Raw genomic sequence first — 56631 nt, 5'->3', positions numbered from 1 at the left:
GCGTGTGCACTTCGACGCCGATGAAATCCTTCTCCGGCATCGCGGCGGCGATGTGCGCGGTGGTGCCGCCCATGCCGAAGCCGATTTCCAGCACCACCGGCGCCTTGCGGCCGAACGCCTGCTCGTAGTCGAGCGGCGCCTTGGTGTAGCCGATCATGAACTTCGGCCCCTGCTCCTCCAGCGCGCGCGCCTGCGCGGTCGACAGGCGGCCGGCGCGGGTGACGAAGCTGCGGATGCGGTGTTCGGTCGGGTCGTAGAGCATCGGCCGCGCCGGGCCGTCTTTAGGGGTTTCGGAAGACATGATGGAAGCTGGTGGATGAGCTGATAAATAATGAGGCAGCATTATATCAGTGTCGCCCCCCTGCCCCGGGCGCCGCGTCAGCAAAAGATTGACACCCACAAGGACTTGAGGTCTAATCGTGAAAAGAGGCGTGAAATCGTTTTCAAACGTCATAATGCCCTCCCCGCCCCGTGTTTAACCTGCTAGAACGACAAAAATGACCGATTTCACGCAATTCCCACCTTCGTTTACCTGGGGCATCGCCACCAGCGCCTTCCAGATCGAAGGCGGCGCCAGCGCCGACGGCAAAGGCCCGTCGATCTGGGATACCTTCAGCCACACCCCCGGCAAGATCATCGACGGCACCAACGGCGACGTCGCCTGCGACCACTACAACCGCTACCCGGAAGACGTGGCCATCATGGCCGGCCTGGGCGTGGACGCCTACCGCTTCTCGATGGCCTGGTCGCGCGTGCAGCCGACCGGCAAAGGCGCATGGAACGAAGCCGGCTTCGCGTTTTACGACCGCCTGCTGGCGGAACTGGAAAGCAAGGGCATCGACGCCCACCTGACCCTGTACCATTGGGACCTGCCGCAAGGCCTGGAGGACGAAGGCGGCTGGCTCAATCGCGACACCGCCTACCGCTTCGCCGACTACGCGGCCGAAGTGGCGCGCCGCTTCGGCAACCGCCTGAAAACGATTGCGACCCACAACGAGCCATGGTGCACGGCCAACCTGGGCTATGGCAATTCGCAGTTCGCGCCGGGCGTGACCGACCTGAAAAAATCGGTGCAGGTCTCGCACCACCTGCTGCTGTCGCACGGACTGGCGATGCAGGCGATGCGCGCGGTCGGCAGCTCGGCCAAACTGGGCATCGTGCTCAATCAGTGGACCGCCGACCCGGCCACCGACAGCGCGGCCGACATCGCGATGGCCGAATTCGAATACGCCCGCTCGGTGCAGTGGTTCATGGACCCCATCTTCAAGGGCAAGTACCCGCAGCTGGCGCTGGACGTCTACGGCGAAAACGGTCCGGAGATCCACGCCAACGACTTCAAGGACATCCAGCACCGCATCGACTTCCTGGGCGTGAACTACTACTTCCGCTCCTACTGCAGCGCCGAAGTGCCGCCGCGCCAGCCGGAAGCGAAACTGGGCAAGACCGACATGGGCTGGGAGATCTACCCGGACGGCTTGACCGAACTGCTGCTCAAGCTCCACGACGAATACGAGCTGCCGCCGATCTACATCACCGAGAACGGCATGGCCAATCCGGACACCGTCGTCAACGGCGAAGTGCCGGACGAGGCGCGCATCGATTTCGTGCTGCGCCACCTGAAGGCCCTCAACGACGCCCGCCTGCAAGGCGTGAACGTGCAAGGCTACTTCCTTTGGAGTTTGCTGGATAACTTCGAATGGAACTCGGGCTACGCCAAGCGTTTCGGCATCGTCCATGTCGACTACGCGACGCAGAAGCGCACCCTGAAGCACAGCGCGCTGTGGTACCGCGATTACCTGGTCCAGCAGCGCGCGGAGCAGGCCGCGCACGCCGCGTAAAGGCGTAATCACGTAGGGCGGATCAGCGGCGCGCCGTCATCGGCCATCAATGGGCCGCCGGCGGCTCTTTGATGGCCGATTACGCTCCGCCAATCCGCCCTACGTAATCAACTCGACGCATCACCCGCAGTACTCATTGGCCGCAGAGCCAAGTGCTACACTCCACAGAGAACAACGAGGACGACACCATGCAGACAGCACCTTCCGCCACGCCGCAAGAGCATCCGAAGCCGCCGGCGCCTCCCGCCCCGGGCGACCGGCAATCGCTGTTCCGCGCGATGTTCGCGCGCGGCACGCCGATGCTGTGGGTGCCGACCGGGTACTTCTCGATGGCGCTGACGTACATGATGCTCACCAGCGTCACCTCCATCATGTTCAAGAACCTCGGCATGAGCAACGGCGAGGCGGCGCAATACGCCAGCTATCTGATCCTGGCCTACACCATCAAGCCGCTGTTCGCCCCCTTCGTTGAAATGTACCGCACCAAGAAGTTCTTCGTGCTGTGCGCGCAACTGATCGTCGGCATCGGCTTCGGCGCGGTCGCGCTGTCGATGTCGCTGCCGAACTACCTGCACATCATGGTGTTCCTGTTCGGGCTACTGTCGCTGGTCGGCGCCACCCAGGACATCGCCTCCGACGGCGTGTATGTCACCTCGCTCGATTCGAAGACGCAGTCGCTGTTCTGCGGCATCCAGAGCCTGAGCTGGAACGTCGGCCCCATCGTCGCCTCGGGCGGCATGGTGTACCTGAGCGGCTGGCTGCACACCCACTACTTCCACCACGAAGCCGGCGTGTTCGGCCCGGCGTGGATCGACTCGTGGCGCATCATCTTCTTCATCGCCGCCGCCATCACCGTCGTCACCGCGCTGTGGCACCTGCGCGTGATGCCGGACGGCGCCAAGGCCGAAAACGCGCCCAAGTCGGTGGCCGACGCCGCGTTCATCCTGCGCGACTCCTTCGTCACCTTCTTCCAGAAGCGCGACGTCTGGCTGATGGTCGGCTTCGCGTTCGTGTTCCGCCTCAGTATCGGCCTGCTGGAAAAAATCGGCCCGTTCTTCATGGTCGATCCGATCGCCAAGGGCGGCCTGGGACTGTCCAACGAAATGCTCGGCCTGATCTACGGCACCTATGGCCTGATCGCCGTGCTGCTGGGCTCCTTGCTCGGCGGCATCTTCGTCGCGCGGCGCGGCCTGCCGGCCACGTTGTTCATCCTGTGCTGCGCGGTCAACATCCCCAACGTCACGTTCTTGCTGATGGGCATTTACCAGCCGGAAAGCCTTTGGCTGATCAGCGCCGGCGTGGCGATCGAAAAATTCTTCTTCGGCTTCGGCTCGGTCGGCTTCATGATTTACCTGATGCAGCAGCTGGCGCCGGGCAAGTACACCACCACCCACTACGCCTTCGGCACCGGCCTGATGGGCCTGTGCATGCTGGTCACCGGCGTCATCAGCGGCCACCTGCAGCAGGCGCTCGGTTATGTACACTACTTCTGGTTGGTGATGGCGGCGACGATTCCATCTTTCCTGGTCACGTGGTTTGCGCCCTTCCATAATAAGGAGTAGGCTGTCCAAAAAATGAACCGCTTTTAAGTGTGCGTTGGCACGCGCACGATTGACCCAAGTCCGGTCTGTTGAAGTTTGCGTCGGTATGATGGCCCGCAAGGGAATTTATTAGTCAATCGTCAAAGGACTTGCGCATGGTCACGGAAACACTGCGGTTCAACGGCATCAAAAGGGAGCTGCTCGGTGATCCATCGGAGACCGAGATCGACGACCTGCGCCGCGAGCTCGAGGAGCGTATCCGTTACTTTTTGCCCGACGGCGGCGTCCCCTCGGACCCGCTGACCGAGGCCATGCGCGCGGCGGCGCTGAGCACCGGCAAGCGCATGCGCCCTTTGTTGCTGATGCTGGTCGCGCGCGACCTCGGCTGCTCGTCGCCGGCCCTGCTCGACGCCGCCTGCGCGGTCGAACTGGTGCACGCCGCCTCCCTGATCCTCGACGACATGCCGTGCATGGACGACGCCAAGCTGCGCCGCGGCAAGCCCACGGTGCATATCCAGTTCGGCGAAAACGTCGCCATCCTGGCGTCGGTCGCCCTGCTCAGCCGCGCTTTCCACATTCTTTCCCAGACTCAAGACATCTCGCCGCTGATCCGCACGCGGCTGGTCTGCGCGCTGGCCGAGACGGTCGGCGCGCAGGGACTGGTCCGGGGGCAATTCGAGGATTTGCACGGCGGCCATAAACGCTCGGTCGACGACATCGCCACCACCAACGAGCTCAAGACCGGCGTGCTGCTCGGCCTTTCCGTCGAGATGGCCGGCATCATCGCCCAGGCCGACGAACGGGTGCTGCAATCGTTGCGCTCGTTCGCCATGGCCGCCGGCCACGCGTTCCAGATCAAGGACGACCTGCTGGATGTCCCCGGCAACGACTGCGCGCAGACGGGCAAGGATGTCGGCAAGGACGCCGGCAAGGCGACCATCACCGCCACCCTCGGCATGGAAAAGACCCAGCGCCGCCTGGCCGCGCACCTGCGCGACGCCGACGACTATCTGACGGACGCCATCGGCAGCAAACAGCGCACGCGCCTACTGGTCGGAAACCTGTTCCGCAAGGCCGGCCCGGTCGTCGATCTGCACGCGCCGTAACGCGCGCGTCGAGAGGACATCGCATGGCCCACTTCGGCGTGGTCGCCCCGGCCTTCTACAGCCATTTCAACGCCTTGTCGGCGCTGGCGCTAGCGTTGATCGAGCGCGGACACCAGGTCACCTTCCTGCACCGGCCCGACGCCGCCGGCTGGCTAAGCAACGAGCGCGACGCCCGCATCGGCTTCCACGCGCTCGGCGCCGACCGCTATCCGCCAGGGTCGCTGGACGCCTCGCTGCGGCTGGCCGCCAATCCGGGCAGCCCGCTGGGACTGCGCAAGGTCATCGTCGACATGGCCGACACCACCGACATGCTATGCCGCGAACTGCCCGCCGCGATCGCAGCCCTGCGCATCGACGCCCTGCTCGGCGACCAGATGGAGGCGGCGGCTGGATTGGTGGCCGAGGCGCTGGGGATGCCGTTCGTCTCGGTGGCCTGCGCGCTGCCGGTCAACCGCGAACCGGGCATTCCGCTGCCGGTGATGCCGTTCCAATTCGGCACCGACGAGCGTTCGCTGAAGATGTATGAAGGCAGCTCCCGCGTCTACGACTGGCTCATGGCGCCGCACCGCAAGGTGATCGAGCGGCAGGCGCGCGCGCTGGGCATCCCGGCGCGCGGCATGCTGCACGAGTGCCTGTCGCCGCTGGCGCAAATCAGCCAGACGATTGCCGCCTTCGATTTTCCGCGCCAGCAGCTGCCAGCGAATTTCCACCACGTCGGCCCGCTGCGGCACGCCGCCCCAGGTGGCGTCTTGCACGCCGGCCCGCGCATCGACCCCATGCCGGTCGTTGCCGAGGGCCGCCCGTTCATCTTCGCCTCGCTGGGCACCTTGCAAGGCCAGCGCCTTGCGCTGTTCAAGCGCATCGCGCAAGCCTGCCGGGGGCTGAATGTTCAACTGCTGGTCGCCCACTGCGGGGGATTGAACCCGCAACAGTCGCAGACGGTCGAGCGGGCCGGTCCCGCCGGCGCGACCACGGTGTGCGCGTTCGCGCCACAGCAGGCGGTGCTGGCCCGCGCCGACGCCGTGGTTTCGCACGCGGGGCTGAACACGGCGATGGACGCGATAGCGGCGCGCACGCCGATCCTGGCCCTGCCGATCGCCTTCGACCAGCCGGGCGTGGCGTCGCGGATCTGCCATGCCGGCATCGGGCTGCGGGCGTCGCCGCGCTTCACCGGCGCGGCGCAACTGGGCAGGCATTTGCGGCGGCTGCTCGACGAACCGGAATACGGCCAGCGGCTTGCCGGCCTGTCGGAGCAGCTGGCGCAAGCGGGCGGCACGCCGCGCGCCGCCGACATCGTCGAAACAGCGCTAAACCTCAACCGCCGGAATGACAGCGACGCCCGCCGCACCGCGAGCGGCATCGCATGACCGCCGCGCCGTACGACGTGATCCTGGCCGGCGGCGGCCTGGCCAACGCGCTGATCGCCTGGCGGCTGCGGACCGCGCGTCCATCGCTGCGCATCCTGCTGCTCGAACAGGATGACCGCATCGGCGGCAACCATACCTGGTCGTTCCATGACAGCGACCTCGATGCGGCGCAGCGGCAGTGGCTCGCGCCATTGGTCTCGGCGCGCTGGCCGGATTACGACGTCATCTTCCACGAACACGCCAGGACGCTCGACGGCGGCTATGCCAGCATCGCCTCCGACGATTTCGCCCGCGTCATCGAAGCGGCGCTGGGCGACGCGCTGCGGCTCGGCGCCCGAATAGGGCAAGTGGGTCCAACCACGGTGACCCTGGCCGGCGGAGAGATCCTGCACGCCGGCGCCGTCATCGACGGCCGTGGCCCGCGCCCGTCGGACCGGCTGGCGCTGGGCTACCAGACCTTCCTCGGACAGGAGGTGCGCCTGGCCGCGCCGCACGGACTGGCCTCGCCCATCATCATGGACGCCAGCGTCGCGCAGCAAGGCGGCTACCGTTTCGTCTACGTGCTGCCTTTCGCGCCCGACCGCCTGCTGATCGAGGACACGCACTACGTCGACACCGGCGTGTGGGAGCCGGAACGGCTGCGCGCCAACATCGCCGCCTATGCCGCCTCGCGCGGCTGGCGCATCGAAGAAATCATCCGCGAGGAACACGGCTCGCTGCCGATCGTGCTGGCCGGCGACATCGATCGATTCTGGTCGGACCTCGACGGCCAACCGACTTCCGGCCTGCGCGCGGGCCTGTTCCACCCGACGACCGGCTATTCGCTGCCGCACGCGGTGCGGCTGGCCGAGCGAATCGCCGCGCTGGACGACTTGGGCGCGCCCGCCTTGTTCGACGCCATCCGCCAGACCGCGCTGCACGAATGGCGCGGGCAGCGCTTTTTCCGGCTGCTCAACCGGATGCTGTTCCTGGCCGGCGACGCCGACAGCCGCTGGCGCGTGATGCAGCGTTTTTACCATTTGCCGGCGCCGTTGATCGCGCGCTTTTACGCCGGCCGTCCGACCCTCGGCGACAAGGTCCGTCTGCTGTCGGGAAAACCGCCGGTGCCGGTCGGCCAGGCCATATCGGCCGCACGCAAAATCCATCCCCACCAAATCAGGAAACCCGAATGAACGAAACAAAACAGGCAGTGGTCGTCGGCGCCGGCTTTGGCGGCCTGGCGCTGGCCATCCGTCTGCAAGCGAGCGGGATTCAAACCACCCTGCTCGAAAAACGCGACAAGCCGGGCGGCCGCGCCTACGTCTACGAAGACCAGGGCTACACCTTCGACGCCGGCCCCACCGTCATCACCGATCCATCGGCGATCGAGGAGCTGTTCACCGTCGCCGGCAAGCGCCTGTCCGACTACGTCGAGATGCTGCCGGTGGCGCCGTTCTACCGCCTTTGCTGGGAGGACGGCAGCCACTTCGACTACGCCAACGACCAGGAATCGCTGGACCGCCAGATCCACGCGCTCAACCCGGCCGACGTGCAGGGCTACCAGCGCTTCCTGGCATACTCCAAGGCGGTGTTCGACGAAGGCTATCTGAAACTGGGCGCCGTGCCCTTCCTGTCGTTCCGCGACATGATCGCGGCCGGCCCGCAACTGGCCAAGCTGCAGGCATGGCGCAGCGTCTACAGCATCGTCTCGAAGTTCATCCAGAACGAGCACCTGCGGCAGGCGTTCTCCTTCCACTCGCTGCTGGTCGGCGGCAACCCGTTCGCCACGTCGTCGATCTACACCTTGATCCACGCGCTCGAGCGGCGCTGGGGCGTGTGGTTTCCGCGCGGTGGCACCGGCGCGCTGGTCAACGGCATGGTGCGCCTGTTCCAGGATATCGGCGGCCGCATCGAACTGAATGCCGACGTGGCGGCCATCGAGGCCAGCGGCGCGCGCGTCAACGGCGTGCGCCTGGCGGACGGACGCCACTTCCCCGCGCAGGCGGTGGCTTCCAACGCCGACGTCGTCCACACCTATGCAGATCTGCTGTCGCAGCATCCGCGCGGCCCGTCGGAGGCCGGCTCGCTGCGCAAAAAACGCTTCAGCAACTCGCTGTTCGTGCTGTACTTCGGGCTCAATCACCACCATAGCCAGCTACAGCACCACACCGTCTGCTTCGGACCGCGCTACAAGGAACTGATCACCGAGATCTTCGGCGGCAAAACGCTGGCCGACGACTTTTCGCTGTACCTGCACGCGCCCTGCATCACCGATCCGTCGCTGGCGCCGCCGGGCTGCGGCAGCCATTACGTGCTGGCGCCTGTGCCGCACCTGGGCAACGCGGATATCGACTGGACCGTCGAAGGTCCGCGCTACCGCGACCGCATCTTCGAATACCTGGAGCGCCGCTACATGCCCGGCCTGCGCGACCAGCTGGTCACCAGCCGCATCTTCACGCCGCTCGACTTCCGCGACCAGCTCAACGCGCATGTCGGCTCGGCGTTTTCGCTCGAACCTATCCTGACGCAGAGCGCCTGGTTCCGGCCGCACAACCGCGACAGCGAGCTGGCGAACCTGTACCTGGTCGGCGCCGGCACCCATCCCGGCGCCGGCGTGCCGGGGGTGATCGGCTCGGCCAAGGCGACGGCCGGTTTGATGATCGAGGAGTTCGGGCGATGAGCGAGGCGCTGCTGGATCACGCGACCCAGACCATCAAGGTCGGCTCCAAAAGCTTCGCGGCGGCGGCGAAGCTGTTCCCGGCCGACGTACGGCGCAGCGTGTTGATGCTGTACGCGTGGTGCCGCCATTGCGACGACGTGGTCGACGGCCAGGAGCTGGGCTTCGGCGCGGTGCAACTGGCGCCGGACGACGCCGCCGAAAAACTGGCGCAACTCGAGGACCAGACCAGGCGCGCCTACGCGGGCGAGAAGATGTCGGATCCCGCCTTCGCCGCCTTCCAGGAGGTGGCGCTGCGCCACAAGATCGAGCCGCGCTTCGCCTTCGACCACCTGGCCGGTTTCGCCATGGACGTGGAGCAGGCGCGCTACGAGACCATCGACGACACGCTGCGTTACTGCTATCACGTGGCCGGCGTGGTCGGCCTGATGATGTCGTCGATCATGGGCGCCAGCAAGCCGACGGTGCTGGACCGCGCCTGCGACCTCGGCTTGGCTTTTCAACTGACCAATATCGCGCGCGACATCGTCGAGGATGCGCGCATGGGCCGCTGCTACGTGCCCGCCGCATGGCTGCGCGAAGCGGGGATTCCGCTGGACGAGGTGGCGCTGCCCGGGCACCGCGCGGCCCTGTCCAGGGTGGCGTCAAGGCTGGTCGATTACGCCGAACCGTATTACGCCTCCGCCAACCAGGGCATCATCGCGCTGCCGCTACGCAGCGCGTGGGCCATCGCCACGGCGCGCAACGTCTACCGGCAGATCGGGATCAACGTGAAAGCGCGCGGCGCGCACGCCTGGGATGAACGGGTTGGCACGTCGCGCGCGACCAAACTGTGGCTGCTGGCGAAGGGCGGCGCCAGCGCGCTTACTTCGCGTCTTCGGCGGATGTCGGCGCGTGCGCCGGGTTTGTGGCAGCGTCCCGACCACGTTGGCGCAGCGGGCCATCGTGCAGCACGCGCAGTTGACGCTTGAGCTCGTCGACCGGCGGCGCGTACAGGAATCCGAACGAGACCGCGCCCTCTTTCCCCTCGACGGCGTGATGCATGCGGTGCGCCTGGTAAAGTCGCTTCAGATAGCCGCTGCGCGGCGTGTACTGGAACGGCCAGCGGCGGTGCACCAAGCCGTCGTGCGCGACGAAGTACAGGAAGCCGTAGGCGGTCATGCCGGCGCCTATCCATTCGAGCGGATGGTGGCCTTCGGTACCGAAATAAATCAGCGCGATCGCCAGCCCGGCGAACACCACGGCGTACAGATCGTTTTTCTCGAACCATCCGGTGCGCGGCTCGTGGTGCGAGCGGTGCCAGCCCCAACCGAAACCATGCATCACATATTTGTGCGCGACAATAGAAAACAATTCCATCAACACAATGGTGATCAGGACGATGAGCGTGTTCAGTATCATGGGTCGTATCGGTCCGTCAGGGGGTGGGCAGCGCTGGCAACAGCCGTGGACACAGCCTACCATAACCGCTATTTCCACAGCGCCAGCAACTCGCCTTCGCCATTCAACGCAGCCAAGAAAAGGAAACCCATGCATTCACTGATCAAGCCATCGTTGCTCATCTCCACCTTCCTGCTGGCCGCCACGGTGTCGGCCGCCACGATCGAGGTAAAGGTCTCGTCGGTCGTCGGCGGCAGGGGCAAGGTGAATGTCGCCGTGTGCGACAAGGAGCGATTCTTGAAGGATTGCCTGTACAGCGGCTCGGCGCCGGCGCAGGCCGGCGAGACCGTCGTCACGATCCAGAACGTGCCCAAAGGCACCTGGGCGGTGCTGGCCTACCAGGACGAGAACCAGAACGACAAGCTGGACCGCAACCTGATCGGCATCCCCAGCGAAAACTACGGCTTCAGCCGCGACGCCCGCGGCAAGTTCGGCCCACCGGATTTCAGCGACGCCGCCATCGACGTGCGCGACGACGCGATGGCCGTCACGATCAAGCTGCGCTAATCGCCAGCAACGCCAACCCCGGGGTCAAGTCTGTCATTGCGACACGGGCTCGGCCCTACTGTCGCCGGCACTCATCCTAAAGACGAGTTCGTGTCGTAATGTCAGACTTGACCCCGAAAAAAAAAGGCCCCTCGACTGGGAAGCCGAGGAGCCATAAGACCACAGACAACACTGGACTACATGAAAACGATGCATACTGCGAGAAGATATGGTGAAAACGATTTCAGATAAGATGAAATCGTTTTCCTTGATCTTGAAATCGATTTCATAATACAGAGTTATGAATCGCGATGTCAAACTAAAAATCACGTCATCGTTGTTTTTCCTGGCTCCGAGCTGGGAGCTCAGCCCTTCGCGGCGCCCAGCCTGGCGCTGGCGGCGATCACCAGCATCGCGGCGCCGAGGCCGGCGAACGCGAGGTTCAGGCTGACGGCGTGCGCGACAAAGCCGATGATCGCCGGTCCGGCAAGAATGCCCGCATAGCCGAGCGTGGTGATGGCGCCGATCGCCAGCCCGGCCGGCATCGCGCTCTGGTTGCCGGCGGCCGTAAACAGGATCGGCACCACGTTCGACGCGCCCAGCCCCACCAGCAGGAAGCCCACCAGCGCCAGCGGCGCGGACGGCGCCAGCACGGCGGCGAAAAAGCCGGCCGCGCTGCACAGGCCGCCCAACAGCAGCACGCGCTTGCCACCGAGCCGGCTCACCACGCGGTCGCCGGTCAGGCGTCCCACCGTCATCGCCGCCGCGAAGGCCGCATAACCGAGGCCCGCGCGGGTGGCGTCCATGTTCTGCTCCGACGTCAGCAGCAAGGCGCTCCAGTCCAGGATCGCCCCTTCGGCCAGGAAGCACAGGAAACACAGCACGCCGATGAAGATCACCGCGCCGTGCGGCACCACGAACATCGACCCGTGTCCCTCGCCCGCATCCGGCTCGCGCAGCAGATGCGGCGCCGCCGCGACCAGCGACAGCGCCACCAGCAGCGACACCACCGCACTGGCGGCGGCGGGACTCAACCCCGCCCACAACATCAACGCCATCAAGCCGGCGCCGATAAACCCGCCGACGCTGAACAAGCCGTGAAAGCCCGACATCAGCGAACCGCCGCTTTCACGTTCGACGATCACCGCCTGCACATTCATCGCCACATCGAGCGTGCCGAGCGCCGCGCCGAACGCGAACAGCGTGGCCCCCAGCAGCATCGGCGTGGGCGCGACCGCCAACCCTGGCAGCACCAGGCACACGAAAGCGCCCGACACCAGCACCACCACGCGGCAGCCGAAGCGCGACGCCAGCAAGCCGGTAACGGGCATCGCCATCAGCGAGCCGGCGCCAAGGCACAGCAGCAGCAGGCCCAGGTCCGCCTCGCCCAGCGCCAGGCGCTGCTTGGCGAACGGCACCAACGGCGCCCAGGCCGACATGGCCAGGCCGGCGGCAAGAAAGGCAAGACGAGTGGACAGGCGCTGGTTCGGGCCGACTGAATTCATAGGGGGTTTTCCGGAGTGGGGCAAAGCGATCTCAAGCTTGAAGTATACGGCAAGTCACATCGGCGGGCGGCCAAGCCACGAAATCCGCACGAAAACAGTGCATCGGTGCGAGCGCTCACATTGCTATCGAGCCTGTTGGCGCATGATCGGTTCCGCGTTGTTCAACAATCATAAGGAAAAATCATGCAGACTCAACCATTCACACCCGGCGCGGTGGTCAGCCGCGATGGCGACGACGGCTACGCCTCCGGCGTCTCCTGGGGCGCCATCTTCGCCGGCGCGGCCGCCGCCGCCGCCCTGTCCTTCCTGCTGCTGATGCTCGGCATGGGCCTGGGCCTGTCGTCGGTCTCGCCGTACGAGTACAACGCCGCGCCGCTGGGCGTCGCCGCGATCGTCTGGATCGCCTTCACGCAATTGGCCGCGTCGGGCATCGGCGGCTACGTGGCCGGCCGGCTGCGCGTCAAATGGGCCAGCATCCACGGCGACGAAGTGCACTTCCGCGACACCGCGCACGGCCTGCTGGCATGGGCCGTGGCGACCTTGATCACGGTGGCGGTACTGGCCGGCGGCGCGCGCGCTGTCCTCAGCGGCACCATCGACGCCGGCGCCGCAGCGGCACCGGCGCTGACGGCAGGCGCATCGGCAGTGGCCGACAACCCGCGCTCGAACGACTACTTCGCCGACATGCTGCTGCGTTCGCCGAACGGCCAGGGCGCCACGGCATCGGAGCGTGAAGAGATCACCCGCATTCTGGTTGCCGATCTGGCGGCCGGCAAAATCAGCGCCGACGACCGCAACTACATGGCGCAACTGGTCGCCAAACGCAGCGGCCTGTCGCAAGCGGAAGCGGAACAGCGCGTCGATTCGATCTACGCCCAAGCCAAGCAGACCGCGGCGGAAGTGAAAGCCAAGGCCATGGCCGCGGCGGAAGCGGCCCGCAAAGCAGCTGCACGTTCGGCACTGTGGATGACCTTCGCGCTGCTGCTGGGCGCCTTCGTTGCCAGCCTGTGCGCCACCATCGGCGGCCGCAACCGCGATCACGCGCGTGTCGTCACGCGCACCGTCATCTAATTCAAGGAGAATACTATGCGCTCGATACTGCTACTGCTGCTCGGCATCCCACTGCCCATCATCATCCTGATCGCGATCCTGACGTAATAACGTCGGCGTGATTTGACAGCAAGGCCGGCCCACATGTGGCCGGCCTTGCTTCGTTTGGGAGGGCTTTCTGCAAGGACTGGCACCGCGAGCCTGACCGACCTGTTTGGTGCGGCAAGAATTATCGACGCGCTTTCCAATGCGAATGCGGCCGTCAAACTGCTTGGGGAGCTCGGCATCGGGACGGGAACGACAGGACAGCAACTTGTCTTCTTGCGCCAGCCCTTCCCATGTGACGCGGTTCATCGTCAGAAGATAGAGGTGTCCCAGCCACAGGTATGCGGCGGAACAACGACACCTGCCTGGCGCCCGCCGGACCCGTCGGGAAACTTTTAAAGATTTGGTGCAGGGGGAGTTGCTTAGCCGTGTATTCGGGCACGACCGTCGCCATCTCCGCCACCTCGCCCTTCCCGACGGTGCTCAACGCTTCGTCGCCGCTGGAAAGCTCGCCTCCCCAGTGGTCGTCGATCTTCAGGCGGCCACGCGATTCCTTTTCTATGGCGGCAAAAAACACATCCTTGATGAACCGTGTGCGCATGCCGCCCAACGGTTCGTGATCGGAGTAGCGGAGGATTTTTGCGGCCGCTGCCGTGCCTGGCAGTAGAGCGGTAGTCAGCAGCATCAGTAGGATTTTCCTGGCAAGGCGCGGGTATTTTTTTGGCATAACTGAGTTCGTATCTCCATCGTGTTACTGGTGGCGAATGCGTCAAAAGATATTAGATTTTATGAGCAACCCTGCAGTTTTTGAATTCGCATTTGAGAATAATTCATTCCGGTGCGCTCAAGCAAGGTAAGACGCCCCTTCAGGCCAGGTCGTTTTCGGTGAGGATGTACCGGTATGGGGCGGGTATTTTTGCGGAACCAAATCGGAATTGCGGAACCAGCAGCCGCTTAATCGCGCGGCAAGTCGTTGATTTGATGGAGCGGGTGAAGGGAATCGAACCCTCGTCGTAAGGAGGGTAGGAAGGCCCCATCACTGGAACCCTCCCCCCTAAGAACCGTACGTGCAAGTTTCCCCGCATACGGCTCAAGCAACCTAAAACACCTCTACTTGTATTTCGAGATGCCGGCAGGGTCGGCTGAGTCCCTGACGTGGTACTGCCTATGACAGTTCGGATGCAACAAAACCAGATTTGTTAGCTTGTCCGAACCTCGTTCCGATCTCTTCACGATGTGGTGCAGATGCCAACCACTTTCGCGAGTGATCTTCTGATCACAGTGAGGACAGAGACCTTCCTGCCACCACCACAACCATCGAAGCTTGCGGCGACCCTCGAGTGTCTTGTCCATCCGCTTTGCTAGCCGAATGGAGAAGTACTCGTCAAACGCTGGGTCGTAAGGATTTGCATCGCCTCTGATCTTGACGTGATCGATCTTCCGATACCCCGCCAAGATTGGTAGCAATTGGTCCTTGTCCGCAAACCGCCAGTCGCGCCCCTCAATGCACTTGAAGTAGCGTTGTTTGATCCACTTCTTCCCCTTGGTAGGGTGACGACGACACGACCATCGCCATAGTGCATGCCAGATTTGATTGTCGCCTCGAGCAAACGTTTGAGACGAATTCTGACTTCGGTGATAGTTCGCCCACCCCCTGACAACCGGGGTCAACTTCTCAATCACGTCAATCTGTCTCGCCGACTTGTTCGTCCGAAGCAGTTCGCGGATCTTATCCAAAAACGCCTTCCTGTTTTCCTTCGACGGCAGCACCAACAACTGATGCCCGAAAAATCGAACATGCCATCCCAGGAAATCAAAGCCCTCCGTCACTTGCGTGACCTTGGTCTTCTTGGCAGATAAGATCAATGCTCTTGCAGCCAGAAATTCAGCCACCAAAGGTTTGACTTCATTCTCTAGAAGTTCGCGAGAACTGCCCGTGATAATGAAGTCATCCGCGTATCGCACGAAATTGACTTTGGCTGCTCTAGCTTCCCTCACTGTACTGAACAAACTAGTGAGTTCGGCCTGCAACCCATCAAGTGCGATGTTCGCCAACACCGGGGAAATGATGCCTCCCTGTGGCGTACCTGCCGTAGTAGGAAAAAGTCTTCCCATTTCGATGAAACCTGCCTTCAACCATTTGCGGAGAATCACCTTGTCCATGCAGACATTGGCAACCAACCACTCATGACTGATATTGTCGAAACACCCTTTGATGTCCCCTTCCAACACCCACTTAGGTGACACGTCACGGCTAAGTACATTGCGCACTTGTCCAATGGCGTCCGCCGTTGAGCGTTCACGTCTAAAAACCGTAAGAATGGGAATCACCGAGCGTTTCGGCGACAGGGTCCAAAGCCAACAAATGCAGCGCTTGCATAGCCCGGTCGCGCATAGTGGGAATGCCCAGCGGGCGTTTCTCACCATTCGATTTCGGGATATAGATACGACGTAGAGGCAACGGCTTGTATCTCTTTCTGCTGAGATTTTCTACCGCACTCCACTTCTCGTCTGGCGTACTCCAGGTTTGCTGCTCCACGCCTGGTGTTTTCCGACCATGATTCTCAGTGACGCGCCTCACGGCCAGAGCTTTCGCTCCAGTGGATTTGGTCATGAGTCTCTGCAGGGCGCGAACCTTACGCCATTCCCCTGCTTTTGCTGCCTTTGCAATTCTTGTCTGTAGCCTCGCAACACCTTGGTAGACCTTGACCCAATCAACTTCGTGCCAAGCTTTCCAGGATGTAGAGGCGACATCACAAGTGATTTCACTTGCGTCCATATCAACCTCCGGGATCATGGAGCGGGTGAAGGGAATCGAACCCTCGTCGTAGGCTTGGGAAGCCTCTGCTCTACCATTGAGCTACACCCGCCTTGCCCCAAAAGGGAAGACGCAATACTCCCCTAACGGGGATGCGTTATCCCCATTAGGGTACGATATACAAACTACCTTGCAAAAGATCACCAGATGGAAGTCTGCACGCTTTCGCGTCGGGGCAATCGTTTCATCCCCTATCCTCCCCATTACAGAAAGGCATTCGCTTTTTCCATCATCCTCTACCTGCTGCGTCATCAAATGACCTTACGGTCATCCTTGTCTGCCAGACGGGCCAGACGCCACAACAGGCTTACCTCGTTCCGTATAAGCAACGGAGTTGGGAAGGTTCTGCCTTTTCGCCGGTGATACATATGTCAGCGTGTTTGCACCAAGCAAGCAAACAACCGATCACATCGAGCCTCCAACCATTGCGTATGGCTCGTCAAGCTTGACGACGTTTAATAGCAGTTCATTTGTATTAACCATCCAACTCAGTCTAGCGCCTCGCCCAGCCGCAAATGCCGAACTCATCCCTTCTTCCTCACGGAAAAAGACATACCCCGCGAGGGGTGGCTACATTGTCAAAGCACTTAGCACCCCACCGTTGCCAGTGACGCACCGCTTCTAGACTACGAGGGGCTGAACCCTCGGTCTTGCAGGTTGTTTGATACACCTCAAGACAATTGCTATATACAGCCTTCGTCGTATGGAAGCCACACTTTCGTGAGCATTCCTTTGAAATCCGCCCCCTAAAACTTGGGCGGTGCACAGAAGTTTCATCCTCTTCCTGGTGGAATGGAGGCTCTGGCGAACCTCAACGACTCGAGTCGTACGCTTGGGAAGCTTCTGCTCTACCATTGAGCTACACCCGCGTGCCACGCATTCTACGCGGATTCGCACCCGGTTGACAACATTGCGGCAAGGTGCTGTGATCGAAAGTGTGATGGCCTATGTCGCCAAGGTGTGATGGCCGCGCTGGCACACTTCAACGTATTGCCTCCGATTTCACTCAAACGTATGTCCATTCTACGATCTCCTCAGCAAATGCCTGCTGCACCTTGGACACCCCAGCTCTACGTTCTGTTAACACATCACAACCTGGACAATAGCTCACTTAGTTTTTAACAACTGCGTATTGAACCGCAAGTGGCGGAAGCGGAATTAGAAGATTTGAAATTTCCGTAGTATTGATATTTTTTTACGGGACGTAATCCGGCAATGCCCTGTCGCAAGCGGAAGATTTCCCGTAAGCAACTCCCCGGATAATTCAACTATATCGCCAAGCCGTATCCATTTCCAACTTTTAGTTAAATAGAAAGGATCCCCATCCATCGGAGCGGCCGCTAAAGATTTGGTTTTCCGTGCTCTGCCATCACGGATAAAATTTGCCTTCGCAGAATTTACTCGTTTGAGCAATGCATCAGCAAATTGGTCATCCGGATTTTGTGAGACCAATTTCCACAAATCGCATGTTACCGTTTCTTACATAATTCACATACCAAGATAATCCATGCTCAATAAATTCAATTTGCTTGCAATACCGCAACCGAAATGACGCTAGAGGTCATTGATTTTTTGAATCTTGGACGGTGCAAGTTGAGGGGGTGCCAAACGCGTCTACCTGCCCCACTCCCTCGCACCTGACATATCGTAGGCGCACCATCAGACGCCCCGGTCAAACCGCGCGCGCCGTAGTCTGGAGGTAGCCTGAAGCGACCTCGAGGGTGGCCTATTTCTCAACGGTCGATCGAGATGCGCACAAAACGGCCACGCCCGCACGGAATTTGCCACCTTCAAATCGATGTAAGTGACAATTGGAGAGAAAACGGTTATGGACATTGTTGTAGACTCTATTATCCGGTTCCCCAGTCGAGAGATATTAGGAAACCAGAAAATCGGAAAGAATAGCTTATTTGGAGGGCAGGTGCGACGATTTATATTCGGTATTATTTTTTCCTTATGTTTAGGAACGGCTTCGCATGCGGTCGGAACAGAGCCCGTGGTTAAAGTTGATAGTAGCGGGCTAGGCACAAGCGAGATTGGAATCCTTCTGGCGAGTACCAGTGCAGCCACAAACGAGGAAATTGCGAGGCGAAATATTGCAAAGTTACTTCAGAAGAACTTTGTGGAGCAATCTCCGAACCCAAAATTAAATTTGGGACGCCTTGGGTTTGTATGTGACGAGATTTCTTGTAATTTTCAGGGAGTTTACCGATCAGTTATCCGGTCTGATGAATGGCTGCAATATGCCGAACAAAGGTATGATATTGCAGTACACCCTTACAAATCTCCAATTTTGATTGAAGTTTCTTTGATTTCTACGGCAAAGGAGTCATCTGGAATGATGGGTAGTGAGATTGGAGAATTGATAGCCAAAGAAGGGCCTTTTCACGACAATAGACAGCTGCATGATCGCATCGCTAGGGCATTGGCAAGCATTCCTAAAGAGCACCAGTATGAAAGGCTTGTAAGAATGGGATTCCGCTGCGGCGAAATTTGTGAATATTTAGGAAAGCAGCGAGTAGATACGAAAATAAATAACAAGGTGACATCAAAGTATTATGAGTACCGAATTACTGTTTCACCAATCAGTGAAAGTGAATATCTGCGCGCTGAGCAGTTAATCATCAACTAAAGGAATAACTATGGCAATTATTGTGGCAAGTCAATCACCTGCGCTTGAGTTTGGCGGTCATGATTATTGGATGCTCTACGATGATTTCGGAAATAAGGTCGGGGAACTTCACGGCTTCGCGATGAATAACGGGCAAATCACAACCACTGCGGTGTCTGGAACGCTCTACGCGACCAACCAATACACCATGCCAGTTACAAATGCGCCATTCGAGACAGTACTTCAAGGAACATTGACCGAGCTAATGCCGTTTTGGAATGCAGGCGTTGAATGTGCCAATGTAATCAATAGCTTAAATTTGAGCTACAACGCTTTTTCTATAGATTCCTTGGGTTTTAACAGCAACAATGTTTACAGTACAATCGGTGCTTGTTTTGGTGTGGTGGCACCAAATGTTGGAAGTATATTTACACCTACTCCAGGATTCGGGGAAATAATACTTAGCGGAAGCGCAATCTCAGAGGTTCAAACAACTTTCGGAATAAGCGGTGGGCCAGGTAAATTTCGGCCAAAAGAAGAGATTGATTACCCTCAGTTCATGGGTGAGTCCCGCGATATACAAGTTGTGGGAGTCGATCTGCAATACGCGGTATAGAATAGTTAGTGGATATTTGCTATGGCAGGTTCAGTTCGTGTCGTCGCCGCAAGCACGGTAGATCTGTATTGGTTAGTTAAACGCGTCGCATCTCCTTAGTCTGGCTAATTGCAAGTTCCCAGACGGCAGGTGCTCATTGAAAGGGCAGCCGAAAGAAGAAGTTCTCAGTGGATATACGGCTCGGCAGCGTACGATACTGGCGTTGATGCGCTCGATCAATAGATCGCGTTCGAATCAAAAACAGCACCATGCATGCTCATGTTCATCTTGCCCGCCGTTGCGAGGACTGTCCCAAATGGCTTAACCGTGTTTTACGTTCCATTGCCCCCTCAAACCCCAGTCTGCCGCGTGCGCGGGGTCAAACCGCCCTGATTTAGCTTAGCGCCCCCGGTTGTCATCAACAACGAGAATAAAACGTTTTAAATTAGGGAATACCATAGAACGCCCATTCGTAGAAAATCGAATCGGCGGAGGTGGGGCCGGCAGGAACCAGTCTGCGGCTGCTTGACCGCAGCGACCTTAAATTCTTCCGTATACCGCTTCCCGCTCATGATTTCTCCTTTGCCTAAATTATGGCTCAGGAGTGTCTACAATGGTCGTGGCGATTCAGTCATAGCACAAACGAAATCGTCAACTGCATGACAGGAAGTGCCGGCAAGGTCGCTAATACGAGTGCCGCCGGGAAATTGCTGCACCCATTTGGCTCCGCTTAGTTTTCTGTCCTTCGGAGGCAAACACGCGTGGTCGGGTTTGTGTCTAAGATTGGCCGTAGTCATTGAAGCTCCACTGTCACGATTTTCCTAGCGGAAACCATCAGAGTTCAGAGCGTAATTCAGACCGTCCCAGCCAATATTGATCTAGACCTAGGGGCAGAGCGTTACTCCGGCTTCTGCACCACATACCCCTTCGCCTCCAGCGCCGCGACAAACCCCTTCGGGTCCAGCAAATCCTTCACCGGCAACGTCGCGAAAGTGGAGGCATTGGCCGCCAGCGATTTTTCGGCAGCCGCCACCCAGCTATCCTGTATCCGCTGCTGCACCGACCTCAACCCCGGCCGGCTCTGAATCAACGCCAGGTTGAGAACGGCCGCATTGCACGCGCCGTCGCGGTCCGCATAGCTGATCTTCTGGATCGCCTCCAAGTCGCCCTTGGCCCAGGCGTTGGCGCGCACGCGCATGGCGTCTATGTCGTCCTCCAGCCGCGCCATCGTGTTGGAAAAACAGGCGACGTCGTCCAGCGGGGACTTCTTGAACTCCCGGATCATCTTGACCGGATCATCGATCTCCAGCACGGCCTGGGTCGACGTCATCTTGATCTTGCTTTTCTTGACCAGCTTTTCGATCGTCTCGCGCACCTCGCGCCCGCCCGAACCCAGGCCGGCCTGCTCCAGCCCTTTGCGGAACAGGGTCTCGGCGGCGAAGATCGGCCGTTCGCGTTCGATGCCATCGTCGTCGCCGATGTATTTTTTCTTCAGCACCAGCCAGCGCGCGTAGACCGGCTCCGGCAGCAGATCCTTGAGCTCGGCGCCATCCGGATTCTTCTTGAAGCCTATCGCGAACGGCAACAACGTCATCTGGCGCAGAAATCCCACGTCGGTGGTCGCGCCCGGCGGCCGCAGATATTCCTGCGACTGCGCCAGGATGGCTTCCACTTCCTTCGAGCGCCATTCCATTTTGGTCGGCAGCGGCGAGTAGGTGCCGAACACCCACAGCACGTGCTCACCTTTCGACACCTTCCACAAACCGGGACCGGGACGCTGCCCCGCCACCAGGATGGTTTCCGCGATGACCTCCTCCCCCGCCGCCACGGCCTGCTCGGCCGGCGGTGCTGGCGGCTCGGTCTGCGACCAGGCCGGCGCAGCACTCAGCGTACTGAGCGCGCATAGCGACAACACGGCCAGACTACGGCCTACGGTGAACCGGAACAAAGGGCTGCCCATGACTATCCTGACGTGTGGAAATTTGTTATCAATTATATATACAGGCCGTGGGCGGCGGTGTGGGGTCAAGACTCGGCAGCGCAAGTACCGCGTGGCGCTACCGCCGGCACAGCAATGCGCCGCGCGTTAAACAGGAACGTCATTCCGGCTAAACAACCGGCCAAAAACCTATCCAGGTTGAAATGCCCCCAGCGCGCGGCTACATTGTGGGCTGACCACTCAAACAACAGGATCTTCGATGCCAACTTCCGCCACCGCGGCCATCAAACTGCTCGCCCTGTCGGCGATGCTGACCTTGTCGGGCGTCGCCACCGCTGCGGAAAGCTGCACGATCAACGGCAAATCCTGGCGCCTGTGCGGCAGCGACGACGGCCGCTGGGCGTTCGAGCAAGGCCGATATTGCGTGGCGCGCAATTTCTGTCCGGACAACCGCACCGGCGCGCCCACCCTCGCCACGCGCAACGCTCCCGTCGATCCGGACGCCAACGCCAAAACCCGCGCCATCTATACCTGGCTGCGCGGCATCTGGGGCAAAAGCATCATCGCCGGACAGGCGGACCTGTCTTGGAACGATTCCATCGACATGGCCGAACGCGTCAACGCGGACACCGGCAAATATCCGGCGCTGATGGGCTTTGATTTCATGGACTACGGCATGACCGGGCCGTCGCTGTCGGGCCAGCGCCAGACCGAGGAGGCGATCGCCTTCGCCAACAAGGGCGGCCTGGTGACGTTCCACTGGCACTGGCGCGATCCATCGCTGTTGAAGACCGCGCAAGTCAACCAGGCGCGCTTTTACGTCCACGAGCCGGACGCCAGCAAGAACACCGCGTTCACGATTCCGGTGGCGAACGGCGCGCTGGACACCGCCAGCCCGGCCTACCGACAGATCAACGACGGCATCGACCTGGTGGCGGTGCAGCTCAAGCGCCTGTCCGACGCCAACGTGACGGTGCTGTGGCGCCCGCTGCACGAAGCCTCCGGCAACGACGGCAAAGGCTGGTTCTGGTGGGGCCGCGCGCGCGCCGACGGCGTGCCGCAGGCCTACGCCAACATCCTGCTGTGGCGCCACATGTACGACCGCCTGGTCAAGATGCACGGCATCCACAATCTGATCTGGGTATGGAACGGCCAGGACCCGGCCTGGTATCCCGGCGACGACGTGGTCGATATCACCAGCTTCGATATCTACGACGACACCGACAACAAGACCTACGGCTCGCAGATCACGAAGTACCGGCAAACCGCGCAAGTCTCGGCCGAGAAAAAACCGATCGCGCTGAGCGAGAACAGCTACATCCCGGACCCGGACAAGATGCGCGCCGACGGCGCGGCGTGGCTGTGGTTCATGACCTGGAACGACGGCGGCGGCCCGGCCGGCGTGAGCTCGCCCAACAATTTCTGGACCGGCGAACACTTCAACACCAGCGCCCACAAGCGCAAGGTGTACAACCATCCGGATGTGATCACGCTGGACAGGCTGCCCCGGTTCTAAAGAGAGATAACTTCTCAAATCCTGCGGTGTGATGCAGAATGACAGAGCTTATTGACCCTGCCGAGAGGAAATCCATGAAACCAGTAGTAGCATTGAGCCTGGCGCTGGCCTGCGCCGGCTGCGCCGCCCAAGCCCAGGCTCCGGCCCCCGCACCGTTGGCGGCCGCCGCCGACCCGATCTCCTCGCTGGTGGGCCAGCTCGATCTGGAAAAATACAAGGCCACCATCAAGAGCCTGACCAAGTTCGGCGACCGTCGCCAGGGGACGGAACGCAACCGCCAGGCGCTCGACTGGATCGAGGCGCAACTGAAGTCCTACGGCTGCACCAACACCGAACGCCTGCAATACCAGTACACGCAAGCGGCACCCGGCGATCCGGCGCCCAAGCGCGCGCCCGGCATTCCGAGCGGCGGCGCCGGCGGCCCGCCGGGCCAGGGTGGCAGCACCTTGTTCGGCAACCGCATCGCCACCGGCGTCAACAACGACCCGATGGCCCAGCCCGACGAGAAACTGCGCGCGCTGAACTCGGAACTGACGCCGGTCGGCACCTCGCAGCGCGAGAACGTCTACTGCACCAAGGTCGGCAGCCAGCATCCGGAGGAAATGTACATCGTCAGCGCGCACATGGACGGCATCGGCTTCGGCGAGGCGGCCAACGACGACGGCTCCGGCACCGCGCTGGTGATGGAACTGGCGCGCATCTTCAGCGCGCCCGGCGTCGAGACCGACCGTTCGATTCGCTTCATCTTGTGGAACAACGAGGAAAGCGGCTTGAACGGCGCGACCGCCTACGTCAACCAGCGCAAGGATTTGCAGGGAATCGAATCGCCCAAGGGATCGGGCAAGTATCCCGAGCCTAAATGGCTGGGCATGATCCAGCACGACATGATGCTGTTCGACCACGGCATGCCGTTCCAGAAGATCGACGGCTACGGCAAGCCGGTGGTCGACGAGCAGGGCAAGCCGGTGTTCGTGGCGCCGCCCGAGCAGCGCCTGGAGGCCGACGTCAACATCGAATACCAGTCGGTGTCGAAGCAGGCCGACGCCTCGGCCAAGCTGGCGTGGGCCTTCCGCGCCGCCAACGACAAGTACGCGACCCGCTATCCGGCCAGCGTCGGCTTCCACATGACCAACACCGATTCGACGCCGTTCATGGACCTGGTGCCGTCGATTTCGCTGCGCGAGAACGAGCGCGGCCAGCAGATCGGTTCCGGCTGGGACCCGCACTGGCACCAGCCGACCGACCTGTACGCCAACTTCTCGGACAAGGACTTCCTGCTGGGCCTGAACGCGGCGCAGACCACGCTCGCGGGCGTGGCCAAGCTGGCCGGGCTGCGGATCAAGAAGTAGACCACGTAATCACGCATGGCCGATTACGGCGTTTCGCCTGATCCGCCACGCGTGGCTCCGGTGGGCATCAGCCCAACGCCGGGGCCACCGCCTCCAGCACGATCTCGCGCAGCCTTTGCGCCACCGGCTTGAGCTGCGCTTCCGATTGCAGCAGGCTCAGGCCGATGTGCGGCAGCGGCGGCAGCGCCGACGCCTCCAGCAGCCTCACTCCGGCCGGCATGCCGACCGCCGTGCGCACCGTCACGCCCAAGCCGGCCGCGACCGCCGCCCAGATGCCCGACAGGCTGGTGCTGGTGAAAGCGATGCGCCAGGCGATGCCGGCCCGGTCCAGCGCATCGATCGCCGCCGACCGCATCAGACAAGGCGCGTCGAGCATCACCAGCGGCAGCGGCGTGTTGGCATCGTGCGCCGGCAGCCCGCCGTGCGCGCCGGCCAGCCAACGCATCGGCAGTTGCCCCAGCCGATGCGCGTAGGGCCAGTCGCCGGCCCGGTCCCAGGCCAGCGCCAGATCGAGCTGGCCATTGCCCACCTGTTCGATCAAATGCGCGTTGCGCCCGACCCGCGCCTCGATGCTGACCTGCGCGTGCGCGCGGGCGAAGCGGCCCAGCACCTCGGTCAGCAGATGTTCGCCGAAGTCCTGCTGCATGCCGAGCCGGACGGTGCCCGCCAGATCGGCGCCGCGCAACGCCGTCAGCGCCTCGTCGTTCAGTTCGAGCAGGCGGCGCGCGTAAGCCAGCAAGGTCTCGCCCGCCGACGTGAGCTCCATGCCGCGCCCGGCCTTGCGCAGCACCGGCGCGTCGAGCTGGTCCTCCAGTTTCTTCAACTGCGCGCTGACGGCCGAGGTGGACCGCCCCAACCGGTCGGCCGCCTTGGCGAAGCTGCCCAGCTCGACGCCGGTGACGAAGGTGCGCAGCACATCGAGGTCGAACGTGATTCTCCGCATAACCATCCCGATTTATTGAACTATCGATCAAAATATTCCTGATTTTCAGTACTAAGTTAATCCGGTATCTTGACGCTGTCAATCAAACAAACGGAGGCCACAATGCCCATGAGCCGCATCTCCCTGCTGAAAGGGAAATCCCCCGACTACCTGCGCGCGCTCGGCGACAGCCTGCACGCCGCCATGGTGGAGGCGTTCAACGTGCCGCCCACCGACCGCTTCCAGATCATCCACCAGCACCAGCCGGACGAACTGATTTTCGACCGCGATTACGAGAGCGGGGGCGGCCCGCGCTCGGACGACTTCGTGCTGATCGCGATCACCGCCGGCAAGCCGCGCGCCACCGAAATCAAACAGGCCTTCTACCGCCGCCTGGTCGAACGCCTGGCCGAGGCCCCGGGCATCGATCCGAAGGATGTGATGGTGGTCATCACCACCACGCTCGGCGACGAGTGGTCATTCGGCGGCGGCGCGCCGGCGGCGCCGTTGCTGCGGGGAGCGGCATCATGATCGCGATGCAGTACAGCTTCGTGCTGCCGGCCGATTACGATATGGCGATCGTGCGCGAGCGCATCGCCGCCAAAGGGCCGCTGCTGGACGATTTGCCGGGACTGGCGTTCAAGGCCTACCTGTACGCGCAGCATGGCGAATCGTCCGAGAACCTGTACGCGCCCTTCTACCTGTGGCGCGACGGGGAGTCGATGCATGGCTTTCTGAACGGTCCCGGATTCGCCGGCGTGGCGCGGGCCTTCGGCTGGCCGTCGGTACGGACCTGGACGCCGTGGCACGCCAGTGTCGGCGACGAGGTGCGCGCGGCGCGGCATGCGACGCGCAGCGTGCGGAGCATCGCGCCGTACAGCGATCTGGCAGCGTTGCGCGAACGCGAGGAGGACTGGGCGAACGAGGCGCGCGAACGCGGCGCGCTCGCGGTGGTGGCCGGTTTCGAGCCGGGGACATGGACGGTGGTGCGGTTTAGTCTGTGGCGCGATGCGCAAGCAACCGGCATCACAGCCGCGGAGCAGCATTACCGGGTCGGCCACATGTCCGCGAACAGCGTCCCAGCGGCTTGACTATGCGCCGCAGCAGGCCTTGTACTTCTTGCCGCTACCGCAGGAGCAAGGCTCGTTGCGGCCGACTTTTTCATTGGCGATGCGTTGCTGGACGGCCGGTGGCGGCGCGCTTGTCTCTTCCTCAGCGTTGCCGCTTTTGATTCGCGACAACGAAATCGCGTTCGTGACGAAATCACGCATGCGCTGTTCGCGGTTCGTGCAAGGCCGTCCCTGATCGTCGAACAACAGGCGCGTCAGCGCAAAACTCTCCAGCTGTTCAGCGGACATGCGGGCGCGTGACGCCATCAGCTTATTGATTAAAGCCGGCGCCATCCGGAACGCGTGATTGGCGGTCGCCTCGTCCCTGTCGCCGACCGCGATCTCGAAGGCTTTCTGCATCAGCGCGAGCGCTTCGATCCATTTGCCCGGTTCTTCCCGCGACTGATACAGGTCGGCAAGGTCCAGGTGGGCCTGATTAACACTAGGCATGGCGCGTTGCAGCAGTTCTTCCGCTCGCGAGAATCCTCCCGGCAATGACCCATTGCGTATCAGGACGCCAACCGCGCGCTGGGCGATGTGCAGGCCCGCATCGCTCGCCAGTTGTAGCCAGGCGAGCGCCGCCGGTTCGTCGGCCGCCACCCCTTCGCCATGATACAAAGCCTGCCCCGCCTGGTATTGGCCGATGGGGTAGCCGGCTTCGGCGGCGCGCAAGGTCAGATCGAATGCCGTCTTGACGTTGGCCGCCACGCCCAGCCCTTCCCGATGAATCGTCGACAGCAGCACCAGCGCAAGCGGATGGTCTTCGGCGGCCGCGCGCTCCAGATAGTTCCTGGCCAGATCGAGGTCGACCGGTTCCTCGTGCAGGCCCAACAGCGCAGAACGGCCGCACCAGGCCAGCGCGTCGATGTCGCCGTCCTGGCAGGCCAGCGCGATCAACTGGACGCCGCGCCCGATATGCTCGGTTCCGTTTTTTCCCTCTGACAACGCCAGCCCGTATTGGTAGCGTGCCGGCGGGTAGCCGGCATCGCTGGCGTAGCGAAGCAGGTCCAGCGCCCGTTCCGTCGTCGGGGAGTTGGACGCCGACTGCTTCAGCAGCAGCATCGCGGCCCGGAACTGGTCCGTCGGACGGCTTTCGAACAGCGCCCGGTAGCACACCGCGCTCAGTTCGTCCGGGCTTTCATCGACGATGACATAGTCGGGTACCTGGGCGCCGCGATTTTTCTGACGGAAGACAACCTCAATCAGCGCCATCACGTCGACCAGCGCCTGCCTGGCGATGGCCTGTAGCTGGGCCTCGCTGCGCAGGCTCTCTTCCGGATGCGCGGCCGAATTCCCCCAGCGGCGTAATTTATGCAGCAGTTCCTGAATGTCCGGGTTGATCAAATGCGCCTTGACGAGCACATTGATCTTGCCCTCCAAGCCCAGCTTCCAATCGCTGTCGTACGGGTAAAGCATGTCGCAGCATAAACTGGCAAGCGCCCGCGTCTGAATCAGCGCGTGTGCCGGGAATTGATGCTGGCTGCGTTTGGCGATGCCGTATAACGATGCGATGCGGGCGGAGACAAGCTCGGCGAATTCGAGGTCGTTCATGGTCCTTGTGATCAAAGTCTTGGTCGCCGAGCGCCAACATTCGGGCCAATATAGCACAGCCACATCGCGTGCCGTCCAACCTTGTCGACGCGGATTTACGAGAGGTGCGGCGCCTGCAAGCGCTGGCGGGCCTGCGCCAGCTGTTCGCCGTCCATGCGCGCGGCGGCCGTCTTCAAATAGCGCTCGGCGGCGCCGAAGCCGCCGCGTTCCGCCATCGCCAGCCATAGCCACGCCTGCGCGACATCGGCGCGCACGCCCTGCCCCACCAGATACATCAAGCCGAGGTTGAACTGGGCGCGCAAGTGCCCCTGCGCGGCCGCCTGCGAATACCAGTGGTGGGCCCGCGCGTAATCCTGCGGCATGCCCTGGCCGTTGTCGCAGCGCAGGCCGAGCGCGAACTGCGCCAGCGTATGTCCCTGCGCCGCCGCCTTCGCATACCAGCCGTTGGCCTGCGCGCTGTCCGGCTGCGGTCCCTCGTCGTTATCGAACAGCAGCGCCAGGTTGTACTGCGCCGCCGCGTAATCCTGCTCGGCCGCGCGGCGGTACCACAGCATCGCGTTGCGCAAATCGCGCGGCACGCCGCGTCCCGTTTCGTAACGCAGGCCCAGATCGAACTGCGCCCGCAGGTGGCCCTGGTCGGCCGCCTTGCGATACCAGAAAATCGCTTCCTGATGGTCCATCGGCACGCCGTGGCCGGCGTCGTACAACAGGCCCAGATGGTACTGCGCGCCGGGATAGCCCTGCTCCGCCGCCTTGCGGTACCAGCTTTGCGCCTGATCGTAATCCTGCGGCACGCCCTGGCCATGGTCGTAGCGCAGCCCCAGATTGTTCTGCGCCCCGGCGTGCCCCTGCTCGGCGGCCTTGCGGTACCAGTCCAGCGCCTTCTGCTCGTCGCGCGGCACGCCCTGGCCGTTGTCGTAGATCAGACCCAGGTTGAACTGCGAGCTGGCGTGGTCCTGTTCCGCCGCGCGGCGGTACCACAGGATCGCCTTCTGGCTGTCCTGCGCGATGCCGTCGCCCTTGTCGAAGCGCAGCGCCAGATTGAACTGCGCCGGCGCGTAGCCCTGGTCGGCCGCCTTGCGGTACCACGACATCGCCTGGCCCACATCCTGCGGCACGCCCTGGCCGTTGTCGTAGCGCAGGCCGAGGTTGAACTGCGCGCGCGCATAACCCTGCTCGGCCGCCTTGCGGTACCAGGCGATGGCTTGCCTGAAATCCTGCGGCACGCCCTTGCCGGTGTCGTACATCATGCCCAGGTTGTTTTGCGCGCCGGCGTCGCCCTGCTCGGCGGCCTTGCTGAACCAGTGCATGGCTTTCTGCGTGTCCGCCTCCAGGCCCTGGCCCTTGGCGTACAGCCAACCCAGGTTGTACTGGGCGGCGGCGTAGCCCTGCTCGGCGGCCAGCTTGTACCAGGCCGCCGCCTCCTCGTAATTCTGCTCGACGCCCTGGCCCTTCTGGAACATCACGCCCAGGTTGTACTGCGCGTGCTCCAGTCCCTGCATGGCCGCCTGGCGATACCAGACCACCGCCAGCTCGTAGCTTTGCGCCACGCCCTGGCCGTTGAAGTACATAAAGCCCAGGCTATGCTGGGCGTTGGCGATACCACGTTCGGCTTGCTGCTTCACGCGCAGGAATTCGGCTGTGTAGGTGCCTTTATTGGCATCGGGTCCGTCAGGCGTGTATTTCGTCATGCTGCTTCGCTGATTGTTCAAGCCTGGATTGCGACCATGGCCGGTTGAATGTCTGTGGTTGGCGCCGGGTGGGGGTTGTGGGCGCTGGCGGCGTTGGACGGCTGCGAGGGAGTTGCCCACAAGCGGTTCTGGTCCTGCAGTACGTCGATGAAACTGAGCAGCGAGATCGGGCGGTGGTAGAAATAGCCCTGCATCGTGGTGCAGCCGTTGGCCTGCAGGTAGCGCGCCTGCACGTCGGTCTCCACGCCTTCGGCCACCAGGTGCAGGCCAAGCCCGCGCGCGATCGAGATGATCGCCAGGATCACCGGATAGTGGCCGTTCTCGTCGTGGATCTCCTTGACGAACGACTGGTCGATCTTGATCGTGTGGATCGGGAAGCGGTGCAGATACGACAGCGACGAATAGCCGGTGCCGAAATCGTCGATCGCCACCGACACGCCCAGCTGGCAAAGCTTGTTCAACTGTTCGATCGCGTACTGCGGATTGCGGATGCAGATGTTCTCGGTGATCTCGACCTCGATCTGCGCCGGCGAGATGCCATAGCGCGTCAGCGCGCCGCGCATCTTCTCGAAGAAGTCGCCGCGGTCCAGATATTGCGGCGACAGGTTCAGCGACAGGCGGATCGCCTCGCCGCCGGCGGCGTTCCATTGCAGCAGGTCGCGGCACAAGGCGCCCAGCATCCAGTCGGAGATCGGCAGCATCAAGCCGTTTTCCTCGGCGAACGGCAGGAACTCGCCGGCCGACAGCAGCCCGCGCTGCGGATGGTTCCAGCGCATCAGGCCCTCGGCGCCGATGATGCGGCCGGTGGCGACGTCGAGCTGCGGCTGGTAGTACATTTCCAGCTCGTTGAGCTCCAGCGCCTTGCGCAGGCTTTGCTCGAGCGCGATCTTCTGGTGCGACACGTCGAGCATCGAGTCGTGATAGAAGCTGTGGCCGTTCTTGCCCAGCGCCTTGACCTGGTACATGGCGATGTCCGCGTGGCGCAGCAGCTCGTCGATGGTCTCGCCGTCGTTCGGGTAGATGGCGATGCCGATCGAGGCGGAGATGTGCACCTGGTGGCCATCGAGGTCGAACGGCTCGTGCAGGCTTTCCAGGAACTTGTCGGCGATCGACTTGGCGTCCTGGCGGTCGCGCAGCTCCGGCAGCACGATGGTGAATTCGTCGCCGCCCTGGCGCGCCAGCGTGTCGCCCCGCCGCAGGCAGGTTTTCAGGCGCTGCGAGACCTGCTGCAGCAGCTCGTCGCCCTTGACGTGGCCCAGCGTATCGTTGACCAGCTTGAAGCGGTCCAGGTCGATGAACATCACCGCCAGCTCGGTCAGTTTGCGCTTGGCCTGGATCACCGCCAGGCCCAGACGGTCCTTGAACAGCATGCGGTTCGGCAGGTCGGTCAGGATGTCGTGGTAGGCCTGGTAGGAGATCACTTCCTCGGCGCGCTTGCGGTCGGTGATGTCGCGCGCGACGCCGTAGGTGCCGAAGAATTCGTGCCGCTTGACGCCCTGGTCGGGGACATGCATGCCGATGGCGTTGAGCGAAATCGTCATCAAGGTGTTGTTGAAGGTGCGCTCGATGCCGGCGCCGGTGTTGCACTTGAGGCGCAGCTCGACGTTGCGCGAGGCCCGTTCGTCGACGCGGCGCTCGTTGAAGGCGTAGCGGGCGCGCTCCTGGTCCTCGTCGTGCACCAGCATCGAGTAATGCTTGCCGATCAGCTCTTCGCGGGTGAAACCGAGCAGCTGCTGCACGCGGTCGTTGATGAAGGTGAACTTGCCTTCGTGGTTGAGCGTGTAGATGATGTCCGGCGAGCTGTCGACCAGGTAGCGGTACATCTTCTCCGAGTTTTCCAGCTTGGAGGCGATGCGCTCGTTGTCGACCGCCAGGCGGCGCTTTTGCAGCGCGTTCTCCACCGTCTTGAGCAGCTCCTCGCGGCTGTACGGCTTGCGCAGGTAGTCGTAGGCGCCGCGTTTGAGCGCGCCGATGGCGGCGTCGATGCCGACCTCCCCGCTCATGACGATGACGTCGCCGTCGATGCCCTTGGCGTTGATGAAGTCCATGATCTCGTGGCCGCTCATGTCGGGCAGGCGCAGGTCGAGCAGGATCAGGTCGAATTTCAGTTTGGTCAGCTGGGCCAGCGCCTCGCTGCCGCAGGTGGCGGTCACCAGGTGGTAGTCGCGGTCGCGCAGCAGCTCGTACAACGACGACAGCAGGCGCGGTTCGTCGTCCACCAGCAGGATGCGGGGCCAATGATCGGCGGCGTGGGCGACGGGGGTTGGGTCGTCCGAACTCGTTTCTGGGGCGGCGTAGCCGGCGGGAGTCAGGTTCATCATGGCCTTAAACTGAATCCATCAACCGCGTTTGCACGCCGCCGACGGGACTGGGACTGCTACGCGCGGGCAGCAAAATTTCGAAAGTGGTTCCCGCTTTGCCGGAACGGCAGGTGATCAGGCCCTGCATCTTCTTCACCAGGCCGTGGACGATGGACAGGCCCAGGCCATGGTGCGGGCCTTCCTTGGTGCTGCGCACCTGCGAGAACAGGTTGGCCAGCACCTCGGCCGACAGCCCCGGGCCGGTGTCGCCGACGACCAGCTCCAGATACAGCTTGCGCTCGCGGTTGACGTGGCCGCGGTTGGCGATTTCGATCTTGCCGCCGTCGGGCATGGCCTCGACCGCGTTCTTGATCAGGTTGACCAGGATCTGCTTGAGCAGGTCGGCGTCGCCCTCGATGTCGGCCGGCTCCTCCTGCATGCGCACGACGATCTGCACCGACGCCGGCACGAAGTCGGTGGCGCGGAACAGGCGCAGCACGTCGTCGACCACGCGCGCGACATCGGTGGCGCGCGTGGTCTCGGTCGGCTGCAGGTCGGCCAGGCCGTTGATCAATTGTCCGACGCGGTCGATCTCCTCGTTCAGGATCGACATCTCGCCGACCACCGGCTCGCGCCTGGCCAGCTTGCTGTCCAGGACCGACAGGTAGTTCTTGATGATCGACAGCGGGTTGTTCACCTCGTGCACCACGCGGCGCGACGCCTCGCGGTACTCCTCGGCGACATGGGCGATCTGGCGCTTGGCGTGACCGCGCTCGCTGATGGCCGTCTCCAGCGCGGCCGCCGCCTGCGTGCCGAACGACTGCAGGAAGCGCGCGCGCTTCTGGTAGCTGGCCATCTGCCAGGCCGGCGCGCCGCCGATCAAGACGCCGAGGCAGCGCTGGTTGGCCACCAGCGGCAGGCATACCATGCTCTCGCTGCCGAGGATGCGGAACAACTGGTCTTCGGCCACGCTCAACGGCGGCTGTTGCTGGCCGTCGCGGCTGATGATCGCCAGCTTGCGTTCCAGCGCGCACGCGGCCACCACGCCGCCCTTGTTGAGCGGGATGATGAATTCGGAAAAACGCAGCTGCTGGTCGCCGGTGGCGGTGCCGTGCAGCGCGTGGCCGGTCGGGTTCTCCAGCAGCACCAGCGCGTTCTCGAAATCGAACAGGATGCGCGCCGAACGCGTCATCGATTCGAGCAGGCCGGCCTCGCCGTTCTGGCGCGCGAACGACTGGCCCATCTCGGACACCAGCACCATGTTGCGCACTTCCTCGGACAAGCGCTGCTGCACCGGATCGACCACCGGCGGCGCGTACGCGGCCGGCACCGGCACGTCGTCGACGCCGGCCAGGTCGATGCCGAGGTAATCGGCCGACTTTCCCACCTGGCGCGCGGCGTTGTTGACGATTTGCTCGAGCACTTCGCCATCGAGTCCGCACAGATGGGCGCCGCTCTCGATCGCCTCGTGCTGGTCGTCGTGGCAGCACAACAGGTGCGCCAGGCGCACGATGCGGATCAAGGGATGCGACGACTCCAGGCGCGCCAGCGGCTCGTGGTGATACAGCACGCTGTCGGCCAGGAACGAGTCCAGGTGCCAGCGCTCGATCAGCCACGCGCCCGCCTCCGCGTGCGTGATCTGCAGGGTGCGCTGCTCGACGGCGCACAGGTCCTCGTCGTCGCGCGCCATGAAGTTGAAGCCGTATTCCTTGGGCGCGGTCGCCAGCAGCGCCAGGCGGCCGACGTTGTGCAGCAGGCCGGCCAGGTAGGCCTCCTCGACCTGCGGGTACTCCATCTTGCGGGCGATGTCGCGCGCGATGACGGCCGTCGTCAGCGAGCCTTTCCAGAAACCGCGCAAGTCGGTGCTGCCGGAATGGGGGAAGCTGTTAAAGGTCTGGAACACCGATTCGCTGATCACCAGCGTCTTGATCATGTCGGTGCCGAGCGACACCAGCGACTGTTCTAGCCCCACGGTGCGGGCGTTGCGGTGGAAGGCCGAGCTGTTGGCGACGGTGAGGATCTTGCTGGTCATCGCCGCGTCCTTGGCGATCAATGCGGCGAGCTCCGGCATGCCGGCGTCGTCCGCCTGCAAGTGCTCGATCAACTTAATGAGTATCTGCGGCATGGCCGGCAGACGGGCAATCAGCAATCGATTGCGAATGTCATGGTCAGGTTGATGCATCGTATCCAGCTTTGCCGCCAGTGGTCGTCGAATAAGGGGGGTACTCAACGGCTCAGTACCGCAAATTAGTTATTTCTTCATCAGTAATTCAGGCAGGTTCGAGGCTTGAAATTACGTTTGGAAAAGTTATATTAGCATAAAGTATCATGATAACTTGGCAGCTATCAAGCAGATATCGATCTTTCCACCTAAACTAATTACATTTCCTCACGTAAACAAGTGTTAACCCGGATGGCGTAGAAGCATGCGCCGGTAATGACGCGACGTCAACCATAAAACGAGAGCAGAGGCACTAAAACCCAGCTGTCCGGCGGCTAGCCAGAGCACCGAGTGTGATAGAAACGGCGCGATCACGCCCGCCACGAGCGCCCCCAGCAGCGTCAGCGCGAACGATTGGCACGAGGCCACGGTGCCGCGGATGTGGGGAAACAGGTCCATCGCCAGCAGGGTGGCGGCGGGCGCCACGACCGACATGCCGAAGTTGTAAAAAAGCAGCGGCGCGACCGACCAGGGCAGCGCCGGCGGAAACAACAGATGGTACGACACGTTCAGCACCGGGGCCGCGATCAGGAAACAGAATCCGATGCCGATCTGTCGCGAAAATGTCATTCTTCCGGCCATGCGGTTGGCCGCCAGCGCGCCCAGGAAGATCCCCGACACCGCCGGAATGAACAGCCAGCCGAATTGCGACGGCCCCAGGCCGAGGTGCTTGGGCAGGAATTCCGGCGCCGCCGCGATGTAGACGAACAGGCCGGCGAAGTTGAGCGCCACCACGCCGGACTTCATCAGGAACAGCGGCGAGCTCAGGATGTCGCCGTAGTTGCGCGCCAGGTAACGCGGGTTGAACGGCTGGCGCCTGTGCGGCGGCAGCGTCTCCGGCAGGCGCCGGTAGCAGTAGATGAACAGCAGGATCGTGTAGGCCAGCAGCGACAGGAAGATCGCGCGCCAGTCGAACAAGGTGACGATCCAGCCGCCCAGGATGGGCGCGATGGCCGGCGCGATCGAGAAGATCATCGTCACCAGCGACAGCAGGCGGGCGGCGGCGGCATCGTCGTACAGGTCGCGGATGATGGCGCGCCCCACCACCACCCCGGCGCCGGCCGACACGCCCTGCATGATGCGGAACACCCACAGGTAATGCACCGTGTGCGCCGAGGCGCAGCCCAAGGTGCCGATGGCGAACATCACCAGCGACACCAGCACCACGTTGCGGCGCCCGAAGGCGTCCGCCAGCGCGCCGTGCCACAACACCATGGCGGCGAAGGCCAGCATGTAGAACGTCAGGCTTTGCTGCACTTCGAGCGGGGTGGCGCCCAGCGAGGCCTGGATGTTGGGGAAGGCCGGCAGGTAGGCGTCGATCGAGAATGGCCCCAGCATCGACATCGCCGCCAGCATGGTCGCCAGCCCCGCCGCGCTGAGCACCTTCATGTGCGACGGCGGCGGCGGCGGGATGTCCTCGACAGGATCGGGCGGGAGATTGGCGGGAGGTGTCGGGAACATCGGCGCGGCCTTTTTTAGACTTCTTTGGGCTTGGCGGCTTCGCGGCGGTTGAAGCCCGCCACCATGTCGAAGCGGAACAGACGGCATTCGAGCGCGCCGTTGAAGAACGGCGTCTTGCGCGATTCCTTCAAGCGCAGCATCTTCGGCAGGCCCAGGTCGGCGGTGAACAGGAACACCGTCCAGCCGGCGAAGCGCTGCTTGAGCGTGGTGCTCAGCGCCGAATAGAAGCCGCTGGCCAGTTCGTCCTCCGGCAGCGAGCTGTCGCCGCGCACGCCGATGCGCTCGCCGTACGGGGGATTGGTCAGCAGGATGCCCGGCTGCTCGGTCGGCGCCTTCACTTCCTGCGCCTCGATCTGCTTGAGCGGCACGTCGAACATGATGCCGGCGCATTTCAGGTTATGACGGGTCATCGCCACCATGTCGCCCGAGATGTCGGAGCCGAAGATGGTCGGCGATGCCGGCAGCGGATTGGCCTTGATCGAATTCTTCATGTCGTTCCACGGCGCCGGATCGAAGTCGTTGAAGGCCTCGAAGGCGAAACGGCGGCGCGCGCCCGGCGGGATGCCCTGCACCATCTGCGCCGCTTCGCACAGGATGGTGCCGGAGCCGCACATCGGATCGAACAGCGGCATGCCCGGCTTCCAGCCGGACACGCGCAGCAGGCCGGCGGCCAGGTTCTCGCGCAGCGGCGCGTCGCCGGTTTCCTCGCGCCAGCCGCGCTTGAACAGCGCCTCGCCCGAGGTGTCCAGATAGATGATGAACTGGCGCGCGTCGAGGAAGCCGACGATGCGCATGTCCGGTTCCTTGGTGTCGACCGAAGGACGCTTGTCGAACTGGTCGCGGAAGCGGTCGCAGATCGCGTCCTTGATCTTCAGCGTCGTGAACTCCAGGCTTTTCAGCGGCGATTTGACGGCGGTGACGTCGACGCGGATCGTGTGGTCATAGGTGAACCAGTCTTCCCACTGCTGCGCCAGCACCAGGTCGTAGATGTCGTTCTCGTTCTGGTAGCCGGTGACGGCCATGCGCATCAGCACGCGCGAGGCGATGCGCGAGTGCAGGTTGATGCGGTAGGAGTCGAGCAGGTCGCCGGAGCAGTGCACGCCGCCGGGGACCTGGTTGTGCACCTTCATGGTGGTGCTCAGGAGGGCGATTTCGCCCAGTTCTTCGGCCAGTGCCGCTTCCATGCCGCGCGGGCATGGGCAAAAATAGGATGCCATAGGTGTACCTTTTGTCCGTTGAAAAACCAAAACTCGTTGCTGCGTTGCTGCGTTACCGCGTACTTTTAACTGCTTTACTTCGTTACTTCTGCATGGCGCGCTCGAGGAAGTCCAGGCGGTCCTGGCCCCAGAAGCTTTCGCCATCGAGCACGTACCACGGCGAGCCGAATACATTGGCGGCGGTGGCGTCCTCGGTGTTGCGGTCGTACTCGGCCTGCACGCTGGCCGTCTCCGACGATTTGATCAGCGCGCGGCCATCGAGGTCGCAGCCGCCGGCGATCTGCGCCAGCGTGTCCTCGTCGCCGATGTTCTTCTCTTCGGCCCACAGGCCGCGCATGATGGCGCCGGCCAGTTCCAGCGCGACGTCGACGCCGTGCGTCAGGCGCGCGGCGATCACCATGCGGTTGGCCAGGTCGGGCGACACCGGGAAGAACTTCGGCTGCACGTTCATCGGCACGCCGAGGAACTCCGACCAGCGGGTCAGTTCGACCAGCCGGTAAGCCTGGCGCTGCGGCGCGCGCTTGGCCAGCGGCAGGCCGCCGGAGACGCCGAACACCTTGCCCAGGTCGAAAGGACGCACCTCGATCTGCACCGCGTTCCGGCGCGCCAGCGCGACAAAGCGCTCATGTCCCAGATAGGTCCACGGCGAATGGATGGCGAAAAAATACTGACAGACTTTGCTCATGATGCTCCGATCAGAAAGGTTTGACGACAACCAGGATGACGATGGCCAACAACATGAACACCGGTACTTCGTTAAACACGCGGAACCACTTGTGGCTGCGCGTGTTGACGCCTTTCTCGAACTTTTTCAGGATCGAACCGCAGGCGTGGTGATAGCCGACCACCAGCACCACCAGCAGCAGCTTGGCGTGCATCCAGCCGGGCATTTTCGCGCCATACTGCATGTAGACCAGGATCGCGCCGAACACCACCGCGAACACCGACAGCCACATCGAAAACCGGTACAACTTGCGCGCCATGAGCGTCAGGCGCTCGGTGGTGGCGGTATTGGTGTCCATCGCCAGGTTGACGAAGATGCGCGGCAGGTAGAACACGCCGGCCATCCAGCAGATGACGAAGAAAATGTGCAGCGCCTTAATCCAGAGCATAGCTATCCTTTATTGACGAACTTCACCGTGACCGAATACCACGTATTTCAACGACGTTAAACCTTCCAGGCCGACCGGGCCGCGCGCGTGCAGCTTGTCGTTCGAGATGCCGATTTCGGCGCCCAGGCCGTATTCGAAGCCGTCCGCGAAGCGCGTCGAGGCGTTGATCATCACCGACGCCGAATCGACTTCGCGCAGGAAGCGCATGGCGTCGCTGTGGTCCTCGGTGACGATCGATTCCGTGTGCTTGGACGAGTACTGGTTGATGTGCTCCATCGCCTGGTCGATGCCGTCGACGATCTTCACCGACAGGATCGCGGCCAGGTACTCGGTCGACCAGTCCTCCTCGGTGGCGGCGACCAGGTGCGGATAGCCGGCCGCCGACAGGATCGCCAGCGCTTCCGGATCGGCGCGCAGCTCGACCTGCCTGGTCGCGTACAGCGCGGCCAGTTGCGGCAGCACCGCCGGCGCGATCGCGCGCGCGACCAGCAGCGTTTCCATCGTGTTGCAGGTGCCGTAGCGGTGACACTTGGCGTTGAAGCCGATATCCACCGCCTTTTTCAAGTCGGCCTTGGCGTCGATGTAGACGTGGCAGATGCCGTCCAGGTGTTTGATCATCGGCACGGTCGCCTCTTCCATCAGCCGCGCGATCAGGCCCTTGCCGCCGCGCGGCACGATCACGTCCACGTACTGCGGCATGGTGATCAGCGCGCCGACGGCGGCGCGGTCGGTGGTGTCGACCACCTGCACGCCGTCCTCCGGCAGGCCGGCGCCGGCCAGCCCTTCCTTGACCAGCTTGGCCAGCGCGCGGTTGCAGTGGATCGCCTCCGAGCCGCCGCGCAGGATGGTGGCGTTGCCGCTCTTGATGCACAGGCCCGCCGCGTCGACGGTGACGTTGGGACGCGATTCGTAAATGATGCCGATCACGCCCAGCGGCACGCGCATCTGGCCGACCTGGATGCCCGACGGGCGGAATTTCAAACCGGAGATCTCGCCGATCGGATCGGGCAGCGCGACGATCTGGCGCAGGCCTTCGACCATCGTGGCGATGGCCTTGTCCGACAGCGCCAGGCGGTCCAGCATGGCCGGCGCCAGGCCGTTGGCGGCCGCCGCGTCCATGTCGAGCTGGTTGGCCGCGCGCAGCTGGTCGGCGTCGCGTTCGATGGCGTCGGCGATCAGCGTCAGCGCGCGGTTGCGCGTGGCGCTGTCGGCGCGGGCCATCGCGCGCGATGCCTTGCGCGCCTGCTGTCCCAGTTGCTCCATGTAGTGCTTGATATCCATGTTCATTCCACGATGTCCGTTACATTTTCAGGCGACAAACTTCAGCCGCGCGCCACTTTCAATGCCAGCTGCAGCATCGCGTCCCAGGCGTCGCCGTTGTGCGCCTTGGCGCGCAGGCCCTTGATCATCTTGTCCACCTGCGCCGCGTCCTTCATCGCCGCCTCCAGCGTCGGCAGCGAGATGCGGCGCAGCGCCGGGTCCATCATGCGCTCTTTCGGACCCCAGATGCGGTATTCCTTGAGCAGCGCGCCGAGCGGCCTGCCCTGCGCCATGCCCGACTTCAGTTTCAATAGCGTGCGGATCTCCTCCGACACCGCCCACAGCACCAGCGGCAGCGCCTCGCCCTCGCCTTTCAAGCCTTCGAGCATGCGCACCAGCCGCGCCGGATCGCCCGACAACATCGCTTCGCTGAGCTTGAAAACGTCGTAGCGCGCCACGTTGAGCACCGCGTCGTGCACCTGCTCGTAGGTCAGCTTGCCCGGCTCGTGCAGCAAGGCCAGCTTCTGGATCTCCTGGTGTGCCGCCAGCAGGTTGCCCTCGACGCGGTCGGCGATGAAGTCCACGCTCTGCCGGTCCGCGCTTTGCCCTTGCGCCGCCAGGCGCTGGCCTATCCAGTTGGGCAAATGGGCCCGTTCGATCTGCGCGATGTCGATGTACACCGCCGCCTGCTGCAGCGCGGCCACCCAGGCCGCCTTCTGCGTCTGCCAATCCAGCTTGGGCAGGGTGATCAGGGTCAGGTTGTCCGGACTCAGATCCTTGACGTAGTTCTGCAGCGCCGCGCCGCCGTCCTTGCCCGGTTTTCCGGTCGGGATGCGCAGCTCGATCAGCTTCTTATCGCCGAACAGCGACAGCGCCTGATTGGCCGCCAACAGCTCGCCCCACTTGAAGCTGCGCTCGACGGTCAGCACGTCGCGCTCCGAATAGCCCTGCGCGCGCGCGGCGCGGCGGATCTTGTCGGCCGCCTCCAGCGCCAGCAGATGCTCGTCGCTGGTGATGACGTACAACTGGGACAGGGACTTCGTCAAATGGCCGTCCAGCGCTTCCAACCGCAATTGCATAAAGCGCCCTTACAGGATCGGCACGGCCGGTGCCGATTGGGTCGGCGCCGGGTTCGGGGTGGACGCGGGCATCGACATGCGCGTCGTCTTGATGGCGGCGATCCGGCGCATCATCTGCTGTACCAGGTCGGTCTGCATGTCCTTGTACAGCAAGGCCTCTTCCTGCTCCTTGGCCAGCAACTGGGTTTCGTTGAAGTCGATCGGGCGGCTTAGCGCGATCGCCGTCGGTGGCAGCAGCACGGCGCCCTGCTTGTCCACCACGCGGAACACGATGCTGTACTGAAGCAGGTACTGCCGCACGCGGCCATTGCTGTTCAGCGACAGGATGGTCTTGGTCTTGGTGTGCTCCGGATTGGAGATCACCTCGACGATGCCGTCGGCCTCTTGCGCCGTCTTGACGACGGTGGTGCTGCCGTTGGCGTTGATGTTGCGCTTCAAATCGACCGCCAGCGGCGACGACTCCGGCAAGCCCACATACATCGTCGGGAACGGCAGCGTGTAGTGGCCGCCGTCGCCGCGCAGGTGGAAGCCGCACGCCGACACCGTCAGCGACACCGCCAGCACGAGGGCGCAAACGCGCGCGTGGGAGCGCGCGCGCTGGAACAACCGGGACCTGCTTGCCATGTTAGTCATCCGAGATCCGTCCGTTAAACCGTTAAACAACGATGTTGATCAATTTGCCCGGCACGACGATGATCTTCTTCGGCGCGCCCTCGATGAATTTCTGTACCGCTTCGCTGGCCAGCGCCGCCGCCTCGATGGTGGCCTTGTCGGCGCCCTTGGCGACGACCACGCTGCCGCGCAGTTTGCCGTTCACCTGGATCATCATCTCGATCTCGGCCTGCTCCAGCGCGGCCGGGTCGACTTGCGGCCACTGCGCGTTGAGGATGTCGCCATGCGCCTTGGCGTAGCCCAGCTCCTCCCACAGCACGTGGGTGATGTGCGGGGCGACGGGGTTCAGCAGGCGCAGGAAGATCGAGAAGCCCTCGGCCACCAGCGCGTTCGATTCGGCGCTGTCGTCCAGCTTTGCCGATTCGATCGTGTTGAGCATCTTCATGCAGGCCGAAACGACGGTGTTGTACTGGATGCGCTTGAGGTCATAGTCGGCCTGCTGCAGGATCTTGTGCAATTCGCGGCGCAGGGTTTTCTGCGGCTCGGTGGCGACCGGCGCGGCCGGCGCGTTCAAGGCCGCGCCGATGCGCGACGCTTGGGCGTAGCCGAACGCCCACACGCGGCGCAGGAAGCGGTTGGCGCCTTCGACGCCGCTGCCCGACCATTCCAGCGTTTGCTCCGGCGGCGAGGCGAACATCGTGAACAGGCGCGCGGTGTCGGCGCCGTACTGGCCGATCTGCGCGGCCGGGTCGATGCCGTTGTTCTTCGACTTCGACATCTTCTCGGTGCCGCCGATCTGCACCGGCTGGCCGTCGTCCTTCGACACGGCGCCTTGCGGGCGGCCCTTGTCGTCGAGCGTCACTTCGACATCGGCCGGATTGAACCAGGTCTTCTTGCCCGCCTGGTCCTCGCGGAAGTAGGTCTCGTTGAGCACCATGCCCTGCGTGAGCAGGTTGGTGAACGGCTCGTCGAACTTGACGATGCCGAAGTCGCGCATCACCTTGGTCCAGAAGCGCGCGTACAGCAGGTGCAGCACGGCGTGTTCGATGCCGCCGATGTACTGGTCCATCGGCATCCAGTAATCGTTGCGCTCATCGACCATGGACGAGTTGGCGCCCGGCGACGTATAGCGCATGTAGTACCACGACGAATCGACGAAGGTGTCCATGGTGTCGGTCTCGCGGCGCGCCGGCTTGCCGCACTGCGGGCAGTCGCACTTGAGGAAGGCTTCGTATTTGTTCAGCGGGTTGCCGCTGCCATCGGGTACGCAGTCTTCCGGCAGCACCACCGGCAGGTCTTTTTCCGGCACCGGCACCGAGCCGCAATCGGCGCAGTTGATCATCGGGATCGGCGTGCCCCAGTAGCGCTGGCGCGAGATGCCCCAGTCGCGCAGGCGGAAGGTGATCTTCTTCTCGCCCAGGCCCTTGGCGGCCATGTCGGCGGCCACCGCGTCGACGGCGTCGGCGTACGACAGGCCGTCGTACTTGCCCGAGTTGGTGACGACGGCGACGGCCTTGTCGCCATACCATTCCTGCCAGGCGTCGGTCGAGAAGACCTGGCCTTCAACCTGGATCACCTGCTTGATCGGCAGCGCGTATTTTTTGGCGAAGGCGAAATCGCGCTCGTCGTGCGCCGGCACGCCCATGACGGCGCCGTCGCCGTAGGTGATCAGGACGTAGTTGCCGACCCAGACCTCGACCTGCTCCCCGGTCAGCGGATGGGTGACGAACAGGCCGGTCGGCATGCCCTTCTTCTCCATCGTCGCCATGTCGGCCTCGATCACCGAGCCCAGTTTGCATTCGGCGTTGAAGGCGGCCAGTTCAGGGTTGGTCCGCGCGGCGTGGATCGCCAGCGGATGCTCGGCCGCCACGGCGCAGAAGGTCACGCCCATGATGGTGTCCGGGCGGGTGGTGAACACGTACATCTTGCCGTCCTGGATCAACTGGCCGTCGGCGTCCTTGATCTGGTGCGGGAAGGCGAAGCGCACGCCGGTCGACTTGCCGATCCAGTTGGCCTGCATGGTGCGCACGCGCTCCGGCCAGCCCGGCAGCTTGCTGTCGACGTGTTCGAGCAGCTCGTCGGCGTAGTCGGTGATGCGGGCGTAGTACATCGGGATCTCGCGCTTTTCGATCAGCGCGCCCGAACGCCAGCCGCGGCCGTCGATGACCTGCTCGTTGGCCAGCACGGTCTGGTCGATCGGGTCCCAGTTGACGGTGCCGGTCTTCTTGTAGATGATGCCCTTTTCGAGCATCTTCAGGAACATCCACTGGTTCCACTTGTAGTATTCCGGTTTGCAGGCGGTCATCTCGCGCGACCAGTCGACCGCCAGGCCCATCGACTCCATCTGCTCGCGCATGTGGGCGATGTTCGAATAGGTCCACTGCGCCGGCGGCACGTTGTTGGCCATCGCCGCGTTCTCCGCCGGCATGCCGAACGCGTCCCAGCCCATCGGCATCAGCACGTTGTAGCCGTTCATGCGCAGGTAGCGGTACATCACGTCGTTGATCGTATAGTTGCGCACGTGGCCCATGTGCAGCTTGCCCGACGGGTAAGGCAGCATCGAGCAGGCGTAGTACTTCCCTTTCGGGAAACGCGGGTCGTGCTCGACGGCCTTATAGGCGTCGATGGCCTTCCAGTGGGATTGCGCGGCGGATTCTACGTCGGCGGGACTATATTTATCTTGCATGATGGTGTGCAGCCGGCGTGGCCCGGCAAAAAGGAATATGAACCGGACATTATACTGGCTCAACCGCCTCCAGCGCACGAGAGTGGCCCCTCGGCGCCGTCCAGACGGTAAGATAACCGTATGCTTTACCGCGAATATCCTCCCCACCCGGCTTTAAGCGCCCATGTCGACTGCATGTGGACGGCGCGCGTGCCCGCCGTCGCGCCCGGACGCGCGCATACGCACCGGGTGCTGCCCGATAACTGCGTCGACATCCTGTGGCAGGACGGCGGGCGGCCGGCGTTCGCCGTCGGCATGATGAGCAGCGCCATCGTGGTGGCCAGCGCCGGGCCGGTGGGCACGGTGGCGGTGCGCTTCAAGCCGGGGGCGGCCGGGGCGTTCCTGGCCACGCCGCTGCACGCGCTGACCGATCAGCGGGCCGATATCGACCTGTTGTGGGGCCGCAGCGACGCCGACCGGCTGGCCGACGCGCTGTGGACGCGGGAACTGGACGACCGCGCACGCATTGCCTTGATTGAAACGCAGTTGCTGCGGCGGCTGCGCCATGCCGATTCGGCCGCCTGCAGCGGCGCGGCGCTGATCCGGCGCGCGCTCGGCGCCATCGACACCAGCGGCGGCGGCCTGCGGATCGACGAGTTGGCCGGGGAACTGGGCGTCTCGCGCCAGCATCTGGCGGCGCAGTTCCGCGCGCGGGTCGGGCTCTCGCCCAAGCTGTACGCGCGCATTTGCCGCTTCCGCCGGGCCACGGCGGCGCTAAAGGCGGCGGCGGCGCCGGATTGGGCGCGGCTGGCGCTCGACTGCGGCTACTTCGACCAGTCGCACCTGATCCACGATTTCCAGGAATTCGCCGGCAGCGCGCCGGAGCGCTTTTTAAGCGCCGCCTGAGGCATCACCTTCCATTTTTACAATCGGCGGCGCCGTATTTGTGCCAAGATGGTGTTTTAGACATCGTTACGGAGACTATCATCATGATCAAGGGACTGCGCACGCTGGTGTACCCGGTGGCCGATCTGGCGGCCGCCAAGCAGTGGTACGCCAAGGTGTTCGACACCGCGCCCTACTTCGACCAGCCATTTTATGTCGGCTTCAGCGTCGGCGGCTTTGAATTGGGATTGATACCGGATGGCCAGGCGGCCAGCGCCGGCGGCATGGCCTACTGGGGCGTCGACGACATCGAGGCCGAGGCCGACCGCATCGTCGGACTGGGCGCGACCATCCACGGCGCCATCCAGGACGTCGGCGAAAACATCAAAACGGTCGAGTTGGCGGACCCGTTCGGCAATTTGTTGTGCCTGATTTACAACCCGCATTTCGACCCGAAAGAGGTACGCTAGCGCATGGGGTTGGCGGTTTGTGGCAAACTACGCCCCTTCGAAAAGAAAGAGGTAGTCCATGTCCCGCCGTAACGCCAATATGATCAAGTCGCCCGAGCAAATCGTCATGGCGCGCGTCGCCGCCCAGCTGGCGGCCGACGTGCTGACGATGATCGGCCCGCACATCAAGGCCGGCGTGAGCACGGCCCACCTCGACCAGCTGTGCAACGACTACATCGTCAACGTGCAGCAGGTGATCCCGGCCAACGTCGGCTACGGCGGCTTCCCGGCCACCGTGTGCAGCTCGATCAACCACGTGGTCTGCCACGGCATCCCCTCGCCCGACGAAGTGCTCAAGGACGGCGACATCATCAACATCGACGTCGCCGTCATCAAGGATGGCTGGCACGGCGACACCAGCCGCATGTACTACGTCGGCGAGCCGTCGAAGGCGGCGCGCAAGCTGGTGGAGACCACCTACGCGGCGATGTGGGCCGGCATCCGCGCCGTCAAGCCGCGCGCCACCCTGGGCGACGTCGGTTTCGCGATCCAGACGGTGGCCGAGAAGGCCGGCTTCAGCGTGGTGCTCGATTATTGCGGCCACGGCATCGGCCAGGTCTACCACGAGGAGCCGCAGGTAACCCACTACGGCCGTCCGGGCCAGGGCGTGGTGCTCAAGCCGGGCATGCTGTTTACGATCGAGCCGATGATCAACGCCGGCCGCGCGGCGACGAAGGAGCTGGACGACGGCTGGACCGTCGAGACGCGCGACAAGTCCTTGTCGGCGCAATGGGAGCACATGGTGCTGGTGACCGAGACCGGATTCGAGGTGCTGACCCTGGCGCCCGGCGAGACCGGCGCCAAGGCGCAGATCCCGATCGTCGGTTAATTTGGATTACTTCAACGTCAGCTTCAAGGCCGGCTTCTCGCCGTAATCCTCGTACCGCTCGTTGATGCCGGCTACGCAGTACGTCACTTCTTCCAGGATGTCCGGCGCGGCCGCCTTCAGCGCGTCGGCGTCCTTGATGACGATCTCCAGCACCTCGTTGGGCTTGAGGCGGAATTTGCTCATGCCGTCGTCGTCGCGCAGATAACTCAGGCAATCGACCCACGCGTCCATCGTCGCGCCATACGTGTCGGGAAAGCCCAGCGCCGCCTTGCAGGCCGCGTGGAAGCTGGCCATGTCGGTGATCGCCGCGCCGTTCAATTCTGCGGTTGCCATTATTTCTCTTTCTTCGGGTCCGTAACGAACCCCAGTTTCGTTAATCCATTGGTCTGCGCCGCCGCCATCACCTGCGCCACCACTTCGTAGCGGGTATCCTTGTCGGCGCGCAGTTGCAGCTCCGGCTGCGGGTCCTGCCGCGCCGCTTCGACCAGGCGCGCCTCCAGCGCCTCCCGTTCGAGCGGCTCGTTGTTCCAGAAGATCTTGCCCTGGCCGTCGATGGCCAGGGTGACGGTGGCCGCCTCGGCCTGCGGCTGGCTGGCGGGCGCCTGCGCCTTCGGCAGGTCGAGCTTGACCGCGCTGGTGAACATCGGCGCGCCCAGGATGAAGATCACCAGCAGCACCAGCATGACGTCGACCATCGGCGTGACGTTGATGTCGGCCATCGGTCCCGGCTGGCGGTGGTGGTTGAAGGCGCCAAAGCTCATCGCTGCTCCCGGCTCAAGTTAAAAGGTTATTTGCCGGCGCGCGCGCCGGTGGTCAGATAGGCATGCAGGTCGTGCGCGAACGCGTCCAGCTCCGCCAGGGTCAGGCGGTTGACGCGGTTGAAGGCGTTAAACGCCAGCACCGCCGGAATCGCCACCGTCAGGCCGATCGCGGTCATGACCAGCGCCTCGCCCACCGGGCCGGCCACTTTGTCGATCTGCACCGTGCCGTTGGCCGAAACGTTGGCCAATGCGTGGTAAATACCCCAGACGGTGCCCAGCAGGCCGACGAACGGCGCGGTCGCGCCGATCGACGCCAGCACGGTCAGGCCGCCTTCGAGGCGGTTGGTCGAGCGCTGGATCGCCACGCGCAGCACGCGCGTGACTTGCGCGGCGCGGTCCATCTCGCCGCCCAGCGACGGCCGCTCGGCCACCTTGATTTGGGCCGCGCCCTGCTGCGCCAATGGCAGGTAGATTTTTTCCGGGTCGGCCAGTTCCAGCGTGGCGACGCCGTCCTGCATCGTCGGCGCTTCCCAGAAGGCCTGCACGGCCGGAGAGCTGCGGCGCACCCGCCAGGCCGCGAAGGCCTTCGACAGGATGAAGAACCAGCTCACCAGCGACATCGCCAGCAGCACGAACGCCACCGCGTGGCTGATGCCGTCGCCCTGCTCCCAGTAATGGGCCAGGGTGAACTGGTTGGCGACGGCGGGCGTCATCCGTTGAGCGACAGCACGTCGTACATGTCGAACAAGCCGGTCGGCTTGTCGGCCAGGAAGCGGCAGGCGCGCAGCGCGCCGTGCGCGTAGGTCGCGCGGCTGCTCGATTTGTGGCTGATCTCGATGCGCTCGCCGATGCCGGCGAACAGCACGGTGTGGTCGCCGACGATGTCGCCGCCACGGATGGTGGCAAAGCCGATCGACGATGGATCGCGCTCGCCGGTGACGCCTTCGCGCGCGTAGACGGCGCACTCTTTCAGGTCGCGGCCCAGCGCGCCGGCGATCACTTCGCCCATTTTCAGCGCGGTGCCGGACGGCGCGTCGACCTTGAAGCGGTGGTGCGCCTCGACCACTTCGATGTCGTAGCCGGTCGACAGCGCCTTGGCGGCCTGCTCGAGCAGCTTCATCGTGACGTTGACGCCGACGCTGAAGTTGGGCGAGAACACGATCGCGGTTTTCTTGGCCGCCGCCGCGATGGCGGCCTTGCCGGCGTCGTCGAACCCGGTGGTGCCGATGACCAGTTTGATGCCGTGCTCGGCGCAATAGGCCAGATGTTCCAGCGTACCCTCGGGGCGGGTGAAATCGATCAGGTACCGGGCGCCGGCCAGGCCTTGCGCCAGGTCCGACTGCACCAGCACGCCGCCCGGCTTGCCGAGGAACGCGGCGGCGTCGCCGCCGACGCCGGCCGAACCGGCGCGGCCCAGGGCGCCGGCCAGGCGCGCGTCCGGCGCGTTTTCGACGGCTTCGATCAGGATGCGGCCCATGCGGCCACCGGCGCCGGCGATGGCGATATTCATTACGGTCATGCGTGCGTCCTTATTTGTTCTGGTTGCCCACCGTCACGCCCACCGGCGCGGGCGCGGCGTTGTCGCTCCCCGTCGTGGTCGGCGGCGGCACGCTCGACGCCGGTTTGTTGTCGGGCGCGTCCGGGTTTTTCTTGATCTTCGGCGCCGGGCCGGCGATGCGGGCGATGTATTCTTTTTCGGTCGGCAGGTTGCCGCCTTCCCAGCGCGCGACCTTGCCGTCGTTGTCGAAGAACACGATGACGCGGCTGGTGGTCACTTCGCCGTTGCCCTTGGCCATGCGGAACGCGTAGTCCCAGCGGTTGGCGTGGAACGGATCGGCCAGCAGCGCGGTGCCGAAGATGAAGCGGACCTGCTCGCGCGTCATGCCGACTTTCAATTGCGCCAACATTTCCTCGGATACAAAGTTGCCTTGCTGGATGTCAGGACGGTATGGCGAGAAGAACCACATGAACTTTTGCAGCGGCGTGATGGTGGTCGTTTGCGCGCCCTTGCTGGCGTCCAGGGTGATCCCGGTTTCCTTGACCTGGTTCGATTTCTCGCCCAGCGTGGTGTTGGAAGCACAGCCGCCGGCGGCCAGCGCGACGCAGACGGCGCCTGCGAGCAACGGAGCACGGCGGGTAAAACGGTGCGACAAAGACTGCAATAAAGCCGGGGTGACGCGCATAAATGTCCTCAATCTGGTCGAGCGGAAATGCCGAAAAACGCTATATCATAAAGCACATGCCGGACGCATGGTGCGAGATGGAGCCGCGCGGGCGGGCAAAGTGACAGCATTATCCTGTAAAACAGGCCATATGTCCTTGTTTTGCAAGGCGCAAGTGTAAATGTTTGCAAACGCCGGCGGCCGCAATAAGTGGCCACAATCAGTGCGGCGGCGCGCGGAGTGCGTTAAACTGTGGCCTAGCTATCGCCAACCAGAATAAGAGTGTCCAACATGGGTAACAATCCAACCGATCTGAAGGCCAGCGGCCTCAAAGCCACCCTGCCTCGCCTTAAAATCCTGGACATCTTCCAGAACAGCGACGTGCGCCACCTGACCGCCGAGGATGTCTACAAGATTTTGCTGGCCGACAATATGGACGTCGGCCTGGCCACCGTCTACCGCGTGCTGACCCAGTTCGAGCAGGCCGGCCTGCTGAACCGCAACCACTTCGAAACCGGCAAGGCCATCTTCGAGCTCAACGAGGGTTCCCACCACGACCACCTGGTGTGCCTCGACTGCGGGCGGGTGGAGGAATTCTTCGACGAAGAGATCGAAACACGCCAGCAGATGGTCGCCAAGGAGCGCGGCTTCAAGATCGCCGAGCACGCGCTGGCAATTTATGGCAACTGCATCAAGACCGCCTGCCCGCACCGTCCATAATTGCGGCGGCGCCGGGCCGCCGCGTCGCGGCTGATCGCGGCTGATCGCGGCTGATCGCGGTTAATTGTGGCTCAGCGCGTTCGACAACAACTTGGCCGTGATATCGACGATCGGTATCACGCGCTCATAGGCCATGCGGGTCGGGCCGATCACCCCCAGGGTGCCGACGATCTTGCCGTTGGCCATGTACGGCGCGGTCACCACGCTCATCTCGTCCATCGGCACCAGGCTCGATTCGCCGCCGATATAAATCTGCACGCCGCTGGCCTTGCTCGACACGTCGAGCAGCTGCATCAAGCCGGTCTTTTGCTCGAACATGTCGAACATCTGCCGCAGCGACGTCATGTTCGACGACAGATCGCTGACCGACAGCAGGTTGCGCTCGCCGGCGATGACCATGTCGTCCGAGTTGTCCGCCATCGCCTCGCTGCCCGCCTCCACCGCCGCCTGCATCAGCCGGCCCATGTCGTCGCGCAGCTGGCGCACCTCGGCCTGCAGGCGCGTGTGGACCTCGTCGAAGGCCAGGCCGCCGTAGTTCTGGTTGATGTAGTTGGCCGACTGGATCAGCTGCGTGGGGCTGTAGTCGACGTCGGTCAGCAGCAGCCGGTTTTGCACGTCGCCGGTGGGGCCGACGATCACCAGCAGGATGCGCTTCTCCCCCAGCCGCAGGAACTCGATCTGCTGGAACACCGATTCGCGCCGCGGGCTGAGCACCACGCCGGCGAACTGCGACAGCGACGACAGCATCTGCGCCGCGTTGGCAATCATTTTCTGCGGCTGCGGCGCCTGCAGGCGCATGCGGCCCTCGACCGATTGCTCGTCCAGATGTTGCACCGTCAGCAAGGTGTCGACGAAGATGCGGTAGCCGCGCGGCGTCGGCACCCGGCCGGCCGAGGTGTGCGGGCTGGCGACATAGCCGAGCTCCTCGAGGTCGGCCATGATGTTGCGAATGGTCGCCGGCGACAGGTCAAGGCCGGAAATCTTGGAGAGCGCGCGCGAGCCGACCGGCTGGCCGTCCGCGATATAGCGTTCCACCAGGGCTTTGAGCAGGGTTTGAGCGCGTGTGTCGAGTTGCATACTGTATATCTTATTTGCCGAGAGTTGCCGTGTTTGCCTATTATGCACGCTCCGCGCCGGCCGGGGGCTGTCGCGCGACATCAATCGCCCAGTTGTCGCCTCACCCACGCCAGCAGTTCGTGGAAATCGGCGCAAATGACGTCCGGCGCGATGCCGGCGTCGACGTGGGCGCGGCTGCCGGTGCGGTTCATCCACACCGCCCGCATGCCCACCGCCTGCGCGCCGCGCACGTCGAGCCGCAGGTCGTCGCCGACGTAGACGGCGTCGGCCGGCGCCACGCCCATCGCCTCGCAGGCGGCCAGGAAGATGGACGGGTCCGGCTTGGCGCGGCCGAAGCGCGCCGACGCCAGCGCCACCTCGAAATGGTGGTGCAGGCCGATGACTTCAAGGTCGGCGTTGCCGTTGGTGATCACGCCCAGCCGCAGCATGCCGCCCAGCTCGGCCAGCACCGGGGCGACGTCGTCGAACAGGGTGACGGCGTTGCGCAGCACGTTGAAGTGCGCCATCGCGCCGTCGATGTGGGCGCTGTCCGCGCCGGTTTCGGCGAACACGGCCTCGAGCGCGACGCGGCGCAGCCGGTACAGGTCGGCCGTCAGCTCCGGCTGCTTTTCCAGCAGCGCCAGGCGCAGCGCGCGCAGCGCCTCGACCGAATACTTGCCGGTGACGGCCGGCGCGCGCTCGGCCAGCCACGCGTGCCAGCCGGTTTCGGCCGCCGCGATGACCGGGCCGATCGGCCACAGGGTGTCGTCGAGATCGAACAGCAGGGCTTGCGGCGGGCGTGGTGTCATGGGCGCTAAAGGTAAGTGGATAAGGCGATTCGGGGCTATTGTCGCACCGATCGCGGGCCGGACGCGCGCGCGCGCCTAACAAGCTGTTACATCCATTGGGGGGACTGGTGTTACCAAATGCACTAAAATACGGGGCAAATCCGTGTAAGATGCTGCACCCGTGCGTGCTGCCGGCCCTATTCGTTTTGGAGAAGATTTTATGAAAAGTGTGTATCCGCGTGCGGGCCTGGCCCTGCTGTGTGCCGTTGTCCTGAGCGCTTGCGGCGGCGGTAGCGACGGCAGCATGCTGCTGCAAGGCAGCGTCGGCGGCTTGAGCAAGCCGGGCCTGGTGCTGATCAACGTGCCCACCGGCGAGAAGATCACCGTCGCCGCCAACGCCAGCCAGTTCCAGTTCACCCGCCTGATCGCGGTCGACGAATCGTTCGAAATCAAGGTCGACACCCCGCCGGCCGGCGCCACCTGCCAGGTCATCGACGGCAAGAACAAGGCCAACTCCTTCACCTCGTACCGCACCCAGGTCAGCTGCGTCACCAATCCGTGGGTGCTGAGCGGCGTGGTCAAGGGCCTGGCCGACGACGGCGTGGCCGGCAACAACGACGGCGTGACCCTGGCCAACGGCCCGGACACGGTGTACGTCGCACCGTCGGCAACGGCCGGCGGCGACGCCGCGTTCTCCTTCGCCAATACCGTCGGCGAGGGCTCGCCCTACGGCGTGACCGTGCTGGCGCAGCCGTCCAACCGCACCTGCTCGCTGACCGCCCCCGTGACCAACGCGGTGCCGGGCGCCGGCGTGATGCCCGCCGGCAATGACAACCGGCTGGTCGTCAACTGCGTCGCAAAATAAACACGCTGGCTCAATCTTTGGAGAATTACATGAAATTATCGTATCTGGGCGCCATCGTGGCGCTGAGCGCGGCGGCCCTGGTGGCCGGCTGCGGCGGCAAGGCGCAATACACGGTGCAAGGCACGATCAACGGCCTGGCCACGCCCGGCCTGCAGCTGAGCAATGGCGGCGAAACCATTTCGATCCCGGCCGGCGCGACCACCTTCGCGTTCCCGCGCCAGATCGGCTACGGCACCAGCTACGCCGTCACGTTCGCCCAGCAGCCGGAGCACATGGCCTGCAATTTCGACACCATCAACACCGGTTCGGCCGGCCAGACGGTGGCCATCTCCGTGGCGATCTCGTGCGTACGCAGGGCCTATACGCTCGGCGGCCAGTTCACGGGACTGTTCCCCGTGAGCGCCGCCGTCGGCACCACGCCGGCCGTGCTGCGCACCGTGACGCTGCTGAACGGCTCGGCCGGCGGCGCCGTCACCCTGACCAGCCCGACCGACGCCACCGGCGCCGGCGATTTCGCATTCAGCACCAACGTGGCCGACGGCCAGTCGTATGGCGTAACGATCCACCCGGACACGACGCTGAGCTCGGCGGACATCACCTGCACCGTGAAGAACGGCGTGGGCGTCATGGGCGAATCGGCCGTGACCAATCTGCTGGTGGAGTGCAAGCCTAAATAAGCCTGGAAGCCGGGGGAGACCGCAGATATTCACATACCTGATGTTCGATATGTGAAAAATAAAGTGGCGTGATATACCGCGACGCAGCATACTGTACTTGTCTCCTCCACTTCTTGCAAAGGAATTGGATTTAGCCCGCTTTCACCAGCGGGCTTTTTTTTGTCTGTCGCTTTTAGCAAAACAGCGGGGGTCAGTGCCGACATTCGGACACCGCCTCAACCGTACCGCTGGACTGAAAGACGGGGTCGTAAAAAACAGCGGGTGTCAGCGTAAAAAACAGCGGGGGTCAGTGCCGACATTCGGACACCGCCTCAACCGTACCGCTGGACTGAAAGACGGGGTCGTGTCCGAATGTCGGCACTGACCCCGCTGGGTGACCCCGCTGGGAAAGACGAGGTCGTGTCCGAATGTCGGCACTGACCCCGGGGTGGGGTTATTTGAGGAGGTTGGCGAGGGCGACGTATTGGGCCAACGAGACCGTTTCCGGACGGTGGGTCGGGTCGATGCCCGCTGCGACGATCTGCGCTTCGCTGAACATGCCGGCCAGGCAGTTGCGGATCACCTTGCGGCGTTGCGAGAACGCCTTCAATACCACCGCCTCCAAGGTCGGGCCGTCGCACGGCAGTTGCTCGGCCACCGGGATCATGCGCACGATCGCCGATTCGACCTTCGGCGGCGGATCGAACGCTTCCGGCGGCACCACGAACAGCAGCGACATGTCATAGCGCCATTGCAACATCACCGACAGGCGGCCGTAGGTCTTGCTGCCCGGCTCGGCCACCATGCGCTCGACCACCTCCTTTTGCAGCATGAAGTGCTGGTCCTTGACCAGCGGCGCGAACGTGGCCAGGTGGAACAGCAACGGGCTGGAGATGTTGTACGGCAGGTTGCCGACGATGCGCAACTTCTCGCCCGCCGGCACCGGGATGGTGCCGTAGTCGAACTTGAGCGCGTCGCCGGCGTGGATCGTCAGCTTGGCCGGGTTGTAGGTCTTTTCCAGCCGCGCGACCAGGTCGCGGTCGAGCTCGACCACGTGCATCATCTTGAGCGTGCGCATCAGCTGCTCGGTCATGGCGCCCAGGCCGGGCCCGATCTCGACCATGGCGTCGTCCGGCGCCGGCGCGATCGCCTCGGTGATGCTCGACAGGACGTATTTGTCGTGCAGGAAATTCTGGCCAAAGCGTTTGCGGGCTACGTGTTTCATGGTGTTCTTCTAATTAGGGAATGTTGAAGCGCCGGCGACGGCGTCGGCCATCGCCAGCGCGGTGGCGATGGCCGCCTCCATGCTGCCGCAGTCGGCCAGCCCGAGGCCTTGCGCGGCTAGGTCGAGCGCCGTGCCGTGGTCGACCGAGGTGCGGATCAGCGGCAGGCCGAGCGTGATGTTGACGCCCTGCCCGAACGTGGCGTACTTGAGCACCGGCAGCCCCTGGTCGTGGTACATCGCCAGCACGCAGTCGGCGTCCTTCAGGTACTTGGGCTGGAACAGCGTGTCGGCCGGATACGGGCCGCGGGCGTCGATGCCGCGCGCCCGCGCCGCCGCGATCGCCGGGGCGATGACGTCGATGTCCTCGCGCCCCAGGTAGCCGCCCTCGCCCGCGTGCGGGTTCAGGCCGCACAGCAGGATGCGCGGGGCGGCGATGCCGAATTTGCTTTTGAGGTCGCCGTCGAGGATGTCGAGCACGCGCGCCAGGCCCGCTTGCGTGAGGGCGGCGGCGACGTCCTTGAGCGCCAGGTGGGTGGTGGCCAGGGCCACCCGCAGCGGCGGCGGCAGCGCGCCGCCGGCCGGCGCCGGCGGCTGGCCGGCCAGCATCATCACCACTTGCGCGGTGCCGGTCCGGTCGGCGAAGTATTCGGTGTGGCCGGAGAAGGCGACGCCGGCGTCGTTGATGGTGCTCTTTTGCAGCGGCGCGGTGACGACCGCCTCGAACCAGCCGGCGCGCACGCCTTCGATGGCGGCGTCCAGGGTGGCCAGCACGGCGCGGCCGTTGTTCTTGTCGAGTTTGCCCGGCACGACGTGGGCGTCGAGCGGCACGTCGATCACGCTGAGGCGTTCGGGACCGAAGTGCGGCAGGCCGCCGTTGCGCACCGCCTGCAGCGACAGCGCCGACAGCCGGATGGCCGGGTCGATGTCGGCGGCGATCATGGACAGGAAGGCGGCGTCGCCCAGCAGCACGCAGTCGACCGCGTGGCGGCGCGCCCAGGCGGCGCGGATCGCGATCTCCGGGCCGATGCCGGCCGGTTCGCCGACGGTGACGGCGACGACCGGCCGTCCCTGGCGCCGGCGGGCGGGGAACGACGGGGCCACGTCCGTGCGCCCGGTGGATGAAGTGGCGCCCATGCGTGCTCCCTTGACGGCCGGATTACTGTTTCGCGGCCGCCGCGGCGGCGGCGCCCTCTTCGGTGCGGAACTCGACGTAGGCGCGGTCGCGCACTTCGCGCTGCCAGCTCTCGGCCGCCTCTTCCATCTTGCGTTCGCGGATGGCCTGGCGCGCGTTGTTGCGCTCGCGCTCCTTGGAAACATCGTCGCTCTTGCGCTCGAGCACCTCGATCAGGTGCACGCCGAAGCTGGTCTCGACCGGCTGCGACACTTCGCCGATTTTCAGGTTGTTCATCGCCGCTTCGAACTCGGGCATCGTGTCGCCCGGGTACAGCCAGCCCAGGTCGCCGCCCTTGGCGGCCGAGCCGTCGTTCGACACCAGCCGCGCCAGGTCCTCGAACTTGGCGGCGTTGTTGTCGAGGCGTTCCTTCAGTTCGGCCAGCTTGCGCTTGGCGTCGGCCGCGCTCATCGTCGGCGTCACCTTGATCAGGATGTGGCGCGCGTGGGTCTGCTGCACCGACTGGGCGGCCTGGGCCTCGGCCACGCTGCGGCGGTCCACCGCCTTCAGGATGTGGAAGGCGCCGGTGCTTTTGATGATCGGCGTGACCTGGCCCGGTTTGAGTTTGACCAGCGCCTCGGCGAACACCGGCGGCAGCCGCTCGGGCAGGCGCCAGCCGACCGCGCCGCCATCGAGCGCGTCGCTGGCGTCCGAATAGGTGGCGGCCATCTTGGCGAAGTCGGCGCCGGTGCGCAGCTGGCGCATCACTTCCTCGGCGCGCGCGCGGCGCTGGGCGATCACCTCGGCGGTGGCGTTGTCCGGGATGCGCACCATGATTTGCGCGATGTTGATCTCGAACTGCTCGGCGGCGGCGGCCTTCTCGGCGGCCATGAAGCTGTCGACCTCGGCGTCGGAGATCTGGATCTTGGCGTCGACCTCGTGCTCGCGCAGGCGCTGCATGATGATCTCTTCGCGGATCTCCTCGCGGAACGCGGCGAACGGCGTGCCATCCTTTTCCATCTGGTTGCGGAAGTCCTGCACGCTGAGCTTTTGCGCCTCGGCGATGCGGCCGATCGCGCGGTCGAGCTGGGTGTCGTCGACGCGCACGCCCATCTCCTTGGCCATCTGCAGCTGGGCGCGCTCGACGATCATGCGCTCGAGCAGCTGGCGCTGCAGGTCGGCGGCGGCCGGCATCTGCACCTTCTGCGCCTGCATGCGGGCGGTGACGGTCTTGATGCGGTTGGCCAGCTCGCGCTGCGTGATGACGTCGTCGTTGACGACGACGACGATGGAGTCGATGGCGACGTTGCTCGACGAGCCGGGCGGAATGAAGCCCTTGCCGTCGGCCTTGGCATCGGCCTTGGCGGCGGCCGCGCCGGTGGCGGCGGGCGCGGCCGGGGTGGTGACGGCGGGGGCGGCCGGCGCCGGCGCCGGTTTTTTCGAGAACAGGCTGCAGCCGCCCAGGGCGGTGGTGCACAACAGGACGGCGAGTAGCTTCATTTGGTACATACTGGCATTACGCATGGTGGAACGCTCATGAGTCAGGTGTAAAAAAATCAAAAGGCGCGCGCCCCGCACAGGGGACGATGCGCGCCCGGATGCCTTGCTTTAGCGGCCGTAGCCCTCGTTCAAACGCTGATACCCCGGGATGCTGTTTTTCATCGCCTCGATCGGGCTGCCCACGCCCAGGTGCGACAGGCCGTTGAGCTCGAGCTGGAAGAAGATCGGCGTCGACGCCGTCGTCGACGTCGTCACGAAACGCTGGCCGCCCACGCGGAACACCCAGCAGTCGGCCTTGTATTCGAGACCGATCAGGCTTTCGAGGATCTTGCTGTCCTGCATCGAGTAGCTGACCCGGCCGACGCCGTACCAGCGCTGGAAGATCGGCCACTGGCTCGAGACCTCGATGTTCTTGAAACTGTTGCGCAGGTAGCGGTAGCCGACGTTGAACACTTTCTTGGGCGCCGGGATCCATTGCGCCGTGTAGCTTTGCGATACCACC

Annotated in this window: 50 protein-coding genes, 1 tRNA gene and 1 pseudogene (2 of these 52 only partly in view); 21 read left to right on the top strand and 31 right to left on the bottom strand. The window is 63.7% G+C overall.

The features are described from left to right. Positions 1 to 301, bottom strand: the beginning of a protein-coding gene (gene trmB / locus BMX85_RS24720) for a tRNA (guanosine(46)-N7)-methyltransferase TrmB (protein ID WP_373924115.1). It extends 419 nt beyond the left edge of the window; the window shows 301 of its 720 coding nt (coding positions 1-301); its start codon is at positions 299 to 301; its stop codon lies off the left edge, out of view. A 196-nt stretch (positions 302 to 497) separates the two neighbouring features. On the opposite strand from trmB, the gene BMX85_RS24715 reads away from it, so the two are divergent. The 7 genes from BMX85_RS24715 to crtB all read left to right on the top strand — a co-directional run bounded on the left by BMX85_RS24715 (position 498) and on the right by crtB (position 9479). Beyond that, positions 498 to 1838, top strand: a complete 1341-nt coding sequence (locus BMX85_RS24715) for a GH1 family beta-glucosidase (RefSeq protein ID WP_090325154.1) — start codon at positions 498 to 500, stop codon at positions 1836 to 1838. Between the two features lie 188 nt (positions 1839 to 2026). Then, a complete protein-coding gene (locus tag BMX85_RS24710) occupies positions 2027 to 3400 on the top strand; it encodes an MFS transporter (protein ID WP_090325435.1) in 1374 nt (457 codons plus the stop codon). Positions 3401 to 3534: 134 nt separating this feature from the next. Next, entirely contained in the window at positions 3535 to 4485 is a 951-nt protein-coding gene (locus tag BMX85_RS24705) for a polyprenyl synthetase family protein (protein ID WP_090325152.1), read from the top strand. 23 nt (positions 4486 to 4508) lie between these two features. Then, the gene (locus tag BMX85_RS24700; protein WP_090325151.1) at positions 4509 to 5852 is read left to right on the top strand and encodes a glycosyltransferase; all 1344 of its coding nucleotides are present in this window, start codon (positions 4509 to 4511) and stop codon (positions 5850 to 5852) included. Next, positions 5849 to 7024, top strand: a complete 1176-nt coding sequence (gene crtY / locus BMX85_RS24695) for a lycopene beta-cyclase CrtY (protein ID WP_090325150.1) — start codon at positions 5849 to 5851, stop codon at positions 7022 to 7024. The genes BMX85_RS24700 and crtY overlap by 4 nt, the downstream gene beginning before the upstream one ends. Then, positions 7021 to 8511 (top strand): phytoene desaturase, encoded by a 1491-nt coding sequence (locus BMX85_RS24690; RefSeq protein WP_090325149.1) that lies wholly within the window; start codon positions 7021 to 7023, stop codon positions 8509 to 8511. Before crtY ends, BMX85_RS24690 begins: the two co-directional genes overlap by 4 nt. Then, positions 8508 to 9479, top strand: coding sequence for a 15-cis-phytoene synthase CrtB (crtB, locus tag BMX85_RS24685; RefSeq protein ID WP_090325147.1), 972 nt, complete (start codon positions 8508 to 8510; stop codon positions 9477 to 9479). Before BMX85_RS24690 ends, crtB begins: the two co-directional genes overlap by 4 nt. Here the strand turns inward: crtB and BMX85_RS24680 are convergent. After that, a complete protein-coding gene (locus BMX85_RS24680; protein ID WP_090325144.1) occupies positions 9373 to 9909 on the bottom strand; it encodes a sterol desaturase family protein in 537 nt (178 codons plus the stop codon). The two genes, crtB and BMX85_RS24680, sit on opposite strands and share 107 nt — an antisense overlap. Positions 9910 to 10038: 129 nt before the next feature. Here BMX85_RS24680 and BMX85_RS24675 point away from each other — a divergent pair, with 129 nt between their 5' ends. Continuing rightward, positions 10039 to 10455, top strand: coding sequence for a DUF2141 domain-containing protein (locus BMX85_RS24675; protein ID WP_090325141.1), 417 nt, complete (start codon positions 10039 to 10041; stop codon positions 10453 to 10455). A 344-nt stretch (positions 10456 to 10799) separates the two neighbouring features. On the opposite strand, the gene BMX85_RS24670 is transcribed toward BMX85_RS24675, so the two are convergent. After that, positions 10800 to 11939 carry an MFS transporter gene (locus BMX85_RS24670; RefSeq protein ID WP_090325138.1) on the bottom strand — a complete coding sequence of 380 codons (1140 nt, stop codon included), beginning with the start codon at positions 11937 to 11939 and terminating at the stop codon, positions 10800 to 10802. A 183-nt stretch (positions 11940 to 12122) separates the two neighbouring features. Between BMX85_RS24670 and BMX85_RS24665 the strand changes: the two genes are divergently transcribed. Then, the gene (locus tag BMX85_RS24665) at positions 12123 to 13010 is read left to right on the top strand and encodes a hypothetical protein (protein ID WP_229210657.1); all 888 of its coding nucleotides are present in this window, start codon (positions 12123 to 12125) and stop codon (positions 13008 to 13010) included. Between the two features lie 241 nt (positions 13011 to 13251). On the opposite strand, the gene BMX85_RS24660 is transcribed toward BMX85_RS24665, so the two are convergent. The 3 genes and pseudogenes from BMX85_RS24660 to BMX85_RS24650 form a co-directional block, all read right to left on the bottom strand. Beyond that, positions 13252 to 13719 (bottom strand): type 2 periplasmic-binding domain-containing protein, encoded by a 468-nt coding sequence (locus BMX85_RS24660; RefSeq protein ID WP_177196879.1) that lies wholly within the window; start codon positions 13717 to 13719, stop codon positions 13252 to 13254. A gap of 425 nt (positions 13720 to 14144) precedes the next feature. Continuing rightward, positions 14145 to 15813: pseudogene (gene ltrA, locus BMX85_RS24655) on the bottom strand (group II intron reverse transcriptase/maturase). A 17-nt stretch (positions 15814 to 15830) separates the two neighbouring features. Next, positions 15831 to 15904: transfer RNA gene (locus BMX85_RS24650), tRNA-Gly, on the bottom strand. Positions 15905 to 17680: 1776 nt separating this feature from the next. Here BMX85_RS24650 and BMX85_RS30240 point away from each other — a divergent pair. Further along, entirely contained in the window at positions 17681 to 18484 is an 804-nt protein-coding gene (locus BMX85_RS30240; protein ID WP_143068061.1) for a hypothetical protein, read from the top strand. A gap of 10 nt (positions 18485 to 18494) precedes the next feature. Then, positions 18495 to 19079 (top strand): hypothetical protein, encoded by a 585-nt coding sequence (locus BMX85_RS30235; RefSeq protein WP_143068060.1) that lies wholly within the window; start codon positions 18495 to 18497, stop codon positions 19077 to 19079. 877 nt (positions 19080 to 19956) lie between these two features. Here BMX85_RS30235 and BMX85_RS24645 read toward each other — a convergent pair. Beyond that, a complete protein-coding gene (locus tag BMX85_RS24645) occupies positions 19957 to 21018 on the bottom strand; it encodes a TraB/GumN family protein (protein ID WP_090325134.1) in 1062 nt (353 codons plus the stop codon). 238 nt (positions 21019 to 21256) lie between these two features. On the opposite strand from BMX85_RS24645, the gene BMX85_RS24640 reads away from it, so the two are divergent. Both BMX85_RS24640 and BMX85_RS24635 read left to right on the top strand, forming a co-directional pair. Continuing rightward, positions 21257 to 22513 carry a glycosyl hydrolase gene (locus BMX85_RS24640; RefSeq protein WP_177196878.1) on the top strand — a complete coding sequence of 419 codons (1257 nt, stop codon included), beginning with the start codon at positions 21257 to 21259 and terminating at the stop codon, positions 22511 to 22513. Positions 22514 to 22587: 74 nt separating this feature from the next. Beyond that, complete coding sequence (locus BMX85_RS24635) at positions 22588 to 23862, top strand: M28 family peptidase (RefSeq protein ID WP_090325131.1); 1275 nt, start codon at positions 22588 to 22590, stop codon at positions 23860 to 23862. 67 nt (positions 23863 to 23929) lie between these two features. Here the strand turns inward: BMX85_RS24635 and BMX85_RS24630 are convergent, their stop codons facing one another. Then, positions 23930 to 24805, bottom strand: a complete 876-nt coding sequence (locus BMX85_RS24630; RefSeq protein WP_090325129.1) for a LysR substrate-binding domain-containing protein — start codon at positions 24803 to 24805, stop codon at positions 23930 to 23932. A 108-nt stretch (positions 24806 to 24913) separates the two neighbouring features. Between BMX85_RS24630 and BMX85_RS24625 the strand changes: the two genes are divergently transcribed. Both BMX85_RS24625 and BMX85_RS24620 read left to right on the top strand, forming a co-directional pair. Next, positions 24914 to 25315: a tautomerase family protein gene (locus BMX85_RS24625; RefSeq protein WP_373924109.1), complete on the top strand. Its 402-nt coding sequence runs from the start codon at positions 24914 to 24916 to the stop codon at positions 25313 to 25315. Further along, positions 25312 to 25875 carry a DUF4865 family protein gene (locus BMX85_RS24620; RefSeq protein ID WP_090325122.1) on the top strand — a complete coding sequence of 188 codons (564 nt, stop codon included), beginning with the start codon at positions 25312 to 25314 and terminating at the stop codon, positions 25873 to 25875. The genes BMX85_RS24625 and BMX85_RS24620 overlap by 4 nt, the downstream gene beginning before the upstream one ends. On the opposite strand, the gene BMX85_RS31455 is transcribed toward BMX85_RS24620, so the two are convergent. The 12 genes from BMX85_RS31455 to leuS form a co-directional block, all read right to left on the bottom strand. Further along, entirely contained in the window at positions 25876 to 27444 is a 1569-nt protein-coding gene (locus BMX85_RS31455) for an SEC-C metal-binding domain-containing protein (RefSeq protein WP_090325119.1), read from the bottom strand. Positions 27445 to 27539: 95 nt separating this feature from the next. Then, a complete protein-coding gene (locus tag BMX85_RS24610) occupies positions 27540 to 29135 on the bottom strand; it encodes an SEL1-like repeat protein (RefSeq protein WP_090325116.1) in 1596 nt (531 codons plus the stop codon). A 17-nt stretch (positions 29136 to 29152) separates the two neighbouring features. Continuing rightward, positions 29153 to 31453: an EAL domain-containing protein gene (locus BMX85_RS24605; RefSeq protein ID WP_090325431.1), complete on the bottom strand. Its 2301-nt coding sequence runs from the start codon at positions 31451 to 31453 to the stop codon at positions 29153 to 29155. A 7-nt stretch (positions 31454 to 31460) separates the two neighbouring features. Further along, entirely contained in the window at positions 31461 to 33560 is a 2100-nt protein-coding gene (locus tag BMX85_RS24600) for an HDOD domain-containing protein (protein ID WP_090325430.1), read from the bottom strand. 279 nt (positions 33561 to 33839) lie between these two features. Next, a complete protein-coding gene (locus BMX85_RS24595; protein WP_090325113.1) occupies positions 33840 to 35117 on the bottom strand; it encodes a multidrug effflux MFS transporter in 1278 nt (425 codons plus the stop codon). 14 nt (positions 35118 to 35131) lie between these two features. Beyond that, on the bottom strand, positions 35132 to 36334 hold the full coding sequence (locus BMX85_RS24590) for a THUMP domain-containing class I SAM-dependent RNA methyltransferase (RefSeq protein ID WP_373924107.1): 1203 nt from the start codon (positions 36332 to 36334) through the stop codon (positions 35132 to 35134). Positions 36335 to 36416: 82 nt separating this feature from the next. Continuing rightward, positions 36417 to 37019, bottom strand: coding sequence for a 2-hydroxychromene-2-carboxylate isomerase (locus BMX85_RS24585; RefSeq protein ID WP_090325108.1), 603 nt, complete (start codon positions 37017 to 37019; stop codon positions 36417 to 36419). A 10-nt stretch (positions 37020 to 37029) separates the two neighbouring features. Then, positions 37030 to 37446, bottom strand: a complete 417-nt coding sequence (locus tag BMX85_RS24580) for a CopD family protein (RefSeq protein ID WP_090325105.1) — start codon at positions 37444 to 37446, stop codon at positions 37030 to 37032. Between the two features lie 9 nt (positions 37447 to 37455). After that, positions 37456 to 38727 carry a glutamate-5-semialdehyde dehydrogenase gene (locus BMX85_RS24575; RefSeq protein WP_090325428.1) on the bottom strand — a complete coding sequence of 424 codons (1272 nt, stop codon included), beginning with the start codon at positions 38725 to 38727 and terminating at the stop codon, positions 37456 to 37458. Positions 38728 to 38768: 41 nt separating this feature from the next. Next, a complete protein-coding gene (holA, locus tag BMX85_RS24570) occupies positions 38769 to 39785 on the bottom strand; it encodes a DNA polymerase III subunit delta (protein ID WP_090325103.1) in 1017 nt (338 codons plus the stop codon). A gap of 9 nt (positions 39786 to 39794) precedes the next feature. Continuing rightward, positions 39795 to 40409 carry an LPS-assembly lipoprotein LptE gene (lptE, locus tag BMX85_RS24565; protein WP_090325101.1) on the bottom strand — a complete coding sequence of 205 codons (615 nt, stop codon included), beginning with the start codon at positions 40407 to 40409 and terminating at the stop codon, positions 39795 to 39797. A gap of 31 nt (positions 40410 to 40440) precedes the next feature. Then, positions 40441 to 43083, bottom strand: a complete 2643-nt coding sequence (leuS, locus tag BMX85_RS24560) for a leucine--tRNA ligase (RefSeq protein WP_090325098.1) — start codon at positions 43081 to 43083, stop codon at positions 40441 to 40443. A gap of 120 nt (positions 43084 to 43203) precedes the next feature. Between leuS and BMX85_RS24555 the strand changes: the two genes are divergently transcribed. From BMX85_RS24555 to map, 3 genes are all read left to right on the top strand, one after another. After that, a complete protein-coding gene (locus BMX85_RS24555) occupies positions 43204 to 43968 on the top strand; it encodes a helix-turn-helix domain-containing protein (RefSeq protein ID WP_090325095.1) in 765 nt (254 codons plus the stop codon). Between the two features lie 83 nt (positions 43969 to 44051). Beyond that, on the top strand, positions 44052 to 44417 hold the full coding sequence (locus tag BMX85_RS24550; protein WP_090325092.1) for a VOC family protein: 366 nt from the start codon (positions 44052 to 44054) through the stop codon (positions 44415 to 44417). 58 nt (positions 44418 to 44475) lie between these two features. Next, the gene (gene map, locus BMX85_RS24545; RefSeq protein WP_090325089.1) at positions 44476 to 45285 is read left to right on the top strand and encodes a type I methionyl aminopeptidase; all 810 of its coding nucleotides are present in this window, start codon (positions 44476 to 44478) and stop codon (positions 45283 to 45285) included. A gap of 6 nt (positions 45286 to 45291) precedes the next feature. Here map and BMX85_RS24540 read toward each other — a convergent pair whose 3' ends face one another. The 5 genes from BMX85_RS24540 to BMX85_RS24520 are packed head-to-tail and all read right to left on the bottom strand — an operon-like array spanning position 45292 to position 48229. Then, complete coding sequence (locus BMX85_RS24540) at positions 45292 to 45618, bottom strand: barstar family protein (RefSeq protein WP_090325086.1); 327 nt, start codon at positions 45616 to 45618, stop codon at positions 45292 to 45294. Continuing rightward, positions 45618 to 46046: an ExbD/TolR family protein gene (locus BMX85_RS24535; RefSeq protein ID WP_090325084.1), complete on the bottom strand. Its 429-nt coding sequence runs from the start codon at positions 46044 to 46046 to the stop codon at positions 45618 to 45620. Before BMX85_RS24535 ends, BMX85_RS24540 begins: the two co-directional genes overlap by 1 nt. A gap of 26 nt (positions 46047 to 46072) precedes the next feature. Further along, the gene (locus BMX85_RS24530; protein WP_090325082.1) at positions 46073 to 46759 is read right to left on the bottom strand and encodes a MotA/TolQ/ExbB proton channel family protein; all 687 of its coding nucleotides are present in this window, start codon (positions 46757 to 46759) and stop codon (positions 46073 to 46075) included. Further along, positions 46756 to 47565: a 4-hydroxy-tetrahydrodipicolinate reductase gene (gene dapB / locus BMX85_RS24525; RefSeq protein ID WP_090325080.1), complete on the bottom strand. Its 810-nt coding sequence runs from the start codon at positions 47563 to 47565 to the stop codon at positions 46756 to 46758. The genes BMX85_RS24530 and dapB overlap by 4 nt, the downstream gene beginning before the upstream one ends. Before the next feature lie 10 nt (positions 47566 to 47575). Next, entirely contained in the window at positions 47576 to 48229 is a 654-nt protein-coding gene (locus BMX85_RS24520; protein WP_090325077.1) for an outer membrane protein assembly factor BamE, read from the bottom strand. A 270-nt stretch (positions 48230 to 48499) separates the two neighbouring features. On the opposite strand from BMX85_RS24520, the gene fur reads away from it, so the two are divergent. Further along, entirely contained in the window at positions 48500 to 48928 is a 429-nt protein-coding gene (fur, locus tag BMX85_RS24515; RefSeq protein WP_090325074.1) for a ferric iron uptake transcriptional regulator, read from the top strand. Positions 48929 to 48988: 60 nt separating this feature from the next. Here the strand turns inward: fur and hrcA are convergent, their stop codons facing one another. Both hrcA and BMX85_RS24505 read right to left on the bottom strand, forming a co-directional pair. Continuing rightward, complete coding sequence (gene hrcA / locus BMX85_RS24510) at positions 48989 to 50005, bottom strand: heat-inducible transcriptional repressor HrcA (RefSeq protein ID WP_090325070.1); 1017 nt, start codon at positions 50003 to 50005, stop codon at positions 48989 to 48991. A gap of 80 nt (positions 50006 to 50085) precedes the next feature. After that, on the bottom strand, positions 50086 to 50793 hold the full coding sequence (locus BMX85_RS24505) for an HAD family hydrolase (protein ID WP_090325067.1): 708 nt from the start codon (positions 50791 to 50793) through the stop codon (positions 50086 to 50088). Positions 50794 to 50992: 199 nt separating this feature from the next. Between BMX85_RS24505 and BMX85_RS24500 the strand changes: the two genes are divergently transcribed. Both BMX85_RS24500 and BMX85_RS24495 read left to right on the top strand, forming a co-directional pair. Beyond that, positions 50993 to 51637 carry a hypothetical protein gene (locus BMX85_RS24500; RefSeq protein ID WP_090325065.1) on the top strand — a complete coding sequence of 215 codons (645 nt, stop codon included), beginning with the start codon at positions 50993 to 50995 and terminating at the stop codon, positions 51635 to 51637. A gap of 29 nt (positions 51638 to 51666) precedes the next feature. Next, positions 51667 to 52314, top strand: coding sequence for a hypothetical protein (locus BMX85_RS24495; RefSeq protein ID WP_090325062.1), 648 nt, complete (start codon positions 51667 to 51669; stop codon positions 52312 to 52314). A 433-nt stretch (positions 52315 to 52747) separates the two neighbouring features. Here the strand turns inward: BMX85_RS24495 and rsmA are convergent, their stop codons facing one another. The 4 genes from rsmA to BMX85_RS24475 all read right to left on the bottom strand — a co-directional run. Then, complete coding sequence (gene rsmA, locus BMX85_RS24490) at positions 52748 to 53518, bottom strand: 16S rRNA (adenine(1518)-N(6)/adenine(1519)-N(6))-dimethyltransferase RsmA (protein ID WP_090325060.1); 771 nt, start codon at positions 53516 to 53518, stop codon at positions 52748 to 52750. 9 nt (positions 53519 to 53527) lie between these two features. Continuing rightward, on the bottom strand, positions 53528 to 54652 hold the full coding sequence (gene pdxA, locus BMX85_RS24485; protein ID WP_090325057.1) for a 4-hydroxythreonine-4-phosphate dehydrogenase PdxA: 1125 nt from the start codon (positions 54650 to 54652) through the stop codon (positions 53528 to 53530). A gap of 22 nt (positions 54653 to 54674) precedes the next feature. Next, a complete protein-coding gene (locus BMX85_RS24480; RefSeq protein ID WP_229210656.1) occupies positions 54675 to 56129 on the bottom strand; it encodes a peptidylprolyl isomerase in 1455 nt (484 codons plus the stop codon). A gap of 108 nt (positions 56130 to 56237) precedes the next feature. Further along, on the bottom strand, positions 56238 to 56631 hold the final stretch of the coding sequence (locus BMX85_RS24475; RefSeq protein ID WP_090325052.1) for an LPS-assembly protein LptD. 1871 nt of this gene lie beyond the right edge of the window; only the last 394 of its 2265 coding nucleotides appear in the window; its start codon lies beyond the right edge, outside the window; its stop codon occupies positions 56238 to 56240.

Origin of the sequence: Duganella sp. CF517 (assembly GCF_900110275.1) — a bacterium.
GTDB lineage: Bacteria > Pseudomonadota > Gammaproteobacteria > Burkholderiales > Burkholderiaceae_D > Rugamonas.
The sequence above is the reverse complement of the archived record's forward strand: the minus strand, read 5'-3'. Positions and strand labels throughout refer to the sequence as shown.

Bases quoted from the DNA above. Each gene is read 5' to 3' on its own strand.
- fur (WP_090325074.1), top strand. From the start codon at position 48,500: ATGGGTAACAATCCAACCGATCTGAAGGCCAGCGGCCTCAAAGCCACC.
- BMX85_RS24480 (WP_229210656.1), bottom strand. From the start codon at position 56,129: ATGAAGCTACTCGCCGTCCTGTTGTGCACCACCGCCCTGGGCGGCTGC.
- BMX85_RS24635 (WP_090325131.1), top strand. From the start codon at position 22,588: ATGAAACCAGTAGTAGCATTGAGCCTGGCGCTGGCCTGCGCCGGCTGC.
- dapB (WP_090325080.1), bottom strand. From the start codon at position 47,565: ATGACCGTAATGAATATCGCCATCGCCGGCGCCGGTGGCCGCATGGGC.
- rsmA (WP_090325060.1), bottom strand. From the start codon at position 53,518: ATGAAACACGTAGCCCGCAAACGCTTTGGCCAGAATTTCCTGCACGAC.
- BMX85_RS24705 (WP_090325152.1), top strand. From the start codon at position 3,535: ATGGTCACGGAAACACTGCGGTTCAACGGCATCAAAAGGGAGCTGCTC.
- BMX85_RS24590 (WP_373924107.1), bottom strand. From the start codon at position 36,334: ATGGCATCCTATTTTTGCCCATGCCCGCGCGGCATGGAAGCGGCACTG.
- BMX85_RS24630 (WP_090325129.1), bottom strand. From the start codon at position 24,805: ATGCGGAGAATCACGTTCGACCTCGATGTGCTGCGCACCTTCGTCACC.
- BMX85_RS24660 (WP_177196879.1), bottom strand. From the start codon at position 13,719: ATGCTGCTGACTACCGCTCTACTGCCAGGCACGGCAGCGGCCGCAAAA.
- BMX85_RS24600 (WP_090325430.1), bottom strand. From the start codon at position 33,560: ATGCCGCAGATACTCATTAAGTTGATCGAGCACTTGCAGGCGGACGAC.
- BMX85_RS24670 (WP_090325138.1), bottom strand. From the start codon at position 11,939: ATGAATTCAGTCGGCCCGAACCAGCGCCTGTCCACTCGTCTTGCCTTT.
- BMX85_RS24595 (WP_090325113.1), bottom strand. From the start codon at position 35,117: ATGTTCCCGACACCTCCCGCCAATCTCCCGCCCGATCCTGTCGAGGAC.
- BMX85_RS24645 (WP_090325134.1), bottom strand. From the start codon at position 21,018: ATGGGCAGCCCTTTGTTCCGGTTCACCGTAGGCCGTAGTCTGGCCGTG.
- BMX85_RS24690 (WP_090325149.1), top strand. From the start codon at position 7,021: ATGAACGAAACAAAACAGGCAGTGGTCGTCGGCGCCGGCTTTGGCGGC.
- BMX85_RS24505 (WP_090325067.1), bottom strand. From the start codon at position 50,793: ATGACACCACGCCCGCCGCAAGCCCTGCTGTTCGATCTCGACGACACC.
- map (WP_090325089.1), top strand. From the start codon at position 44,476: ATGTCCCGCCGTAACGCCAATATGATCAAGTCGCCCGAGCAAATCGTC.
- BMX85_RS24610 (WP_090325116.1), bottom strand. From the start codon at position 29,135: ATGACGAAATACACGCCTGACGGACCCGATGCCAATAAAGGCACCTAC.
- BMX85_RS24700 (WP_090325151.1), top strand. From the start codon at position 4,509: ATGGCCCACTTCGGCGTGGTCGCCCCGGCCTTCTACAGCCATTTCAAC.
- BMX85_RS24680 (WP_090325144.1), bottom strand. From the start codon at position 9,909: ATGATACTGAACACGCTCATCGTCCTGATCACCATTGTGTTGATGGAA.
- BMX85_RS24550 (WP_090325092.1), top strand. From the start codon at position 44,052: ATGATCAAGGGACTGCGCACGCTGGTGTACCCGGTGGCCGATCTGGCG.
- holA (WP_090325103.1), bottom strand. From the start codon at position 39,785: ATGCAATTGCGGTTGGAAGCGCTGGACGGCCATTTGACGAAGTCCCTG.
- crtY (WP_090325150.1), top strand. From the start codon at position 5,849: ATGACCGCCGCGCCGTACGACGTGATCCTGGCCGGCGGCGGCCTGGCC.
- BMX85_RS24495 (WP_090325062.1), top strand. From the start codon at position 51,667: ATGAAATTATCGTATCTGGGCGCCATCGTGGCGCTGAGCGCGGCGGCC.
- BMX85_RS24715 (WP_090325154.1), top strand. From the start codon at position 498: ATGACCGATTTCACGCAATTCCCACCTTCGTTTACCTGGGGCATCGCC.
- BMX85_RS24580 (WP_090325105.1), bottom strand. From the start codon at position 37,446: ATGCTCTGGATTAAGGCGCTGCACATTTTCTTCGTCATCTGCTGGATG.
- BMX85_RS24585 (WP_090325108.1), bottom strand. From the start codon at position 37,019: ATGAGCAAAGTCTGTCAGTATTTTTTCGCCATCCATTCGCCGTGGACC.
- crtB (WP_090325147.1), top strand. From the start codon at position 8,508: ATGAGCGAGGCGCTGCTGGATCACGCGACCCAGACCATCAAGGTCGGC.
- BMX85_RS24530 (WP_090325082.1), bottom strand. From the start codon at position 46,759: ATGACGCCCGCCGTCGCCAACCAGTTCACCCTGGCCCATTACTGGGAG.
- leuS (WP_090325098.1), bottom strand. From the start codon at position 43,083: ATGCAAGATAAATATAGTCCCGCCGACGTAGAATCCGCCGCGCAATCC.
- hrcA (WP_090325070.1), bottom strand. From the start codon at position 50,005: ATGCAACTCGACACACGCGCTCAAACCCTGCTCAAAGCCCTGGTGGAA.
- BMX85_RS24675 (WP_090325141.1), top strand. From the start codon at position 10,039: ATGCATTCACTGATCAAGCCATCGTTGCTCATCTCCACCTTCCTGCTG.
- BMX85_RS24520 (WP_090325077.1), bottom strand. From the start codon at position 48,229: ATGCGCGTCACCCCGGCTTTATTGCAGTCTTTGTCGCACCGTTTTACC.
- BMX85_RS24620 (WP_090325122.1), top strand. From the start codon at position 25,312: ATGATCGCGATGCAGTACAGCTTCGTGCTGCCGGCCGATTACGATATG.
- BMX85_RS24555 (WP_090325095.1), top strand. From the start codon at position 43,204: ATGCTTTACCGCGAATATCCTCCCCACCCGGCTTTAAGCGCCCATGTC.
- lptE (WP_090325101.1), bottom strand. From the start codon at position 40,409: ATGGCAAGCAGGTCCCGGTTGTTCCAGCGCGCGCGCTCCCACGCGCGC.
- BMX85_RS24640 (WP_177196878.1), top strand. From the start codon at position 21,257: ATGCCAACTTCCGCCACCGCGGCCATCAAACTGCTCGCCCTGTCGGCG.
- BMX85_RS24605 (WP_090325431.1), bottom strand. From the start codon at position 31,453: ATGAACCTGACTCCCGCCGGCTACGCCGCCCCAGAAACGAGTTCGGAC.
- BMX85_RS31455 (WP_090325119.1), bottom strand. From the start codon at position 27,444: ATGAACGACCTCGAATTCGCCGAGCTTGTCTCCGCCCGCATCGCATCG.
- BMX85_RS24575 (WP_090325428.1), bottom strand. From the start codon at position 38,727: ATGGATATCAAGCACTACATGGAGCAACTGGGACAGCAGGCGCGCAAG.
- BMX85_RS30240 (WP_143068061.1), top strand. From the start codon at position 17,681: ATGGACATTGTTGTAGACTCTATTATCCGGTTCCCCAGTCGAGAGATA.
- BMX85_RS24710 (WP_090325435.1), top strand. From the start codon at position 2,027: ATGCAGACAGCACCTTCCGCCACGCCGCAAGAGCATCCGAAGCCGCCG.
- BMX85_RS24625 (WP_373924109.1), top strand. From the start codon at position 24,914: ATGAGCCGCATCTCCCTGCTGAAAGGGAAATCCCCCGACTACCTGCGC.
- BMX85_RS24535 (WP_090325084.1), bottom strand. From the start codon at position 46,046: ATGAGCTTTGGCGCCTTCAACCACCACCGCCAGCCGGGACCGATGGCC.
- BMX85_RS24540 (WP_090325086.1), bottom strand. From the start codon at position 45,618: ATGGCAACCGCAGAATTGAACGGCGCGGCGATCACCGACATGGCCAGC.
- BMX85_RS24500 (WP_090325065.1), top strand. From the start codon at position 50,993: ATGAAAAGTGTGTATCCGCGTGCGGGCCTGGCCCTGCTGTGTGCCGTT.
- BMX85_RS24665 (WP_229210657.1), top strand. From the start codon at position 12,123: ATGCAGACTCAACCATTCACACCCGGCGCGGTGGTCAGCCGCGATGGC.
- BMX85_RS30235 (WP_143068060.1), top strand. From the start codon at position 18,495: ATGGCAATTATTGTGGCAAGTCAATCACCTGCGCTTGAGTTTGGCGGT.
- pdxA (WP_090325057.1), bottom strand. From the start codon at position 54,652: ATGGGCGCCACTTCATCCACCGGGCGCACGGACGTGGCCCCGTCGTTC.